Consider the following 56,058-nt stretch of genomic DNA (forward strand, 5'->3'; position numbering starts at 1 on the left):
GATCAGCTCGCGGGCCAGGGTCTGGCCGGCTTCCCAACGGTTGAAGAGGTCGGGGTCGGCGGCGAACAGGGCGTAGCGGTCGACCGGCCGGGCGTCCGTCGTCAGGTTCACCGGGGCTGAGAAGCCACGCAGGGCCGAGATCACCGGGGCGGCGGCGACACCCTCCCAGCGCACGGTCTTGGTCGGGCCGTCCAGCACCACCACCTCGCTGTCGCGCAGCACCGCACCGTCGGCGTCGAGCAGGCCGATGGTCACCGGGATCGGCAGGGCCTTCTTGGTCGGCTGGCCCGGCGTCGGCGCGGTGGCCTGGGTCAGGGTCAGCTCCAGCGACCGGGTCGCCTCGTCATAGGCGCTGGTCAGCGTCACGGCCGGGGTGCCGGCCTGTTCGTACCAGGCGAAGAAATCGGTCAGGTCGCGGCCCGAGGCGTCGGCGAAGCACGCGATAAACGCTTCAACTGTGGTGGCCTCGCCGTCGTGGCGCTCGAAATAGAGATCCGCGCCCTTCCGGAACGCGTCAGCGCCCAGCAGGGTCTTCAGCATCCGGATGATCTCCGCGCCCTTCTCGTAGATGGTCGCGGTGTAGAAGTTGTCGATCTTCATGTAGCTGGACGGCCGCACCGGGTGGGCCAGCGGACCGGCGTCCTCGGCGAACTGTCGGGCGCGCAGAGCCCGCACGTCCTTGATCCGCTGCACGGCCGCGCCGCGCTGGTCGGCGCTGAAGCTCTGGTCGCGGAAGACGGTGAAGCCCTCCTTCAGGCACAGCTGGAACCAGTCGCGGCAGGTGATGCGGTTGCCGGTCCAGTTGTGGAAGTACTCGTGGGCCACGACCGCCTCGATGCGCTCGTAGTCCTGATCGGTGGCGGTCTCCGGATCGGCGAGGAGGAGCGAGCTGTTGAAGATGTTCAGCCCCTTGTTCTCCATGGCCCCGAAGTTGAAGTCGCGAACGGCGACGATCATGAACAGGTCCAGGTCGTATTCGCGGCCGAACGCCTCTTCGTCCCACTTTATCGAGCGCTTGAGGCTGTCCATGGCGTAGGCGCCGCGGGGGGCCTGGCCGACATCGACGAACACCTTCAGGGCGATGGTCCGCCCGGTCATGGTGATGAAGCTGTCCTCCAGCACGTCCAGCTCGCCGGCCACCAGGGCGAACAGATAGGCGGGCTTCGGGAAGGGGTCGTTCCAGACGGCGTAGTGGCGGCCGCCGTCGAGCTCGCCGCTCTCGACCAGGTTGCCGTTGCTCAGCAGGTGGCGGAAGGCGGTGTCGGCCTCGATTCGGGCGGTGTAGCGCGAGAGCACATCCGGGCGGTCGGGGAAGAAGGTGATGGTGCGGAAGCCCTCGGCTTCGCACTGGGTGCAGAAGCGGCCGCCCGACATGTAGAGGCCCATCAGCGCCTTGTTGGCGGCCGGGGCGATCTCGACCTCGGTGGTCAACACGAAGGCGTCAGGCAGGTCGGCGATGGTCAGGAATTCGCTGTCGAGCGTGTAGTCCGAGGCGCTTAAGGTCCGACCGTCGACCGCGGCCGAGATCAGCTTCAGCCGTTCGCCGTTCAGCACCAGGGGCTCGCCCGCGTCGCCCGTACGTCGGATCGACAGCGTCGCCTTCACCCGGGTGGCGTTCGGCTGCAGGTCGAAGACCAGGTCGGTGGTCTCGATGGCGAACGGGAAGGGGCGATAGTCCTGAAGGCGGACGGCCTGGGGCGTTTCGGTGCGCATGAGGCCAATGTAGTCAGCCGCGGGCGCTCCGGCGAGAGTCCTTGGGCAATAAGGCCTCGGCTAATTTGCCGGCGGCGATATCCACAAAATCTGTGCGGACTTGTTCCGGATCAAGGATGGACGCCACTGGCGGGCGCAATCCCCTGGCGGACGCGCGAAGACGCGTCCGCTTCGAAGAAGGGGATACAAGATGTCCGTCTCTACCCGTCTGGCCCTGACCTGCGCAGTCAGCCTGCTGGCCGTTTCCGCCGCCAATGCCCAGGAGGCCGTCAGGCCCAAGGCCAAGGGCGATCTGGTCCTGAACGTCCGCATCACCGACGTGGCCCCCGACGCGGGCGACGCGATCCTAACCGCCGCCGGCGCGGCCTCGGGCCTGAAGGCCAACGTCAACGACGACATCAAGCCGACCCTGGGCCTGACCTACTTCCTGACCGAAAAGCTGGCCGTCGAGGTGATCGCCGGCACGACCCAGCACACGGTCAAGGCGGTGGGACCTGGAACCGAGGTGGCGGTCCACAAGACCTGGGTGCTGCCGCCGGTGGTGTCGCTGCAGTATCACCCGTTCCCGGCGGCGCGCTTCAGCCCCTATGTCGGGGCCGGCGTCAACTACATGCTGTTCTACGGCGACAAGGACCTGAACGGCTTCAAGGTGAAGCTGGACGACGGCTTCGGCTACGCTCTGCAGGTCGGGGCCGACGTGCCGCTGAACCCGCGCTACAACCTCAACCTCGACGTCAAGAAGGTGTGGTTCGAGACCGACGCCGCGATCAACGGCGGGGCGCTGAAATCGAAAGTGAACCTGGACCCGCTCGTGGCCTCGGTCGGGGTCGGATATCGGTTCTGATACATACGCCGTGTACGAACGTCTCGCCGTTGCGCTGACGGCGGGAGTTCGACGAGGCGATGGCGGAACGGGAGTGCGGGGCGTGCGGCCAGTGCTGCAAGCTGATCGGCGTGCGCGAGCTGGAAAAGGCTCCGCACGTCTGGTGCCGCTATTACCGGAAGGGCAAGGGCTGCGAGGTCTATGAGGTTCGGCCCGAGGGCTGTGGCCAGTTCGCCTGCGACTGGCTGCTGGACAAACGGCTCGACGACGGCTGGCGGCCCGACCGCAGCGGCTTCATCCTGCACGCCGGCGAGGGCGGCCGGGTGATCAATGTCGAGCTGGATCCCGCTCAGCCCAGCGCCTGGAAGCGCGCGCCCTACGAGGCGGTGCTGCGGGCCTGGGCCACCGAGGGCGCGTCGCAGGGCATGGAGGTGCTGGTCTGGACCGGCCGACGCTGCGTGAGGCTGAGGCCCGGCGGCGGCGAAATCGACCTGGGCGTCGTGCGGCCGCCCGTCATGTTCAAGGCGCACGACCGGTTGAGGCGTCCGGGCTCCGGCCGCGACTGGCCGGTTTAAGACGACGCTCGCGCATCGCCTTCAAAGCTTGGACACGCCTGGAGGTTGGGATGAGCCCCGCCTTCACCAAGGCCGCCTTTCGCCCCGACGGGACGTTGCCGCCAGGCGCTGACAATGCCACGCTCGTCTCGCTTTGCGTGGGGGCTGAACATTTCAAAGGTTCGTGTTTTGGCGGTCATGCTGGCGGCGGGGCTCGCGATGGGCTTGGCCGCGTGCTCGGCGCAACGCGCCGATGCGGGGCGCGGACGCGAGTTGGCGAGGGCCTTGGGATGCGGAGACTGCCATGGCTCCGATTTCAGCGGGCATAAGGTTTCCCACGACGACAAGATCGCGGTGCTCTACAGCGCCAATCTGACCCGAGCCGTGCCGTCCTACTCGGACGAGGCTTTGCGAACCGTGCTCACCACTGGCCTGAGGCCGGACGGAACGCGGCTCTGGCAAATGGACGCCGCGCCCTATGCGGTTCTGTCGACGCAAGACATGACCGCTCTGATCGCATTTCTCCGGACCGTGCCGCCCGTCGGGCAGGCTCATCCCCGCATCAAGACCAGCCTGACCTTCGACCAGCTTGTGCTGTCCGGTCAGGTGCGGCCGGAGTCTTTGAGCTTGGCGCAGGACCTGGCTCATCCGCCCGCGGCGCTGGGCGCCGACCTCGAGCGCGGCCGCTATCTGGCGCGAACCCTTTGCGCCGGCTGCCATGCTCCGAGCCTGCGCGGCTTTCAGCCGCCCCAACCGGGTGACCCGCCAGACCTTGCGGTGGTCGGCGCTTACAGTCGCGCGCAATTCCAAACCCTGCTGCACGAAGGGCGCGGGCGCGCCGATCGCGACGTCGGCGAGATGGGCGAGGCGGCGCGACTGCGTTTCGCGGGCCTGCCGAAGGCGGACGTCGACGCACTCTACGACTATCTCAGCGCCTGGGGGCGGCGCCGACCGAGCTAGGCGGCGCCTCCCCAAGCCTCGTGTTTAGTCCTCGGCTTTTGCGCCCGTGCTGTCGGCCGCCGGAACCTCGTGCAGATAGCGTTCGATGGCCGAGGCTTGTTGGGCCAGGGCGGCGAGGGCGGGTGGGGCGTCTTCCGGGTGATCGGCGACCAGCTCCAGCACCTGCTTGGCGATGGCGTGCAGGCGCGGGGCGCTGGCGATCAGCCGGGCCTGGAACTCGATCTTGCGCGGGTCGCGATCGTATTCGGCCCCCGGCGTGCGCCAGCCGCCCCAGTCGTTGGGATCGGTGACCACCACCGGATAGGTGCCGGGATAGGGATGGTGGACGCAGTCGCTTTCCTGCTGCCACTTGTTGCGGGCCCGCAGGACGCGCCAGTTATCGACCATGCCCCCGGCCTTGGGGTCGATGGCGTCTTCCGGCTTCAGCTCGTGGGCGTGGAATTCGCGGCCCAGGCCGACGTCGTAGGTGACGCGCACGGGCTCGTCGAAGCCCTTGGCCCAGATCGGCACGATGCGCTCGATGGTCGCCCAGGCGCCGACGCTTTCGACCCACACCTTCTGGTTCCGCTGATAGACGGTCTTGGCCATGGGCCCCTTGGACGCGACGTGAACTGAACAGGCGTCATAAGAACCTGAAATCCTTGACGCCGGGTCAATCTTTCCCTGCGGCGCAAGGTCGGTCAGGGTGGCGTGCGAGACGGGCCGCTCAGAGCCTCGTCCAGGGAGGCGTCCAGTGGATTTCGACTTTTCCGACGACCAGAAGTTCCTGAAGGACGAGGCGCGCAAGTTCCTCGACGGCCGCTGCGGCCCCGCCGTCGTGCGCGGCGTGCTGGATGACGCCAGCCGTTCGTTCGACCAGGACCTGTGGACGGCCGTTGCCGAGCAGGGCTGGCTGGGCGCCTGCATCCCTGAAGAGTTCAACGGCCTGGGCCTTGGTCGCGTCGAGCTGTGCGCCATCGCCGAGGAACTGGGCCGCGCCGTCGCGCCGATCCCGTTCGCTTCGACGGTCTATTTCCTGGCCGAGGGCGTGATGGCGTTCGGCAGCGAGGCCCAGAAGGCCGCCGTGCTGCCGCGCATCGCCGCCGGCGAGCTGATCGGCTGCCTGGCGACTTCGGAAGGGCCGGGCGTGGTCAACGCCTCATCGCTGGCCTGCCGGGTCGAGGGCGGCAAGTTGACGGGCGTGAAGATCCCGGTCACCGACGGCGACGTCGCCGACACGGCCCTGGTGCTGGCCAGCGAGGGCGGCAAGCCAGGCCTGTTCCTCGTCGACCTGAAGGCCTCGGGTGTCACGCGCGAGACGCTCAAGAGCCTGGACCCCACCCGCGGCGTGGCCAAGCTGACCTTCGACGGCGCGGCCGCCGAGCGGGTGGGCGAGGCGGGCGCCGGCTTCGAGCTGGTGCAGGCGATCCTCGACCGCGCCGCCGTGCTGCTGGCCTTCGAGCAACTGGGCGGCGCCGACCGCTGCCTGGAGATGGCCAAGGAATACGCCCTGGGCCGCTACGCGTTTGGCCGCGTCATCGCCGGCTATCAGGCGATCAAGCACAAGCTGGCCGACATGTACGTCAAGAACGAGGTCGCCCGCTCCAACGCCTATTACGGCGCCTGGGCGCTGAACGTGGACGCGCCGGAGCTGCCGATCGCCGCCTCGGCCGCCCGCATCGCCGCCTCCGACGCCTACTGGTTCGCCAGCAAGGAGAGCATCCAGGTGCATGGCGGCATGGGCTTCACCTGGGACGTCGACTGCCACCTCTACTACCGGCGATCGCGCCAGCTCAGCCTCGTGGCCGGCGCGCCGCGGGTCTGGAAGGAGCGGCTGGTCAGCCAGCTCGAGAAGAAGAACGCGGCCTGAAATCGCTGTCATCCCGGCCAAGCGCGTAGCGCGCCGAGCCGGGACCACGGCAAGCGCCGGCGTTTCCGGCGGTCCCGGCTCTCCGCTTTGCTGCGGCCGGGATGACAAGTTTGGAGAAGCAAGATGGACTTCAACGATTCCCCCGAAGAAGCCGCCTATCGTGAGAAGGCCCGCGCCTGGCTGGTCGAGAACGCCGCCGCGCACCGCGCCCAGGTCGGCGATCCCAAGCCGAACACGCCCGAGCACATGGCCGCCGCCAAGAGCTGGCAGGCGCGCAAGGCCTCGGGCGGCTACGCCTGCATCACCTGGCCGGCCGCCATCGGCGGGGGCGGCGGGACGCCGATCCAGTCGGTGATCTTCGGGCAGGAAGAGGCCAAGGCCGGCGTCTCCTACGGCTACTTCACCATCGGCCTGGGCATGTGCGTGCCCACGGTGATGGCCTTCGCCGACACCGACACCAAGAAGCGTTTCGTCTCTCCCGCCGTGAAAGGCGAGGAGATCTGGTGCCAGCTGTTCTCCGAACCGGCCGGCGGTTCCGACGTGGCGGCCCTGCGCACGCGGGCGGTCAAGGACGGCGACGAGTGGGTCATCAACGGCCAGAAGGTCTGGACCACCGGCGCCCACTACTGCGACTACGGCATCCTGCTGACCCGGACCGATCCCGATGTGCCCAAGCACAAGGGCCTGACGATGTTCTGGATCGACATGCGCGACGCCGCCGTCGAGTGCCGACCCATCCATCAGATGTCCGGCGGTCGCGAGTTCAACGAGGTCTATTTCACCGACCTGCGCGTGAAAGACAGCCAGCGTCTGGGCGAAGTGGGCGACGGCTGGAAGGTGGCCCTGGTCACCCTGATGAACGAGCGCCTGGCCGTGGGCGGCTCGTCGGGCCCCAACTATCGCGAGATCATGGGCCTGGCCCGCGAGCTGACCGGCGCCACCGGCCCGGCGCTGAAGGACAACGCCTTCCGCGAGAAGCTGGCCGACTGGTACGTGCAGTCCGAGGGTCTGAAGTTCACCCGCTTCCGCACCATGACCGCCCTGTCGCGCGGCCAGACGCCGGGACCGGAAAGCTCGATCGGCAAGATCATCGCGGCCAACCAGATGCAGGACCTGGCCAACACCGCCGTCGAGATGGAGGACCAGTACGGCATCCTGGTCGATCCGGATCAGGCGCCGGCCGAGGCGGCGTTCCAGCAGAGCCTGATGTGGGCTCCCGGGCTGCGCATCGCCGGCGGCACCGACGAGATCCTCAAGAACATCATCGCCGAACGCGTTTTGGGTCTGCCCGGCGATGTGCGCGTCGACAAGGACGTGGCCTTCAAGGACATGCCGACCGGACGGTAAAGCGACGTCATTTCGTCACGAATCCTGAGCGTCGGTCGCCGATCCGACGCTCATTTTCGCGTGCCGGGCGAAATCCCGAAAACGGGCATTTCCGTCGTCTTCGTAACCTGATGAAACATGACTCGCCCAACACGGGTGCATGAACTTGACAGTCCCCGGGGGCGGGCACATGAGTTCTCTGGAGATATGGTTAACGGCGTGCTGAGGGGGAGTGATGCACGAAACCAGCGACGCTGTTTCGCGCCTTGTAGCGCTCCAAGGCCGCCTGTTTCGGGCGGTTTCGGAGCGTAGCCATCTGCTGCGCCGCATTCCGCTCGGTGCGGTGGTGGCCGCCGTGGTGATTCCCCTCGTGGGCTGCGACACCGGTCCCAACCTGTGGTTCCAGAAGCGCGCCAGCGCCTGCCCGCGCCCGCAGGCGGCCCAGGGCGTGTCTGGCCAGTTCAACCAGCAGCAGCAGGAAATCCGCGCCCTTCGTCAGGGCGGCTTCCGCGGCGACTTCTTCGCCCAACTGGAGCTGGCGCGCCGCTATGAGGGCCAGCGCTCGGTCGACAAGAACCTGGAAGATCCTGTCGAGGCGGCCGTCTGGTACGCCATGGCGCTGTCCAACGCCGGCGGCTATGCGCCGATCGCGGCCTATGAGCGTCGCGGCAAGGGCGAACCCAAGGCCCTGTCGCGCTTCGACGACTGCCGCGCCTTCGAGCGCCGCGCCGCCTATGGCGCGCTGGACCGCCTGCTGTCGCGGATGTCGACCGAGGAGCGCGAGAGCGTCCGCAACCGGGTGATCTACATCCTGTCCAGCCAGGGAGCCGACGGCTTCCGCGTGCTGGCCCGCATTCACGACGGCTTCTTCGGCCCGTATGGCGAACCGTCCGACAACCTCCAGGCCATCGAGGCCTATGGCAACCAGCGCCAGGCTGGCGCGCCCGCCGCGCTGGACCTGTTCCGCCGCAACGACGTCGACGCCTATCTCTACAATTACCTGGCGGTGCAGACCGGCGACGTGTCGGCCTATGTGATGCTCAAGGACTTCGAGCGCTCGTCGCCGCAGCGCGCCTCGTACGGCGGCTTCGTCGAGACCAAGGCCAAGCGCTGGATCCCGCCCTACGAATTCTATCCGCCGGAAAGCCCGGAATCGGGCGTGCCGCACTCGGATGAGTCCGACCAGTCGGGCGAGGCCAAGGAAGCGGCCCAGGCGCGCCTGAACGAGCTGCCCTTCGTCCACATCGGCGAGGCCCTGGCCTATCTGCGGGTGATCCCAGCCCCGCTGCTGGACGAGAAGCTGCTGACCACCAACGACGCCCAGACCTTCCAGTCGATGATCGGCCGTCCCGCGACGGGCCGCCTGACGCCGATCGAGAAGGTGCGGGCCATCGAGTATGCGGCCGTCAACGGCTCGTCCAAGGCCCAGCTGGTCCTGGCGGTGATGTACTCCGAAGGCGTGGGCGTGCCGCGCGACTACGCCCGCGCCTATCACTGGTACGAGGAAGCCGAACGCCAAGGCTCGGCCGAGGCCAAGTACGCCATGTCGACCTTCTTCTCGCTGGGCCTGCAGGGCGTGGCCGACCAGGATCGCGCCAAGGCCGTGGTCTACCAGCTGGACGGCGCCCTGGCCGGCTTCAAGCCGTCGGTCTGGCGCCTGCAGCAGCTGCTGGCCCAGGTCTCGCGTCCGCCCCGGCCCGCCGCCGATCGCGGCGGACGACCCTATATCGAAAGGGACTACCGATGAGCCGCCTCGGCCGCCTGCTGGCCCTCCTGGCCATGCTGACGCTCGGCCTCGTCGCCGCGCCCGAAGTCGCGTCCGCCTCGCCGGACGCCAAGATCGATCAACAGATCCGCCCGTGCTTCGGCCTGCTGATCGAGCCGAACCTCTCGCACGGCTGCAAGGTCCGCTACGCCAAGCCCAAGCCCTGCGCGCGCGGCTACTATCGCGTTCGCGGCCGCTGCGTGGCGGGGGGCGGCTACGGCCCCGGCGGTCGCCCGGTGCAGCGCGAGATCAACTGCGACTACGCCTATCCCGGCCAGATCAGCGACACCCTGGCGCGCCTCTATGACGGCGACGTCCTGACCCTGACCTCGACCGAGGGCGGCGCCTGCGTCGACTCGCTGAAGATCACCCAGTCGGTGACCATCGTCGTGCGCGACTACACGCCCTCGATCGACCGGCCGATCCTGGTGGCCCCCAGCGGCCAGCCGTGCATCACCATCGGCGCGGGCGTGTCCTACGTCGTGCTGGAAGGCCTGGGCATCGAGGCCAAGCGCGCCGGTCGCGAGTCGTGCATCACCGGCCGCGCCACCGAGCTGGCCCTGAAGGGCGTGACCATCCGCTATGACGGCGACGGCTCGGCCCTCGACGTCACCGACAGCCGGGTCGAGCTGGCCGACACGGTGTTCATCGGCCGCACCCGCCAGCCGGTCGTGAAGGCCTCGGGCGAGCTGGAGGTCTCCAATGTCGAGATCGCCGCCACCGCCATCGGCGCGGCGCTCGAGACCTCGGGCGACAGCCGCATGAAGGACGTCCGCGTCACCCGTCTGGGCGACTGGAGCGGTTCTGGCCGCACCCGCAACTCGGCCGGCTTCGTGCTTTCGGGCATGAACCGCCAGCAGCTGGTGCAGATCGACGGCCTCTATGTCGACGGTTTCTCGCGCGGGATCTACGTGTCGGGCGGCGACGAGACGACGCTGCTGCGGCCGGTGGTTCGCGACAGCGACTGGGCCATCGCGCTGGAGAACGCCAATCTGCGCGTGCTGGACGGTCAGCTGGAAGCGGTGGATGTAGGCCTCTATGTCGACTCCGGCGCCCTGTACGCGGCCGACAACAAGATCGTCGGCGTCATGCGCGCCGGTCTCTACGCCGAGAAGGGGGCCCAGATTCGGGCTCGCGACAACCGCGTCTTCGCCCGTCCCGGCGGCTGCGAGGCCCTGGTCACCGGCTATTTCGACGGCGCGCTGACCTGCCGGCCGTGGTTCGAGGCTCCGGAGATCTTCCGGACCCAACGCGACCTGGCCCGCCTCGACTACGACACCTACTGGCCCGCGCCCACGGTGCTGCCCGCCAGCGCCACGATCGACGAGGCCTCGGGCGGGTTCGCACCCGCGCCGCGGGACCCGGCCGCGCCGGGGGCTCCGACCTATTACAAGCTTCCCAGCGCCACCAGCGGCCCCAACGCCGGGGTTCCGATCTACACCAGCAAGCCGCCGCTCGCGGGCGCGCCCAAACCCGAAGGAGCTCCCCAATGAGCAAGCTCGTCACCGGTCTGGCCGTGCTCGTGATGGCCACCGCCTCGCTGTCCGTCACCCAGGTCCAGGCCCAGCCGCGCGGTCCCAGCGGCGGCCGGGGCGGTCCCTGCGGCGGACCCCTGGTCGGCGCCGCGCCCGACATCATGACCTATGACCGCGCGACCGGCACCCAGGTGTTCGTCGGCGGCGGCAAGGGCGGCGACGCCGACGTCTCGGCCTTCAACGCCCAGACCGGTTCGGCGGCGGCCCTGAAGGGCGACCTTTCCAAGCCAGGCCTGGTGTCGTCCTGCGCCGTCGACGGCTTCAGCCGCGACTCCTACAGCGTCAATTCCGATCGCCAGGGCCAGCTCAGCGTCACCAGCCGCGACGGTCGGGGCGAGCGCTGGGCCTTCACCCGCGCCGACGGCCGGGTCGAGATCTGGGATCCGCGCGACGACAACCGTTGCTTCAAGTCGGGCCTGGGCATCTTCTCGCAAGGTGGCGGTTTCGGCCGCTCGTCGGGCGCCGGCGGATGCTGAGGACGGCCGTGATCCTGGCGCTGGCGGCTTCGGCCCTGGGCGCCTGCGCCTCGCATGGCCATGGCGGCCCCCCCGGCGCCTATGCGCCATCGCCCTCGCGGGTGACGCCGCCCCCGCCGCCGATCGACGTGATCCGGCCGCAGGTCGGCGCCTAGGACGCTCCCCCGAGGGAGAGCGTCCGCGCGACGCCTAGGCCTTGGCCCGATCCGCCGTCCAGCGCCGAACCCGCGTTTCCAGGACCGGCAGCGGCAGGGCGCCCGCGCCCAGCACCGTGTCGTGGAAGCCCTTCAGGTCGAACTTGGCGCCCAAGGTCTGGCGGGCCTCCTGGCGCAGCGCCAGGATCTTGACCATCCCCACCTTGTACGAGGTCGCCTGGCCCGGCGTGACGAAGTAGCGGCGGATCTCCGAGCGGATCTTGCTGGCCGGCTGCGGCGAGTTGGCGGTGTAGAAGGCCAGGGCCTGGGCCTCGCTCCAGCCCTTGGCGTGGATGCCGGTGTCGACGACCAGCCGGATGCCGCGCCAGATCTCGCGGCCCAGCCGGCCGAAGTCGCTGTAAAGATCCTGGTAGAAGCCGGCCTCCTTGGCCAGCCGCTCCACATAGAGGCCCCAGCCCTCGATATAGGCGCCGTAGCCGTATTGGGTGCGGAACACCGGAATGCCGGTCATCTCCTGGGCCAGCGAGATCTGCAGGTGATGGCCCGGCCAGCCCTCGTGGTAGCAGGTGCCCTCGATCTCGTAGGTCGGGGTGGCGCGGACGTCGGAGAGGTGGACGTAGAACACGCCCGGCCGCGAGCCGTCCGGTGCGCCGGAGCTGTAGTGCGCCGCGCCGCCCGGCTCCTCACGGAAGGCCTCCACCCGCTTGACGATCAGGTCCGATTTCGGGAGCCGGCCGAAATAGTCCGGCAGCCGGGCCTTCATGCCGGCCAGATAGCCCTCGGCCAGCTTGAGGTAGCGCGCGCGGCCGGCGTCGTCGTTGCTGACATAGAAGCGGTCGTCGCTGCGCATGAAGGCGAAGAAGTCCTCCAGCGTGCCGGCAAAGCCGATCTTGGCTTTAAGGGTTTCCATCTCGCCGCGGATGCGAGCCACCTCGGCGAGGCCCAGCTGGTGGATCTCGTCGGCGGTCATGTCAGTGGTGGTCTGCTGGCGCAGCATGGCCTTGTAGAAGGCCGCGCCGTCCGGCAATGCGCCGACGCCCTGGGGCTCGGCCGAGGCGTTGGCGACGTCCGCCGCCAGCCAGGCGCCCAGCCGGTCGTAGGACGGCTTCATCTTCACCGTCATGGCGTCGGCCACGGCCTTCACGAAGGCTGAGGCCTGGGCGTCGTCGATCTTGCCCGCCGTCTTCAGCGCGGCGGTCTTGGCCTTGGCGTCGGCGAACAGGGCCGCGTCCGGACCGCCGTCGAACGGCGCGCCGACCGTCAGCCGCCGAACCTCTTCCCGCGATTGCTCGTAGGCGAAGCGGGGCATGCGCACGCCCGCCGCCGCCGAGCGCTTGGCGCGCTCCAGCTGCACGTCCAGGGCCGGACCGATAGCGGCGACGCGCTCGACATAGGCCTGCATGTCGGCCGGACTATCCACGCGGTGGGCGTTGATCAGGAAGTTGGGCAGGCCCGTATGCGGCCCGCCGCGATCGAAGACATAGGCGTGGCCGCGCCAGCGGTCGGCCTCTTCGGCCCGGCCCAGCTCCAGGGCCCACATGTCGTAGGAGGTGCGCGCGTCGTCGCCCAGCTTGGCCGGATCGAACTTGCGCTTCATCTCCGCCACGCTCTGCTTGCGCCAGGCCAGCCGCTTGGCCGCGGCGGCGTCGCTGCGGTCGGTCAGCTGGTTATTCAGCGTCTTGCGGCCCAGGCGCGTCAGGCGCTCTGGGTCCATGGCCAGCTCCTGTTCGAAGGCCGCGTCCAGATAGGCGGTCAGGGCCTTGTCCAGATCGCCCGCCGGCTGGGCGGCCAGGCTGGCTGGAACCAGGGCCGCCGTCGCGCCCAAACCAAAATCGCGTCGCGAAAGCCGCATCGGGAAGTCCTCGTGGAAAGACAAGGGGAGTGCGCTGGGCGCAGGTTAGGGCGCGATCGTCGCGTGGAAGGTCGGCGGCTGGCGGCGATGGGTGGCCTGCTCGTAGGCGTAGCCCAGATTCAGCAGCAGCTTCTCGCTCCAGGCCGGGCCGATGAACGACAGCCCCACCGGCATGCCCGTGACGGCGCCCATCGGCACGGTCAGGTGCGGATAGCCGGCCACGGCGGGCAGGGTGGTCGACGAGCCGCCATAGTTGTCGCCATTCAGCGGATCGATGGTCCAGGCCGGACCTGTGGTCGGAGCGACGATGGCGACCGCGCCGGTGTCCTTCAGGATCTTGTCGATCCCTTCGGGGCCGGCCAGTCGCTTGGAGTCGGCCAGGGCCTTGATATAGGCCGGGTCGTCATAGCCCTTGGTCTTCTCGGCCTTCTCGAAGCTCTCCTGGCCGAACCATTCGAACTCCTTGGGCGTAGCCTTGTTGAAGGCGATCAGGTCGGCCAGCGTGCGGCTGGGCACCTTCTTGGGATCGGTCGAGGCCAGGTAGGCGGCCATGTCGACCTTCAACTCGGTGTAGAGCACCACGCCCTCGGCCTTGCCGATCGGGCCTTCGTCGAACTCTTTCACCTCGACCAGGGTCGCGCCCTGGGCCTGCAGGTCCTTCAGGGCCTGTTCGAACACCGCGTCGGTCTTGGGCGAATAGCCGGTGTAGAAACGGGCGACGGCCAGCGTGACGCCCTTCAGCGCGTCCTTGCTCAATCCCTTGGCGTAGTCGGTCTTGTGGGCGTCGGCGTCCTTGGTGGCGACATCGGCGGGGTCGGAGCCGGCGATGGCGGTCAGGACCTTGGCGGCGTCCTCGACCGTCGTGGTCATCGGGCCGGCGGTGTCCTGGCTGTGACTGATCGGCACGATGTGGGTGCGCGACACCAGACCGACGGTGGGCTTCAGGCCCACCAGCCCGTTGATCGCCGCCGGGCAGGTGACGGAGCCGTCGGTCTCGGTGCCGATCGCCGCCCAGGCCAAGCCCGCCGCCACCGCGGCGCCCGAGCCGCTGGACGAGCCGCAGGCGCTGCGGTCCAGGGCGTAGGGGTTGCGCACCGTGCCGCCCACCGCGCTCCAGCCGCTGATCGACTTGTTGGAGCGGATATTGGCCCATTCCGACAGGTTGGCCTTGCCCAGGATCACCACGCCGGCGTCGGTGAGGCCCCTGACCAGCGGCGCGTCGCGGTTGGTGACATTGTCCTTCAGCGCCAGCGAGCCGGCGGTGGTGGCGGTGTCGTCGGCGCTCTCGATATTGTCCTTCAGCAGCATCGGCAGGCCGTGCAGCGGGCCCCGGATCTTGCCGGCCTTGCGCTCGGCGTCGAGCTTGCGCGCGTCGGCCAGGGCATGGGGATTGAGCGCGATCACCGCGTGCAGCGTCGGGTTCTTGTCCTTGATCGCGGCCAGATAGCCCTTGGTCGCCTCCTCGGCGGACTGGGCGAACGCGGTGGTCGACAGCAGGGCGGCGAGGGCCGCTCCGGCCAGGCAGGCGGTCTTGGTCATCTGGTGTTCCCCCGAAGGACCGCGACTCTTATCGGGGCGGCCGGACGGGGCAGAGGATGAGGTCAAAAATCCGCATCCGCCAAGCCCGCGCGAGCAGGATCGTGCGTGTTTAGACGAAAACCGCCACGTTCTGCCGCGCCAGGATCAAGGGTCGACCGCCAGCGTCCCACAGCAACATCTCCTGGGTGGAATAGCCGTCGGCGATGGTCTCGGCCCGGCTGCGCAGCAGGCGCCAGCCGTCGTCGTCCTCGGCGGGCAGGCCGACCACGTCCAGCGACCAGGTCATGGTCGAGATCGGACCGAACTTCGGGAACAGGGTCATGGCCGGCGGCGGCGGGGTGTCGGCAAGGGCGATCAGGGCTGACAGCGAACGGGCGGCCGGATCGCGATGACGGATCCACAGCAGGTATTCGGGAGCCTCGCCCGACAGCGGCCGCGCGCCGCCGGCCATGCGAACCTCGAACTGACCGACGAAGCCGGGGCCGCCGCCTTGCGGGAAGAACGGCTCGCAGTCGGCGGCCGGCGCGACGGCCGGACAGGGGACATGGCCGTAGCTCACCGCCGATTCCCGAGCCGCGCCGAAGGTCAGGACGCCGTGCGTCGCCGAGCCCTGCTCGCCGACCAGGTCGACGCTCATGAACAGGGTCGACTTGCCGCGCCGCAGCACCTTCGTCTCGATGGAAAGCTCGCCGGCCGCCGGTCCGACGAAGGCGAACTGGCCCGAGCGCAGGGGCGGGGCGTCGGGCGCGGCCTTCAGCGCCGCCTCCAGACACAGGGCCGCCGACAGGCCGCCATAGGTGGTGCGGCCCTGCTTCCAGTCGTCGGTGACCTGGACGACGTGGCCGATGTCCGTAGGCGTGATGGCGGCGATCAGATCGGTATAGGCGGTCAAGCGAAGCTCCGTGATTGCAGGGAGGTTCGTTTTCTTTCGCTACGGAAGTCAAGCGGCCTGGATGCATTGGCGCCAGAGGATGTCAGCAGCGCGTGCGAGGCGGGGTGGCGTTCGAGGGGCGGATGGTTCAGGAAGCGGCCATGAACCGTCTCGCCTTTCTCGCCCTCGCCGCCGCCGGAGTTCTCTGGGGCATGGGTTTCCCGCTCGGGAAGCTGGTGCTGAAGGAGACCGACGCCGCCCACATGGTGTTGCTGCGCTTCGCCGTGGCGGCGGTGGTCTCGATCCCGTTCGTGCTGAAGGCCGAGGCGCGGGCGCTGTTCCGCTCGCCGGTGATCCTGCTGGGCGGCGCGCTCTACGGCGTGGCGTTCCTGGTGCAGTTCGAGGGGCTGGCCCACGTCAGCGTCACCCTGGCGGCGCTGCTGGTCGGCGCCATGCCGGCCCTGATCGCCATCTCGGCGCGGTTGCTGGGTGAGCACGTAAACCGGGTCACCTGGGCCGGCGTCGCGGCCGCCACCCTGGGCGCCGCCCTGATCGCCGGCAAGCCCGACGGCGCCGGCTCGCCGCTGGGCGTGGCCCTGTCTTTGGGTTCGTTGCTGATCTTCCTGGGGTGGATCGTTGTGATGCGCCGCGCGCCCAAGGTCGCCGACGGCATGGCCGTGCCGGCCGTGACGGTGGTGATCGCCGCCGTGACGATCCTGCCCATCGCCCTGCTGATGCATGGTCCGCCGAAGCTGGACCTTCATCCGGTCACCTGGACCGCGATCGCCGCCCAAGGCGCGCTGTCGACCCTGCTGGCCACCGCCGCCTGGCAATACGGCCTTTCGCGCGTCGGCAGCGCCAGCGCCGGGGTGTTCATCAATATCGAGCCGATGATGGGAGCCGTGCTGGGCGTGGCGCTGTTTGGCGATCACCTGACGGCGGCGCTGGTGATCGGCGGCCTGATGATCCTGGCCGGCAGCTTCACGGTGGTGCTGGGCGAGAAGAGCGACGCGACGCCCGCGCCGATCTGATCGCGCGCCGGGCTTGAGAGCGCCCTAGTGCAGCGTTCCGGTCGGCGTCATCCAGGATGAGAAGGTCCGCGCCTCGCGGGCGTCGGCGGCTTCTTCCAGCGCCAGTTCTTCCAGGGTGATGGCCGCCAGCAGCCAGTCCTCGAGCTCGGAGGCCGAGGCCGTGCCTTCCTCGAGCGCCGTCTTGACGACGTCGAGCATCCATTCGACGGCTTCTTCGGTGGTCTTGGTCACGACGCTATCCTCACGACAATGCTCGCGGAGGTATAGCGACGGTCCATCTCCAAGGATCTGCGACACAGGGTCCTTCGGGTGACGCATTCCGTCGCAGGGGGCCTCGCGCGACGATCGCCGCGCGAGGGGATTTCCTATTCGCCCTTCAGCTTGCGGCCGAAGAAGCCCAGGTGGGTCTTCAGCACATGCAGGCCCTTGGCCTTGCTGCCCGGCGCGCTGTGGCGCTCGCCCGGATAGAGCATCGTCTCGAACGGGATGGCCTTCTTCTGCAGGGCCGCCAACAGGCGGGTGCTGTTCTCGAAGATGACGTTGTCGTCGGCCATGCCGTGCAGCAGCAGCAGGCTGCCGGGCTTCAGCTTGTCCAGGCGGTTGAGCACATCGGAGCGGGCGTAGCCGTCGACGTTCTCGGACGGCTTGCCCATGTAGCGCTCGGTGTAGGCCGTGTCGTAGAGGCCCCACTCGGTCGGCGGAGCCCCCGCCGCACCGGCCTTGAACGGGGTGTCGTCGGCGGTCAGCAGCATCAGGGTCATGAAGCCGCCGTACGACCAGCCCATCACGCCCAGGTTCTCGGCGTCCACGTAGGGCAGGCCGGCCAGGAACTTGGCGCCTTGCAGCTGATCGTCGACCTCGACCGTGCCGAGCTTGCGGTCCAGGGCGCGCATGAACTTGGCCGAGCGGTTGCCGCTGCCGCGGTTGTCCAGCCGGAAGATGACGTAGCCGGCTTCCAGATAGGTGCGCTCGGAGACGCTCTGCCAGGTCTTCTTGACCTGCTGGGCGTGCGGGCCGCCGTAGACGGCGACGATGGCCGGGTACTTCTTGCTGGGATCGAAGCCCTGGGGCTTGAGGATCTCGTAATACAGCGTCTCGCCGTCCGCCGCCTTCAGCGAGCCGTATTCCGGAACCGGCAGGGTCGAGGCGTAGGGCCAGTAGGGATGGCCCTCGGCCAGCCTGTTCTCCTCGATCCAGCGCACGCGCTTGCCGTCGGCCGAATAGAGGGCCGTCTGCGGTGGAGTCTTGGGGTCGTTATAGGTGCCAGCGAAGGCGCCGCCGGTGTCGGCGACCTTGGCCGTCCACCAGCCGCCGGCCGAGGTCAGGGCCTTGGGCTTGCCCGGCTTGGCGTAGCTGACCTCATAGATGCGGCGCTCCAGCGGCGTCTCCATCGAGGCGGCGAAGATCGCCACCTTGCGGGCCTCGTCGACGCCCTCCAGGGCCGAGACCGGCCAGTCGCCCTTGGTGATCTGGGCGATCAGCTTGCCGTCGGCGGCGTGGCGGTAGAGGTGGCGGTTGCCGTCCTTCTCGGACGACCACAGGAACGAGCCGTCTTCCAGCGGGCGGAAGTCGTCGCTGATCTCGATATAGTGCGCGTCGGTGTCGGTCAGGATGGTCTTGCCGGCGCCGGTGACGGCGTCGAAGGCCAGCAGGTCCAGGGTCTTCTGGTCGCGCGACAGGCGCTGGACGTAGATGGTCTTGCCGTCGGCCGACCAGTCGACGCGGGCGACATAGATGTCCTTGTTCGCGCCCAGGTCCAGCTGGAGGGTCTTGCCCGAGGCCAGGTTCTGCACGAACAGGTCGACCACGGCGTTGGGGCGGCCGGCGCGCGGATAGCGCTGCAGGACCACCGTCGCGCCGCCCGGGCCGATGTCGGCGCGCGGCACGATGTCGACGCCGCTCTCGTCGACGCGGGTGTAGACGACGGCGGTCTCGTTGGGCGACCACCAGTAGCCGGTGAAGCGGTCCAGCTCCTCCTGGGCGATGAACTCCGAGACGCCGAACGACAGGGCGTCCTTGCCGTCGGTGGTCAGGGCCTTCTCGGCGCCGCCGGTGATCGGCCGGACGTAGAGGTTCTGGTCGCGGACGTAGCTGACGAAGCCGCCCTTGGGCGAGACCTTGGCGTCGACCTCGTCGCCCGGGGTTTCGGTCAGGCGGGTGACCTTGCCGTCGGCGACGCTGTCCAGATAGAGGTCGCCGTCCAGCGGCACCAGGATGAAGCGGCCCTGGCTGTCCCAGCTGTATTCGACGATGCCGCGGGCTGAGACGCGGGCCCGCTCGCGCCGGGCCTTCTCGGCCTCCGACAGCTCCTTGGCGCCCGAGGACAGGGCCGCCGAGTCGATCAGGCGATAGGGCTCGCCGCCCTTCACGTCCGCCGCCCACAGGTCCTGGACGTTGGCGGCCTCGGGCTTGGCCTTCAGATAGGTGACCCGCTTGCCGTCCGGCGACAGCGCCACGCCCTTGGCGGCGGGACCGCTCAGGCTGGGATCGGCAAAGATCCGCTCGGGCGCGAGTTTATCAGCCAGGGCCGGGGTGGAGAGGGCGATGCAGGTCGCCAGGACGGTAAGCGAGGGCTTGATCATGGCGCGGGACGCTAGAGCGGCGCCGCGCGGTTGTCAGCAGTGAAAAGTTTGATGGGGCGGCGCACTTGCCCCCTCCGGGCCGCTTCGCGACCCTCCTCCCCCGTAGGGGGAAGAGGAACTGCGGCGACTTATCTTCCCCCTATGGGGGAGGAGCGCCGCAGGCGCGGAGGGGGCGAGTCGTCAGCTCACGCTCAACGTCCCCGCATCAATCCGCTGCTCGATCTTCACCGCGCCCTTCTCGTCATGGATCCTCACCGTCACCACCGGCGCCGGCGCGCGCCAGTCGATCTCGATCAGCCCGAAGTTCCGCTCCCGCAACACCGGCGACACGCGCAGGGCGTTGGGCGGTGTCACCGGCCAGACCTCCGTAAGTCCCGAGGAGGTGACGTCCCAGATCGGGTAGGGGACGTTGAGGTCCTGGCGCGAGACCTCGGCATAGTGGGTGTCGCCGCTGATGCAGATCAGGCGCTCGGCCTTGTGGCGGCGGATGGCGTCGAACAGGCGCTGGTGGTCGCGGGCGTAGTTCACCCAGCCCTCCCAACCGGCGAAGTCGGCCAGCACCTGCAGGCTGGAGCCGAAGATGCGCAGGTCGGCCGGCTGGGCCAGTTGGCTTTCCAGCCAGGCCCACTGCGTCGCGCCGATCATGGTGGCGTCCAGGTCGGGGATGCGGTCGTACGGACCCGGCGTCGGCTTGCCGGCCAGGGCCTGGGCGGTGGCCCAGGGCTTGTAGCCGCCGGGGAACGACTTCTCGACCAGCGGCGTGCGGTTCCAGCGTAGGTCCGGCAGGATGATCTGCACCCGGCGACCGTCGGGCCCGAAGACATAGGCCGCATAGACCCCGTCGCGGGTGCGGCGCACGGAATCGGCCGGCTCGCCCCAGAAGTCGCAGAACTGCCGGCGGCTCTCGGCCTTCATCGGATAGTCGCCGCCGGCGTCGTTCTCGCCGAAGTCGTGGTCGTCCCAGATGGCGATGACTGGCGTGGCCTCGCGCAGGCGCTTGAAGCCGGGCTTGGCGGCCAGGGTGGCGTACTTGTCCGCCATCACCTTGGGGTCGCGGGTGTCGGCATAGATGTTGTCGCCCAGGAACACGAACAGGTCCGGCTTGGCCGCCAGGACCGCCTCCCAGATCGGCTGGTCCTTGGACTGGTTGGCGCAGGAGCCGAAGGCGATGCGAGTCAGGGTTCGGTCGAGGGCCTTGTGCGGCGCATCGACGACAGCGGCCTTGGCGGCGGGCGCGACGGCCACGGCTGCGGCCGACAAGCCCAGGGCGGCGCGGCGGGAGAGGTCGGTCATGGATGTTTCCACGAAAAAGCCCTTCCCCCTTGATGGGGGAAGGGTTGGGATGGGGGTGATCTCCGAGATGGCGGGTGACGCGCCATTGAACCGGCCGGCGCCGCGTCACCCCCATCCCCGGCCCTTCCCCCATCGAGGGGGAAGGGAGGCGCCTAGAACGCCTTCTTCACCGAGACGAAGAACTGGCGCGGCGGGGCGGTCAGGACCGTCTGGGCCGTGCCGGCGGTGTCGTTGGCGACGAAGCCGCCCGAACCGATGGTCGAGATGTAGTCCTTGTCGGTCAGGTTGGTGATGTTGGCCTGAACCTCCAGGCCCTTGGTCCAGGCGTTGTCGTCGCCGAACCGGTAACCCAGGGTCAGGTCGGCCACCGTGGTCGACGGCGCCAGGCCGCCGATGTTCTCGTAGGTGTAGTAGCGCTCGCCGGTATAGGCGACGCCCAGCTTGCCGAAGAAGCCGCCTTGGTCGAACGAGACCTCGCCCTTGAAGATGTTCTTAGGCGTGTTGACGACGGTCTTGTCCTTGGTGCGGATGCTGATCGCGCCCGAACCGTTGATGACGTCATCTTCGTAGGTGGAGGCGTTGTAGGTGTAGGCGCCGTACACCGACCAGGCGTCGGTCAGCTTGTACGTGCCGGCCAGTTCGACGCCCTTGGTCTCGACCGAGCCGACGTTGGACAGGATTGCGGGCAGGCCCAGGATCGGGGCGGCGGTGCTGGCGGCCAGCAGGCGGTTGTCGAAGGCCACGTGATAGACGGCGGCCACGCCCTGGAAACGTTCGTTGCGATAGCGGGCGCCCAGCTCGATGGTCTTGGAGCTTTCCGGCTTCAGCGTCTTGGCGATGTAGTCGACGGCCGCCTGGTTCTGCGAGCCGAACGGACCGGCCGTGGCGGCCGAGACATAGGCGCCCATGTTCTCGGTGTAGCCGCCGAACACTTCCACGTCCGGCGAGGCTTTGAACACGAAGCCGACCTGCGGCAGGAAGCTGTCCTTGCTCTCGATCGTGCCGGCCAGCGGCGAGCCGACCACGGTGCGGACGCTGTTCTCGACCTTGATGGCCTTGAAGCCGAAGTTCAGCTTCAGGGCGTCGCTGACGGTCCAGGTGTCCTCGAGGTGACCGGTCGTGGTCTTGGTCTCGAAGCTGTACTGCCACTGGGTGAAGAACGGGTTGGACTGGAAGTCCAGCGGGTCGCGCGACGGCGCGGCGGCGGTCTCGGCGTAGAAGCGGCGGGCCTGGTTGAAGTCGTTCTTCTCGGTCCAGAAGCCGGCGCCGATCTCATGGCCGCCCAGGTCGACGGTCAGGCCGCCGATGAAGCCCTTGCGGTCGATGTCGTACTCGGTGGTGCGGATCGACAGCGGCGCGGCGGTCGAGCCGGCCGTGCCGTAGCCCGGGCTGGCGAGGTAGGGCGTGTACCACAGGCCCTGGCCTTCGTTGGTGTGGCCATAGGCGGTGGCGTTGAACTTGACGTGCTCGGTGACCGGCAGGTTCAGGGTCGCGCCATAGAGGTTGTCGTCACGGATGCCGGCGCCGGCATAGTAGGCGTCGTCGACCGTAGCGAACGGCGCGGGCAGGGCGGTCCCGGCTTGGTAGGCCTTGGCGGCGGCCACGGCCAGGGCCCAGTTAGGCTGGGTGTTGTCCCAGTCGCTGCCCAGGCGCTTGATCATCTCGAACGACAGGTCCTGATAGTCCTGCTCGCGACGTTCCGAACGGCTGTAGAAGGCCGTCAGGTCGCCTTCGCCCAAGGGCAGCACGGCCTTGATGTCGTACTGGCGCTGCTTCTGCTCGCCGCCGCCCTTCCACTTGTCGGTCTTCTGGTCGGCGATCGAGGCGTAGCCGCGCAGACCGCCCAGGGCGGCGATCGCGCCGGTGTCGATGCGGCCGAACACCCGGTACATGCTGTCCGAGCCGGCCGTGACGTTGGTCTGGGCGCCGAAGGTTTCCGACGGATCGCGCGAGAAGAACTGCAGCGTGCCGCCCAGGTTCGACGTCGAGGCCACGCCGAGCGCGCCGGCGCCTTGGGCTAGCTCGACCCGGCCGATGTTCTCGTTGGTGATGGCGCGGCTGATGTGCAGGCCGTTGTGGTTGCCGTAGCTCATGTCGCCCAGCGGCACGCCGTCCAGGGTGAAGCCCAGCTGGTTCTGGTTGAAGCCGCGGATCGAGATGCGGGTCGACCACTCGTAGGCGCCGAAGGCGTCGGACGACTGGACGCTGACGCCCGGCAGCTTGTCGATGGCCTTCAGCGGGCTCGAACCGGCCGCTTCCAGGGCGATGGCGTCGTTCTTCAGGGTCTGGACCTGGCGGCTCTGGCCCTGGCCGATGACCAGCACGGCGTCGACTTCGGTGTCGGCGGTCGTGGCGGCGGGCGCCGGAGTGTCGGCGGCGAAGGCCTGGCTGGCGGCGACGAGCAGGAGGGCGGCCGAGGCGGCGCCCAGCATCAGATGGTGTTTCATGGTCTATCCCCGAGGCCGGTCCGCGCGGGGAGCGCGGCCGGATCTGAGGCTCGGGTAACAGCGCTCGACGACGGCGCGGCGACGGTTCCGTGTCGGGTTATCGACGGATGAATGACGGGTTGGTGACGGGCGGGTCGTGCGTCCTTCGAGGCCCGCTGCGCGGGCGCCTCAGGATGAGGAAGTTCGCAAAACGGTCCTCATCCTGAGGTGCGAGCCGCCCGGCGAGCCTCGAAGGACGCACTGAGACGACTGAAGCGCCCGCCGACATTGCGCAAACCGCCCCCGACCGCTATTTCAGCGCCCGTCCTCCCCCGAACTTTGACAGCGAGACCGACGCCCCCATGGCCCAGCAATATATTTTCCAGATGCAAGGCCTGACCAAGGCGTTCCCGGGCGGCAAGAAGGTGTTCGAGAACATCTGGCTGTCGTTCTACTCCGACGCCAAGATCGGCGTCGTCGGCGTCAACGGTTCGGGTAAGTCGACCCTGCTGAAGGTGATGGCCGGCCTGGACCAGGAGTTCTCGGGCGAGGCCAAGGCCGCCGACGGCATCCGTCGCGGCTACCTGCCCCAGGAACCGGTGCTGGACCCGACCAAGGACGTCTGGGGCAATGTCATCGCCGACTGCGAGGACAAGCTGATCTTCGACAAGTACAACGAGATCGCCAACAAGCTCGGCGAGGACTATTCCGACGAGCTGATGGAAGAGATGACCAAGCTGCAGGAGGTCATCGACGCCCGCGACCTGTGGGACATCGACTCCAAGGTCGAGATGGCCATCAACGCCCTGCGCTGCCCGCCTAACGACGCCAACATCGAAAGCCTGTCGGGCGGTGAGAAGCGCCGCATCGCCCTGGCCCGCCTGCTGCTCAGCAAGCCGGACATGCTGCTGCTCGACGAACCCACCAACCACCTGGACGCCGAGTCGGTGGCCTGGCTGCAGCACCACCTGGAAGAATTCCCGGGCTGCGTGATCCTGGTCACCCACGATCGCTACTTCCTGGATCAGGTCACCAAGTGGACGCTGGAGCTCGATCGCGGCAAGGGCGTGCCCTACGAGGGCAACTATTCCGGCTGGCTGGAGCAGAAGCAGAAGCGCGTCGTCCAGGAACAGTCCGAGAGCGAGTCCCGCCAGCGCGCCCTGACCCGCGAACTGGAATGGGTCCGCTCCTCGCCCAAGGCCCGTCAGTCCAAGTCCAAGGCCCGCCTGGCGAGCTACGATGAGATGGTGGCCGCGCAGGAGAACGCCCGCGCCGCCCAGACCCAGGCCCACATCCAGATCCCGCCCGGCCCGCGCCTGGGCAACGTGGTGCTGGAAGTCACTGGCCTGGAAAAGGAATATGGCGACAAGGTTCTCTTCAAGGACCTGTCGTTCAAGCTGCCGCCGAACGGCATCGTCGGCGTCATCGGCCCGAACGGCGCCGGCAAGTCGACCCTGTTCAAGCTGATCACCGGCCGCGAACAGCCCGACCAGGGCACGGTCAAGGTCGGCGAGACCGTGAAGCTCTCTTATGTCGACCAGAGCCGCGACGCCCTAGACGCCAACAAGACCATCTGGGAAGAGATCAGCGGCGGCACTGACGTGATGATCGTCGGCAAGCGCGAGATCAACAGCCGCGCCTATGTCGGCAGCTTCAACTTCAAGGGCGGCGACCAGCAGAAGAAGGTCGGCCTGCTGTCGGGCGGTGAGCGCAACCGCGTTCACCTGGCCAAGACCCTGGCCACCGGCGGCAACCTGCTGCTGCTCGACGAACCGACCAACGACCTGGACATCGAAACCCTGCAGGCCCTGGAAGAGGCCCTGGAAGAGTTCGCCGGCTGCGCCGTGGTCATCAGCCACGATCGCTGGTTCCTGGACCGCCTTGCCACCCACATCCTGGCCTTCGAGGGCGACAGCCACGTCGAGTGGTTCGAGGGCAACTTCGAGATGTACGAGGAAGACAAGAAGCGCCGCCTGGGCGCCGACAGCCTCATTCCCAAGCGCATCAAGTTCCAGAAGTTCGCGCGCTAGACTGTTCGACTGGCGGCTTTTCAAGTCGCCGGTCGCCGACTTTATTCGCGCTTAAGGTGAAGGCTCCTCGCAACGGGTACGTGCGGGGAGCCTTTTCTTTATCCAAAGTTGCTGACGCATTGCGCGCATGTTACGGCCGTCCCAACGGTTAAGCTTTGCTTAATCGGATTGTTGGGCGCGCCTTGTGTGATGGCCCGGTTGGTGGGGGCCAGCGTGACGGTTTTTACGGGTACGACGGGCGACGACATCTTTGTCGGCGGAACGGACAGTGACTCCGCGTCGGGCGGCGCGGGCAATGACAGCCTGAGCGGCGACGACGGGAATGATGTGCTCATCGGTAACGGTGGCGCGGACACGCTTATCGGCGGGGAGGGCAATGATACGCTGTATAGCAACAGCCAGACGGTAAGCCCGGCAATGGGGGCAACCCCGCCCACGCCTGCCGACCCGGATATCGAAGCGGCTCACGACTCGCTGGTCGGCGGCGCTGGCGATGACCGGATCTTCGCCGGCTACGGCGACTACGTCGATGGGGGGGCGAACGGCAGTGGTGGCGACTACCTATATATAAGCTTCCTTGGGGCTTCTTCCGGAGTATCCGTCGATTTCACGCAGTCCACGGTAAGTGTCGGCGGGGCAACGATCTCAGGCATTGAGCATCTGAGTTGGGTTCAGGGCAGCAACTTCGACGATGAGATCATCGCGGATTCCGCATATGGCGATGGATACCCAAGTATGCTCGGCATGGACGGTAATGACCGTCTTGTCGCCGGACGTAATACCTATTCCATGTATGGCGGAGATGGTAACGACATCCTCGATGCGCGGGGCGCTGGCGATCTCTGGATACTGGACGGTGGCGCGGGCGACGACACGATCTACACTCCGACTACGGGTTCCCTAAACGTCACGGCCGGGGCGGGCAACGACACGGTTTACACAAGAAGCTGGACGACCTACGGCGGCGACGGCAATGACCTGATCATCCAGCAGGACGCCTATGGCATCGCCTGGGCCTATGGCCAAGCTGGCGACGACGAAATCCGCGCGGACGCCAATCGACAGGGAGCCATGACGGGCGGCGACGGCGCCGATACGCTGACGGGCGGCGATCAGGCCGACATCATCTATTCGGCCGGCGGAAGCTGGTACCCCATGCTTGAGGCCGACATGGGGCTTGAGCGTGACAGCCTGTCTGGCGGCGCCGGCGACGACACTATTGCTGGCGGTTTTGGCGACGTCATCGACGGCGGCTCGGGCACAGACGTGCTGTTGCTGTCGCTGGGCGGCGCGACCAGCGGGCAGGTCTTCGATACCGCCAACCTGGCGACAGGCTCCTACACCATCGGCGGCGGCGCCATCTCAAACATCGAAATCCTGAGTTCGCTTCGGGGGAGCGAGTTCGCGGACACTCTGACGATCGCCGCTCAAGCTTCGCCCTCGGTCGCCCTGACGGTCGACGGGGGAGGCGGCAACGACCTCATCACCGTCTCGCGACAGATGGTTTGGGCGCAAGGCGGGGCCGGCGCGGACAGCCTCACCAGCGCCGCGGCTGGAGTCACGATCAGCGGCGGAGCTGGCGACGACACACTGACCACGGGTGTGGACGGCGCGTTGATCTATGGTGAAAACGGCCAAGACACGATCGTCAGTGGGGCGGGAGCCGACACCATCGACGGCGGCGCTGGCAACGACGTCGTAGACTATGGCGCCTATGCATCCGGAGTGGTCGTGAACTTGGCGACCGGGGCAGGCGCCGGCGGCGACCGGATAACGAGTGTCGAGATCGTAGTTGGCTCAAGACTCGCGGACACGCTGGTGGGCGGTGCGTCGAATGATACCCTCACGGGCGGAAACGGCGACGATACCCTGTCGGGCGGTTCCGGAAGCGACGGTCTCTCTGGCGACGCCGGAAACGATCAGATCGCGGGCGATGACGGCAACGACACGCTATCCGGCGGCGTCGGCAACGACACTCTCTCGGGCGGGGAAGGCAACGACAGTCTCTCCGGTGACGACGGCCACGACTCTTTGGTCGGCGGTAACGGCCAGGATGTTCTCGCTGGCAATGCTGGCGACGACACCCTGTCGGGTGGTTCCGGAAACGACAGTCTCTCAGGCGACGCGGGAAACGATCAGGTCGCTGGCGACGAAGGCGATGACACGCTGTCGGGTGGTTCGGGGAATGACACACTTTCCGGCGCCGTCGGCAACGACAGCCTCGTGGGCGGGGACGGAAGCGACAGCGTCAGCGGCGGTGATGGCCACGACACGCTGTGGGGCGGATACGGTGATGATTGGCTGTCAGGCGACGAGGGAAACGACCAGATCATCAGCGGCGAGGGCAACGACAGCCTTGTTGGCGGTAACGGTCACGATACGCTCGTCGGTGGCGAAGACGCAGACTCGATGGAAGGCGGCGCGGGCCAGGACGTGCTGTCGGGCGGATCGGGCGACGATCAGCTTTCCGGTGGGGCTGGCGACGACTGGATCAGCGGCGGCGAGGGGCAAGACGTCCTGACGGGCGGCGATGGTGCGGACACTCTCGACGGCGGCGATGGCAATGACGTCGCGGTGTTTAACGGAGCCTCATCCGACTACGTATGGTCATTGGCCGGGGGAGTCTGGACCGTCACCGCCAACGTTGGAGGCGATGGCGTCGACGTGCTCAATAACATCGAGGCGCTCCAGTTCACTGACAAGACCATAGCCTTGTCGGCGCCCCCCGTGAGCGGTGGCGGTGGCGGCGGCTCGGACTCCGGCTCCGGCGGTGGGACCAGCGGCGGGGGCACAGGCGGCGGGGCGACCGGTCAGGCCGTCCAGGGCACGACGTCCAGCGACTTCGCCCAAGGCAGCGCCGGTAGCGACACCATGTCGGGTGGCTCCGGCGAGGACACCCTCTGGGGCGGTGAAGGCAATGACGTCATCGAAGGCGGCGCCGACTTCGATCAGATCAACGGCAACCAGGGTGATGACACCGCCCATGGCGGCGACGGCGACGACTGGGTGGTCGGCGGCAAGGACCAGGACCTGCTGTATGGCGACGACGGTTTCGACGTCGTCTACGGCAACCTCGGCAACGACACCGTCTACGGCGGCGAAGGGGCCGACTGGGTGCGCGGCGGCCAGGGCGATGATGTCGTCGACGGCGGCGCGGGCAACGACTGGCTGGCCGGGGATCGGGGCAATGACACCGTCACGGGCGGTGCGGGCGCCGATACGTTCTATTTCTTCGCGGGCGCCGCGATCGATCGCGTGACCGATTTCTCCAGCGCGGCCGGCGACCGGGTGCTGCTGGACAAGGGGCAGGCTTACACGCTCAGCTACACGGCCGAGGGCGTCGTGGTCGATCTGGGCAATGGGGACCAGGTGATCCTGGTCGGCGTCACCCAGGCCAGTCTGGGCGACTGGCTGGTGATCTAGGCCTGGCGGGGCGGATCGCGCCGTCCCGCCTTTCGACCTGGTCTTCTACTTCGGCGTTACGGGCGGCAGGGCCGGAGCCGGGAGGTTGGAGTCCGGCGCCGGCGTCGTGGTCGGCAAGGTCGAGTCCGGCAGGGTCGGCGGGGTCATCGGCATCGTGGCGCTGGGCGGATTGACCGCCGTGTCGGTCGAGGCCTTGGCGTCGCCCGACATCGAACCGCTGGCCATCGGCGCCGTGGCCGAAGTGTCGACCGAGGCGCCGGTCGAGGCGCTGGCGCTCCAGTCCTTGCTGGCGCGAACCTTGGGCGAGGCCTTGGAATAGGCTTTCAGCTGGCTGTAGGGGATCGGCTGGCCGGGGCCGACCGTGGCCGAGGTCTTGGCCGTGGTCTGGGCGAGGGCGGAACCGCCGGCGACCAGCATCGAAAGCGCCGCGCTCGCGGCGAGGGTCTTGATCAACATGGAAATGTCTCCGGGCCTGGAAGCGCCAGGACGGCGCCAGGGAGTAGAACCCCCGGCGTTCGCGGTTGTTCACAGCTTGGCCATGCAACAGGGAACCTTGGCCCCCGCCCCCGGGTTTCAGCGGCCTGTCATCGTCTCGAGGAGCCCGCCATGTCCGATCAAACCCTGTCCGGCCGCAAGGTCGCCGTGCTGGCCACCGACGGTTTCGAGCAGTCCGAACTGGAGACGCCCGTCGCGGCCCTGAAGGCGGCCGGCGCCAGCGTCGAGGTGGTGTCGCCCAAGGGCGGCCAGATCCAGGGCTGGGAGCATCACGACAAGGGCCGCATGGTGCGGGTGGACCGCCACCTGGCCGGCGCCGATCCCGCCGACTACGACGCGATCATGCTGCCGGGCGGCGTGATGAACCCCGACGCCCTGCGCATCGAGCCCAAGGCCATCGCCTTCATCCGCCACTTCGTCACGGAGAAGAAGCCGGTGGCCGCGATCTGTCATGGGCCGTGGACGTTGATCAACGCCGGCGGCGTCGAGGGCAAGGAGATGACGTCCTGGCCGTCGCTGGAGGCCGACCTCAATAACGCCGGCGCCCGCTGGGTCGATCGCGAGGTGGTGGTCGACGACGGTCTGGTCACCTCGCGCAAGCCCGACGACCTGCCGGCCTTCTGCGCCAAGATGGTCGAGGAATTCGCCGAAGGCCGCCACTAGGCCGCAATTCAAGCGCTGCTTGACCCTGGCGCCGCGCCGCCAGTGGAGTAGCTTGGTCGCCAAGAACAGAGGATCCCGCGCGGGCTCCGACGCGCCGTCGTCGGCCCGGTCCGGGATGGAGGAGCCGCATGCCGAAAGCCCCCGCCGACAAGCCCCATATCCTGCTGTCGCATGAGATGCTCATGCCGATGCAGCCCTTGCTGGAGGGCGCCTATACGGTGCACCGTCTGTGGGACTATCCCGACCACCTGGCCTTCCTGGACGGGCCGGGGCGGAAGGTGCGGGCGATCGTGCACGCGGGCGAGATGGCGCTGGCCCGCGACATGCTCTCGGACATGCCCCAGCTGGGCCTGATCGCCTGCGTCAGCGTCGGCTATGACGGGATCGACGTGCCGTGGTGCAAGGCGCACGGCATTTCGGTCACCCACTCGACGGGCCTCAACGCCGCCGACGTCGCCGACCACGCCGTGGGCCTGGTGCTGGCCGCCTGGCGCGGCATCGTCGAGGGCGACCAGCGCCTGCGCTCGGGCCACTGGACCCACGCCGAACGCATGGCCCCGCGCCACGGCCTGCGCGGCCGCAAGGCGGGGATCGTCGGCCTGGGCCATATCGGCGAGGCGGTGGCCCGTCGCCTGGAGGCCTTCGAGATGAAGGTCTCGTGGTGGGCGCCGCGTCCCAAGGAGACCGAACGTCCCCGCGCCGAAAGCCTGCTGGCCCTGGCGCGCAACAGCGACGTGCTGGTGGTCTGCGCGCGACCTGACGCTTCGAACCGCCACCTGATCTCCGAGGCGGTGATCGAGGCGCTCGGACCCCAGGGCCTGCTGGTCAATGTGGCGCGCGGCTCGCTGGTCGACGAGGACGCCCTGATCGCCGCCCTGAAGGACGGTCGCCTGGGCATGGCGGGCCTGGACGTCTTCGACCACGAACCGACCTCGCCCGCCCGCTGGGCCGGCGTGCCGCACACCGTGCTGACGCCCCACACCGCCGGCGCGACGCTGGACAGCATCCCGGCCATGGTCAACCTGACTCTGGAGAACCTGCGCTGCTATTTCCACGGCGAGCCTTTGGCTTCGCCCGTCGGAGCCTAGGCTTTCGGAAACGGCGCGGCGAACGGCTCCGGCTCCAGGCGCAGGCCGTTCACCAGCAGGCTGACCGTGCGGTAGAAGCCGGCCAGCAGCATCAGTTCCAGACGAGCGGCCTCGCTGAAGGCGTCCGACAGGCGCGTCCAGAGGTCGTCGTCGATGTCGGCGCGAGCGTTCACGGCGTCGCAGAAGTCGATCAGCAGCACCTCATGCGCCGACCAGCGGGCGGCGACGCTCGGCGCGGCTGTGGCCGCCAGCTGGACGGCGTCCAGGCCGGCCGCCTCGGCGAACAGCGCGGCGTGGACGCCCCATTCATAGGCCGCGCCGTTCAGGGCGCAGACCCGGTGGATGACAATCTCGCGCTCCCGCAAAGTGAGGTGGCCGGGGTCCAGCAGGCCGCCGCCGGTGAACCTCGCGAACAAGCGCTCGTCCCGGGCCAGGGTGCGAAACAGCGACAGGGGCTCGGCGCCCGGGATGGCCAGGCGATCCAGCGTGTCCTGGATGGCGGGCGGGTAGGGCGCTTTTGCGGGATGGATGCGGGCCGACATCGGCGTCTCCTCGTGCTACAGAATTTGTATCATGACGAAGGATCGAGTCGCTACAAAAATTGAAGCGCCCTTGCCGGGCAAGTCCGTCCGGGGCTCGTCCACCGGCAAGCCGATCATGGCGGCGCTGGATCTGCTGGGGCGGCGCGGGAGCTTGCGGATCGTGTGGGAGCTGCGCGATGGCGCGGTCCTGACCTTTCGCGCGCTGCAGGCCGCCGCCGACCTGCCGCCCGGCACGCTGAACACCCGGCTGGCCGAGCTGCGCGCCGCCGACGTGGTCTCGGCGCAAAGCGGCTATCGCCTGACCCCGCGCGGCCTCGACCTCATCGACGCCCTTGCGCCCTTGCTGACTTGGTCGCAGGTTTGGGCTGACGATTTGGGCGAGGGAACCTGACGAATGGCCAAGGTGCTGGGGCTGGGCGGTATCTTCTTCAAGGCGGCCGATCCGGCGGCCGTGCGGGAGTGGTACGCTCGCGTGCTGGGCTTCGACGTCCACGACTGGGGCGGGGCGATGTTCGATCATCCCAAGGTCGGCAAGACCAACTGGTCGCCGTTCGCCGCCGACACCAAGTATTTCGAGCCGTCGCAGGCGGCCTTCATGATCAACTTCATCGTCGACGACCTGGACGGCCTGCTGGCCAAGGCGGCCGCCGAGGGCGCGGAGCCCAGCGCCGTTCAGGACGAGGGCGGAATGGGGCGATTTGCCTGGCTTATCGATCCGGCCGGGGTGAAGATCGAGCTCTGGGAGCCCGCCAAAGCTTCAGCCGAGGCATAGTTTGCCGCACCGCCAGGGTGGTGGTGGGATCAATTTCAGCTTGCCAAATCGGACATAAAGATATCTTTATGTCCTTATGAAGCTATCGGCCGAACAGGTTGTCGAAGTGCTGCGCGCGGCGGGTGAGTCCACGCGCCTGCGGTTGCTCGCCCTGCTGGCTGCCGAGGAGCTGTCGGTGCTGGAGCTGTGCCGCATCCTCGACCAGAGCCAGCCCCGGGTGTCGCGGCACCTGAAGCTGCTGGCCGAGGCCGGGCTTGTGGAGCGATTCCCCGACGGGGCCTGGGTTTTCTATCGCCTGGCCAGCAAGTCGCCGGGGCGTCACCTGATCGGGCACGCCCTGGACCTGATCGACGACGCCGACCCGGCCGTGCGCGCCGACGCCGACAAGCTGGCCCAGGTGCGGGCCGAGCGCTCGACCGGCGCCCAGGCCTATTTCGCCCGCAACGCCGCGCGCTGGAACGAGATCCGCTCGCTGTATGTCGACGAGGCCGAGGTCGAGGCGGCGATCCTGCGCGCGGCGGGCGAGGGGCCCTTCGACGAGCTGGTCGACCTGGGCGCCGGCGCGGGCCGCATGCTGACCCTGCTGGGCCAGCGGGCCGGTTCGGCCTTGGGGCTGGATCTGTCGCAACAGATGCTCAACATCGCTCGCGACGAGGTGTCGAAAGCGGGCTTGGCGCGCTGCGAGCTGCGCCACGGCGACATCTTCGCCACCGGCTTGCCGGGCGGCTGCGCCGACCTCGTCACCGTCCATCAGGTCCTGCACTATCTGGGCGATCCGGCCGCCGCCGTGGCCGAGGCCGCTCGGCTGGTGGCCCAGGACGGCCTGCTGTTGATCGCCGACTTCGCCCCCCACGACCACGAGTTCCTGCGCGAGGCCCATCAGCATCGCCGCCTGGGCTTCGAGGACGCCGAGATCATCCCCTGGCTGGAGGCCGCCGGCCTGCGCCTGGAAAGCAACATCGCCCTGCCGCCGTCGTCCGACGAGGGCCTCACCGTCAAGATCTGGACGGCGCGCCGTCCGGCCGCTGCTTCCGTTGAAAGGAGCGCCGCATGACCCTTCCGCCCACACGTCGTGTTCTGGGTCCCGTCGCCCGCGCCGGCGAGCGCGGCCAGAGCCAGGGCGGCGGTCGTCCGCGCGTCTCGTTCGAGTTCTTCCCGCCCAAGACCCCGGCGATGGAAGAAAGCCTGTGGCAGGCCATCACGCGCCTGGCTCCTCTGGATCCGGCCTTCGTCTCGGTGACCTACGGCGCCGGCGGCTCGACGCGCGAGCGCACGCACCGCACCGTCAAGCGCATCCTGGACGAGACCAGTCTGAAGCCCGCCGCCCACCTGACCTGCGTCGGCGCCAGCCGCGACGAGGTCGACGAGGTGATCCGCGAATATTGGGAGACGGGCGTTCGCCACATCGTCTCGCTGCGCGGCGATCCGCCCCCGACCGAGGGCGGCATCGGGGGCGTCTATGTCCCGCGTGAGGACGGCTACGCCAACGCCACCGAGCTGACCAAGGCCCTGCGCGGCATCGCGCCGTTCGAGGTGCTGGTCGGCGTCTATCCCGAGAAGCACCCCGAGAGCCCGTCGATCGAGCACGACATTGAGGTGCTCAAGCAGAAGGTCGACGCCGGGGCGACCCTGGCGATCAGTCAGTTCTTCTTCGACATCGACGCCTTCCTGCGCTTCAACGACAAGGTCCGCGCGGCCGGGATCACCATCCCGATCGTGCCCGGGATCATGCCCGTGACCAACTTCAATGGCCTGAAGAAGATGTCCCAGGCCTGCCAGACGGCGGTGCCGACCTGGCTGGCCAACCTGTTCGATGGCCTGGACAACGACGCCGAGACCCGCCGCCTGATCGCCTGCTCGGTGGCTTCCGAGATGTGCGCCAAGCTGCAGGAGCAGGGCTTCGAGGATTTCCACTTCTACACCCTGAACCGGGCGGATCTGGTCTATGCGATCTGCCGCGTGCTGGGCGTGCGCGAGCGCGAACCAGCGTCTTCGGAGGTCGCCGCATGAAAGCCCTCAGCATCGCCCTGGCGCTGAGCTTCGCCGCGTTTGGCGTGGCGAACGCCGACAACAGCAACTGGACCCGACCGCTGAAGCCCTACCGCGTGGTCGGCAACATCTACTATGTCGGCTCCGAGGGGCTGTCGGCCTGGCTGATCACCTCGTCCGAGGGCCATGTGCTGCTCGACAGCGGTCCGTCGGCAGAGGGCGCCAAGCTGATCGAGGGCAATATCGCGACCCTGGGCTTCAAGCTCACGGACGTGAAGATCCTCATCAACACCCACGCCCACTTCGACCACGCCGGCGGCATGGCCCAGCTGAAGGCCGACACCGGCGCCAAGGTCTGGGCCTCGCGCCTGGACGAGCCGGCGCTCGAGAAGGGCCAGCACTTCGGCGACAACGCCAACGGCCTGACTCCCTTCCCGGCGGTGAAGGTCGACAAGGGCTTCGGCGACGGCCAGAAGCTTAAGCTGGGCGAGACCAGCCTGGTCGCGCACATCACGCCGGGCCACACGATCGGCTGCACGTCCTGGACCACCTCGGTGACGGAGAAGGGCCGGCCGCTGGCCGTGACCTTCCCGTGCTCGCTGTCGGTCGCCGGCAATGTCCTAGTCGGCAACAAGACCCACAAGAGCATCGTCGCCGACTATCGCGCGACCTTCGCCAAGCTGCGGGCCATCCCGACCGACGTGATGCTGCCGGCCCATGAGGAGCAGGGCGACCTGCTGGCCAAGCGCCAGAAGATGCTGCGCGGCGACAACAACGCCTTCGTCGATCCGGGCGACCTGAACCGCTTCGTCGACGTGTCGGAAGCCGCGTTCAACAAGGAGCTGGCGCGTCAGCAGGGAGCGGGCAAATGACCGACTTTTCCATCCGGGCCAACCGCATCGCCGCCCTGAAGGCCGCCGCCAAGCAGCGCGTGCTGATCCTCGACGGCTCCTGGGGCGTGATGTTCCAGAAGAAGAAGCTGGCCGAGGCCGACTACCGCGCCGAACGCTTCGCCGACTACGACGGCCAGATGAAGGGCAATAACGACGTCCTGTGCCTGACCCGGCCCGACCTCGTGGCCGAGCTGCACGACGCCTATTTCAGCGCCGGCGCCGACATCTCCGAGACCAACACCTTCTCAGGCACCACCATCGCTCAGGCCGACTATCGGCTCGGCGAGAAGGACGTCTGGGACATCAATTACGAAGGCGCGCGCATCGGCCGGCAAGTGGCCGATCGCTGGCTGCGGGAGCACCCGGAGAAGCCACGCTTCATCGCCGGCTCGATCGGTCCGCTGAACGTGATGCTGTCGATGTCGTCGGACGTCAACGATCCGGGCGCGCGCAAGGTGACCTTCGACCAGGTCTATGAGGCCTATCGCCAGCAGGTCTCGGCCCTGTACGAGGGCGGGGTCGACCTCTTCCTGATCGAGACCATCACCGACACGCTGAACTGCAAGGCCGCGATCAAGGCGATCCTCGACCTGCGCGACGAGGGCCATGAAGAGCTGCCGATCTGGATCAGCGGCACCATCACCGACCGCTCGGGCCGCACCCTGTCGGGCCAGACGGCCGAAGCGTTCTGGAACTCGATCAAGCACTGCAAGCCGTTCGCCGTCGGCTTCAACTGCGCCCTGGGCGCAGACCTGATGCGCCCGCACATCGCCGAGATGGCCCGCATCGCCGACACCCTGGTCGCGGCCTATCCCAACGCCGGCCTGCCCAACGCCATGGGCGAATATGACGAGGAGCCGCACCAGACCGGCCACGCCCTGCACGAATGGGCGTCGGATGGCCTGGTGAACATCCTGGGCGGCTGCTGCGGCACCACGCCCGACCACATCCGCCACGTGGCCGAGGCCGTCGCTGGCGTCACCCCGCGCGCCATCCCCGAGCGTCCCAAGGCCATGCGCCTGGCGGGCCTCGAGCCGTTCGAACTGGCCAACTGAGATGGCGGCCTGGGCTCCCGGACCTTTCGACAACGAAGAGGCCGCCGACTTCGTCGAGGACCTGACCGAGGCGCCGGACTGGCGCATGGTCGTGACCCTGATGGAGCACGCCGCCGGCGTCAGCGGCTATCTGGAAGAGGCCGAGGGCGAACTGGCCGTGGCCGCCGCCGCGGTGGTCGCCTCGTGCGTCGGCAGGGCCTCGGTGCTGCCCGACACCCACGCCGACCTGAAGGCCAAGATGGGCGCGCCGCCGGAAGGCGCGGCCAGCCTTGCCCGCAAGGCCCTGGCCCGCGTGGTCGGTCCGGCCTCCGAACTCGATGAACTCTGGCAGGAGGGCGAGGACCACGATGCGTGGCTCACCCAGATCGCCGCTCTGCAGTCCCTATTGAACGGCCAAACATGAGACCCGTCTTCGTCAACATCGGTGAGCGCACCAACGTCACCGGCTCGGCCAAGTTCAAGAAGCTGATCGTCGAGGGCGACTATCCGGCCGCCCTGTCGGTCGCGCGCCAGCAGGTCGAGGCCGGGGCCCAGGTCATCGACGTCAACATGGACGAGGGCCTGTTGGACTCGAAAGTGGCCATGGTCACCTTCCTGAACCTGATGGCCGCCGAGCCCGACATCGCGCGGGTTCCGGTGATGATCGACAGCTCCAAGTGGGAGGTGATCGAGGCCGGCCTGAAGTGCGTGCAGGGCAAGGCCATCGTCAACTCGATCTCGATGAAGGAAGGCGAGGCCAAGTTCATCGAGCAGGCAAGGCTGTGCCTGCGCTACGGCGCGGCCGTCGTGGTCATGGCCTTCGACGAGGTCGGCCAGGCCGACACCGCCGCCCGCAAGATCGAGATCTGCGAGAAGGCCTATCGCATCCTGGTCGACAAGGTGGGCTTCCCGCCGGAAGACATCATCTTCGACCCCAACATCTTCGCCGTGGCGACCGGGATCGAGGAGCACGACAACTACGCCGTCGACTTCATCGAGGGCACGCGCGAGATCAAGAAGCGCTGCCCGTACGCCCGCATCTCGGGCGGGGTGTCGAACGTCTCGTTCAGCTTCCGCGGCAACGAGCCTGTGCGCCGGGCGATCCACTCGGTGTTCCTGTACCACGCCATCGAGGCCGGCATGGACATGGGCATCGTCAACGCCGGCGACCTGCCGGTCTACGACACCCTGGATCCCGAACTGCGCGAGGCCGTCGAGGATGTAATCCTCAACCGTCCGCAGCGCACCAACGTCTCCAACACCGAGCGCCTGGTCGACATGGCCCCGCGCTACAAGGGCGACAAGAGCCAGGTCCAGACCGCCAATCTGGAATGGCGCAAGGGCACGGTGAACGAGCGCATCACCCATGCCCTGGTCAACGGCATCACCGAATATATCGACGCCGACACCGAGGAGGCGCGCCTGTCGGTCGAGCGACCGCTGCATGTCATCGAAGGCCACCTGATGGATGGCATGAACGTGGTCGGCGACCTGTTCGGCTCGGGCAAGATGTTCCTGCCGCAGGTGGTCAAGTCGGCCCGCGTGATGAAGCAGGCCGTGGCCTGGCTCGAACCCTTCATGGAGGCCGAGAAGGCCGGCAAGCCACGCGAGCAGGCCGGCCGCATCCTGATGGCCACCGTCAAGGGCGACGTCCACGACATCGGCAAGAACATCGTCGGCGTGGTCCTGCAGTGTAACAATTACGAGGTCATCGACCTGGGCGTCATGGTCCCGGCCGACCGCATCCTCGATGAGGCCAAGAAGCACAACGTCGACATGATCGGCCTGTCGGGCCTGATCACCCCGTCGCTGGACGAGATGGTGTTCGTGGCCTCGGAGATGGAGCGCCAGGGCTTCACCATTCCGCTGCTGATCGGCGGCGCCACCACCAGCCGCACCCACACGGCGGTCAAGATCGAGCCTGCCTATCACAAGGGCTCGACCACCTATGTGCTGGACGCCAGCCGCGCCGTCGGCGTGGTCTCGGGTCTGCTGTCGGCCAGCGAGCGCGATCGCCTGCAGGCCGAGACGCGGGCCGAATATGTCCGCATTCGCGAGCAGTACGCCCGGGGCCAGACGGTCAAGGCCCGCACCAGCATCGCCGAGGCCCGCCAGAAGAAGTTCGCCATCGATTGGGAAGGTTACACGCCGCCCAAGCCGACCTTCATCGGCGCGCGCACCTTCGAGCCGAGCCTCGAAGAGCTGGTCCCGTTCATCGACTGGTCGCCGTTCTTCGCCAGCTGGGAGCTGATCGGCCGCTTCCCGCAGATCCTGGAAGACGACGTGGTCGGCCAGGCCGCCACCGAGCTCTATGCCGAAGCCCGCGAGATGCTCGACAAGGTGGTCGCCGAGAAGTGGTTCGGGGCCAAGGGCGTGATCGGCTTCTGGCCGGCCCAGGCCGAGGGCGACGACATCGTCCTCTATACCGACGACACCCGCACCGTGGAGCTGTCGCGCCTGCACACCCTGCGCCAGCAGATGGACAAGGGCGCCGGCAAGACCAACGCGGCGCTGTCGGACTTCGTCGCGCCGGTGGGGCAGGGCGCGGACTATGTCGGCGGCTTCGCCGTTACCGCCGGCCATGGCGAGGACGAGATCGTCAAGCGCTTCAAGGACGCCGGCGACGACTACAGCGCCATCATGGCCAGCGCCCTGGCCGACCGCCTGGCCGAAGCCTTCGCCGAATGGCTGCACTACAAGGCCCGCGTCGAGCTGTGGGGCTACGCCGCCGATGAGGACGCCGACGCCGACCACATGATCGCCGAGACGTACCAGGGCATCCGCCCGGCGCCCGGCTATCCGGCCCAGCCCGACCACACGGAAAAGGGCACGCTGTTCAAGCTGCTCGACGCCGAAGCCGCCACCGGCATGATCCTGACCGAGAGCTACGCCATGAGCCCCGGCGCGGCGGTCTCGGGCCTCTATTTCAGCCACCCCAAGAGCCACTATTTCGGCGTCGGCAAGGTGGATCTGGACCAGGTCGAGGACTATGCCCGCCGCAAGGGCTGGGACCTCGCCAAGGCCGAGAAGTGGCTGTCGCCGATCCTCAACTACGACCCTAACGCCCGGGCCCGCGAGGCGGCGGCCTAAGATCTTATCGCCGCGACGTCTCGTTTCGGGATGGCCGGCGTCTTGCAGTCCACTCCACGGAAAGCTGTGGTGAGGGCCGGGATGTCTGATTTTGCACGCTGGGCGAGCTTCGAAGGTCGGACCGGACGGTCCGGCTTCTGGCTGGCGCTGCTCGTCGGTGGACTGGCGATCGCCGCGCCGCTGGCGTCCGAGGGGCTGTTGAGCCTGGCCGGTCTGCCGGCCTGGCGTCCGCTGGCCGTGCTGGATGGTCCGGAAGTCGGCTGGGCGCTTTGGCAGCAGCTGGCCAGCCTGGCCTATCTGGTCGCGATGATCCCGACGACCTGGTTGCTGCTGGCGGCTTTGGTCCGGCGCTGCCATGACCGCAACTGGAGCGGAGCCTTCCTGCTGGTGGGCCTGATCCCGATCGTGCAGCTGTGGCCGTTGGTCGAGCTGGGCCTGCTGGCCGGCACGCCAGGCGACAATGGCTATGGGCCCCGCGCTGGGCCGGCGGTCGATTCCTTGGAGATGCGGCTCGAGACCGCTCCGGCCGCGCCGCCGCCAGTCGTGGCGACCGAGCCCGCCGTCGATCCCTTCGCGCCCGAGCCTGAGTTCGATCCCTTCGCCTCGACGACGGAGCGCTCGGTTCCCGCCCACCGCTTCGACGACGAACCTTTGACGCTGGAGCCTTCGCCGGCCCCGGTCGCGCCGCGAACCGTCACGCCGCCGCGCGTGCCGCTGCTCGTCGCGCCGCTGGTCAAGTACGCCCGCTTCGACGGACGGGCCTCGCGCTCGGAATACTGGCTGTTCGTGCTGTTGCAGTGGTTTTTGCTGGCTGCGGTGGTCGCCGGGCTGGTCGCCCTGCTGCCGCCCGGACGAGCGTCCGCGCCGTTCCTGGTGATGGGCGTCGGCGCGGTGGCCATCGGCCTGCTGCTGCCCAACCTGGCGGTGACCTCACGCCGTCTTCATGACGCGGACCTGTCGTTCGCCTGGTGGCTGGTGACCTTCATCCCGTTCATCGGGGGACTGATCAATCTGGTTCTGATGTGCCTGGGCGGCACGCGTGGGAGCAATCAGTACGGCCCCGATCCGCGCCGCGCGTGACCCATTTTCGCGCCTCATACCCAGAATAGCGTACCGATGTGCGCCGAAAGGTCCGAAGACGCCCGACGGTAAGGGTTTCACAACGAGTGCCGTGGACCATGCGACCGGTCGGGTGGGACCGGGGAATGAACCGTAGCAACAACATCGAGCTGAAGATCTTCGGCCTGATCGTCGGCATGGCGATGGGCATGATCCTGCTCGCCGCTGGCCTGTTGTTCACCGCCACCCGCCAGGCCGACCTGCGCGAGCGCCAATACGAACAGAGCCTGGTAGCCAACGGCCTGCGTCAGCGCGCCAAGGAGGTCCAGGCCACCCTCAACCCGTACATCATCTGGGACGAGGCGATTCACAAGCTGGACAACGACTTCGACCTGGAGTGGGCCAGCCAGAACATCGGCGCCTCGATCGGCGGGGCCCTGGGCTACAGCGTCGTCTTCGTGCTGGATGGCGACAACAAGCCGATCTACGGCCACATGAACGGCACCGACGTCGCGCCGGAATCTTTCGAGATCTATTCGGCCCAGACCCAGCGCCTGATCAAGGCCGTTCGCGCCATCGAGAAGGATCCGGTCAAGGTCGCCCAGCTGCGCACCGTGCACAAAGGCCGCGTCGAGCTGGTCGCCGGCGAGCCGGTGATGATCACCGTGTCGCTGGTGCGTCCCGACCTGAAGGCCAAGCTCAAGGGCGAGCGCGCGCCGCTGATCGTCTCGGGCATGCCGGTGGCCAGCAGTGTGGTGAAGGCCTTCTCCGAACGCTTCCTGCTGAAGAACGCCCGCATCGAGATCGTGCCGGCCAACCAGATCAAGGGCCAGAACGCCCAGACCCTGCTGAGCCGCGCCCCCGACGGCCGGGGCATCGTGCTGCGCTGGGATCCGCGCCGGCCGGGCGCCGAGCTGCTGCGCCAGGCCACGCCCCTGCTGCTGCTGGCCTTCATGGCCGCCGCGATCGGCTCGTTCCTGTTGTTCCGTGTCACCCGCCAGGCCGCCAAGAAGCTGCTGCTCAGCGAAGCCGAGGCCAAGCACCTGGCGCTGCACGACCCGCTGACGGGCCTGGCCAACCGCACCCTGTTCACCGACCGCCTGGTCCACGCCCACGCGCTGCTCAAGCGCAAGTCGGGCTATCTGGGCGTGCTGTGCATCGACCTGGACCGCTTCAAGGAGGTCAACGACAGCTACGGCCACGACGCCGGCGACCAGGTGATCCGCGAGGTCGCCCGTCGCCTGAAGGCCATCTGCCGCGACACCGACACCATCTGCCGCCTGGGCGGCGACGAGTTCGCCATCATCCAGCCCGACACCAATCCCGCCGGCTGCGCCACCCTGGCCCAGCGCGTGGTCGAGGGCCTGTCGGGCGAGCTGGACCTGACCATCGGCCGCGCCGAGCTGTCGTGCTCGGTCGGGGTGGCGGTGGTGTCCGACGCCGACCAGGGTCAGGCCGAGATGCTGCGCCAGGCCGACGTCGCCCTCTATCGCGCCAAGGAAGCCGGCCGCGGCCGCTACGCCTTCTTCGAGCCCGAGATGGACGCGGCCCTGCGCCTGCGCAAATCGCTGGAGCGCGACCTGCGCGCGGCCATCGAGCAGGAGCGCCTGACCGTCGCCTACCACCCGCTGACCGACGCGCGCGGCGTGATCACCGGCGTCGAGGCCCTGGCGCGCTGGAACGATCCGGAGCGCGGCGACATCTCGCCGGCCATTTTCATTCCGCTGGCCGAGACCACCGGCCTGATCGCCGCCATCGGACGCTCGGTCTTCCGCCGCGCCTGCTACGACAGCCTGCGCTGGTCGGGCCTGGAGGTGTCGGTCAACGTCTCGGCCCTGCAGCTCAGCAATCCCGGCTTCGTCGACGAGATCGAGGCCACCCTGCTGGAGACCGGCGCCCAGGCCTCGACCTTCGTGCTGGAGATCACCGAGACGGCCCTGCTCAAGGACAGCGACGGCGTCCACGAGGCCCTGCGCCGCATCAAGCGTCTGGGCTTCCGCCTGGCGCTGGACGATTTCGGCACCGGCTACGCCAGCCTGGCCTATCTGCGCCGCCATCCGATCGACAAGCTGAAGATCGACCGCTCGTTCGTCTCGAACCTGACGGCCGAGGGCGAGGCCGCCTCCGTGGCCAGCGCCATCATCAGCCTGGCCCGCTCGCTGGGTCTGAAGACTACGGCCGAGGGCGTCGAGACCCAGGCCCAGTTCGACATCCTGGTGAAGCTGGGCTGCGTCGAGTTCCAGGGCTTCCTGCTGGGCCGCCCGATGCCGGCCGACGCCATCGCCGCCGTTCGCGAGGCTCGCGCCAAGCCCGCCCGTGAAACCGCCCCGAGCCGCACGCGCCGCTGACCGTCGCAAGGGAAGGCTGGTCAACCGGCGTTCTCTGACGTCATGCTCGCCTCGAACGGGGGCGACGACTCCCGACGAGCGGGAGGGAAAGACGTGGATCATCAAGGCGTCAGCCGCAGGAGCCTCGCGGCTCTGGCGCTGAGCGGGGCGGCCGTCGGCCTGAGCGGTTGCGAGGGCAGGCCCGACACCGAACTCCATCCCAAGTCCCGCCAGTTTTCCAGGGACTTCATCTGGGGCGTGGCCACGGCCGCCTTCCAGACCGAGGGCGGGCTGGATGTCGACGGGCGCGGGCCCAGCGTCTGGGACGGGTTCTCCAAGCGGCCGGGGATCGTCAAGGACGGCTCGGACGCCAGCGTCGCCACCGACAGCTACCGCCGCTATGCCGAAGACATCGATCTGATCGCGGGAGCAGGGCTAGACGCCTATCGCTTCTCGATCGCCTGGTCGCGGATCCTGCCGACCGGGGAGGGGGCGATCAATCCGGCCGGCCTCGACCACTATTCGAAGATGGTCGACGTCATGCTGGCCAAGGGAATCGCGCCCTACGCCACGCTGTTCCATTGGGACCTGCCCCAGGCGCTGCAGGACAAGGGCGGCTGGGCCAACCGCGACACCGCCCTTCGCCTGGCCGACTACGCCCACGCCGTGGTCGAGGCTCTGGGCGACCGGCTCAAGCGCTACATCATCCTCAACGAGGCGGCGGTGCACGCGGTGTTCGGCCATGTGCTGGGCGAGCACGCGCCGGGGCTGAAGGACTTCAACCAGCTGGGACCTGTGGTCCACCACATGAACCTGGGGCAAGGCCTGGCGATCCAGGCGCTGCGGGCGGCGCGGACCGATCTGTCGATCGGCACCACCATGGCCCTGCAGCCCTGCCGACCGGCGGGCGGAGCGTTCTGGAACCGCCTGGCCTCGGACGGGCTGGACGCGCTGTGGAACCAGGCCTGGCTCGATCCCCTGTTCAAGGGGACCTATCCCAAGCCGCTGGCCGAGTTGATGAAGGACGGCCTGGTCCATGACGGCGACATGGCGACGGTCCGCCGGACGGTCGACTTCCTGGGCGTGAACTACTATGCGCCGGCCTATATGCGGCTGGACCTGGCCTCCCCTAGCAAGATCGCACCGGCCAATCCGCCCAAGGGCGCGGAGCTGGACGCCTTTGGCCGCCACATCGATCCGTCGGGCCTTTACCAGGTGCTGGAGCGGGTGCGCACGCAGTACGGCAATCCGCTGGTGCTGATCACCGAGAACGGCTGCTCGGACCCGTTCGGCACGGGGCCGGCGGTGATCGAGGACACGTTCCGGATCAACTACCTGCGCCGGCACCTGGAAGCGGTGCTGGCCGCGCGCGAGGCCGGTTCACGGGTCGGCGGCTATTTCGAGTGGACCCTGCTGGACAATTTCGAGTGGGACCTAGGCTACACCTCGAAATTCGGCCTGGTGGCGCACGACCGGGCCACCGGCGTGCGCACGCCCAAGGCGTCCTACGCGTGGTTCAAGGCGCTGGCGGAGAGCGGAGCGCTACAATCCTCCCCCTGACGGGGGAGGATCTTCAGATCAGTCCGGCTTGCAGATCAGCACGTCCTTGCCGTTGCGCTTGGCGGGCTCGAGGCGGCCGGCGCAGGGCTTGGGATCGGCGTAGTCGATGATGATCTCGGCCTTGGCGGGAGCCTTGGTCGTGGTCGGCGCGGGAGCCGCCGGCTTGGCGACGGCGGGCTTCGCCGCGACCGGCTTGGCCGCGGTCGGGGCAGGCGTCGGCTTGGTGGCGGGAGCCTTCTCGACGGGCGGCTTGGCGGCGGGCTTGGTCACGAGGGGCTTGGCGGCGGCCGGTTGGGGCCGGGGCGTTTCTTTGATCACCAGCGCGGCCGGCGGCGGGGCCTGGTCCATCAGCGGCTCGGCCTTGGGCGCGGGCGGCGCCAGTTCCGGCGCAGGCGTCGGCTCGGCGCGGGTCGCCGACGGGGTCTCCAGCGGCTTGGCGGCGTTGTAGATCAGGGCCTTGCCCAGCACGTTGGAGCGCTTTTCCAGCGTCTTGGCGCGGGTCTCGCAATCGCCGGGCGGCGACCAGCTCATCCACACCTGGGCCAGGCGCGCCTTGTTGATGGTGTCCGAGCCGGCCCAGACCGAACGACCTCGGTTGATCGCCGCGCGACCATAGTCCGCGATCGGACGCGGGCTGGCCTTCTCGGCCGCCGTGATCGCGCTGGTGAAGGTCTTGATGTCGGTCCGGGCCTGGGCGCGCATCTCCGGATAGGTCTTCAGCGAGGCCTCGACGCCGTCGGGGCCCGGGAAGGCCTTCTCGATCCGGGTGACCTCCGGCATCACCTTGTCATAGAGGTCCAGATAGCCGCCCAGCGCGCCATAGCACCACGAGACATAGCCATAGTCGTCGGTCGGCGCGGTCGCGGCGGGCGCGATCGGCGCGTTGGTCTGACCCATCATGGCCAAGGCGAGAAGAAGGGCGGTCCCCATGCGGGCGGAAGTCCTTTTAGAAGCTGCAGCGCATTGACTAGAGCATTTCGTGGCCGAATGGGACCACAGCATGGCGCCGGCTCCGTCCGTGGATGGCGCCGAAGCTGAGCCATAACGACTCAAGTCGAGAAAAGCTCCAGCATGAATTCGGCTTCATTCGACCCCCGGCGGGGTGGGGCGGCCGACAGAATATGCTATGGAAGCCTGATCCATGTCGCGCGGACGCGCGTACCTGACTTCGCCATCACTCCGCCACGCTCCTGGACTTTCAAGCTCTCAATGACTTTCTGGCGCAACATCGCAAGCATCGCCGCGCGCCGGCTGGATCTGGCCGACTGCACCGAATGTCCGTCCGGCCTGCCGGGCGAGGACCCCGCGTTCTCGACCGCGGTGACGGCGCTCGGCGCCAAGCTGGCCAAGGCCGACGGCCGCGCCGACGGTCATGAGTTCGAGGCCTTCACCGAGGTGTTCCATCCCGATCCGGCCTCGGAAGACAACATCCACCGCCTGTACGACCTGGCCCGCCAGACCACGCACGGCTTCGAGAGCTACGCCAAGCGCCTGGCCAAGCGCTACGGCTCGTGCCCGCAGATCCTGGAAGACGTCATCGACGGCCTCTTCCATATCGCCAAGGCCGACGGCGTGGTGACCCAGGACGAGCTGGACTACATCGAGCGGGTCTCGGACCTGTTTGGCCTGTCGCCCCTGTCGTTCCGCCGCCTGCGCGCCGTGCATCTGGGCGCGGGTCCGGACGATCCGTACATGATCCTCGACGTGCCGGCGGACGCCGAGGACGCGGTTGTCCGCGCCGCCTGGAAGTCGGCCCTGTCGGACGCCCACCCCGACCGCGCCCGCGCTCGGGGCCTGCCCGCCGAGTTCATCGAGGTGGCCGAGGCCAAGTCGGCCGCCATCAACGCCGCCTTCACGACGGTGATGCGCGAGCGTCGGGAACTGGGCCTGGCGACCGCTGGTTAGCCTGGCGGTTACCCAGAGACGATATGTATCGGGAAAAATGGGCTTTTCAGATCGATCACGCGGGTGTTGAGTTGACGTTCAGCCTCCGTGAACCAACCTTGTTGACCATACGGACTGATATACGGCGCTAGCGCTGGGAAGGGACGATTGATGACGGGCTCGACATCGATGGCCGGCGGTTCGGTTTTCCGCAGCATGGCCTGGCTGGCCGGCGCCCTGGCGACGTCCGCCGCCGTCGTGATCGGCTCGGTTCTCGCCGTCGTCTTCGCCGCCACCGTCGTCGTGATCGGTTTCATGGGCAGCGCGCTGTTCGGTCTGGTGGCGCTGGCCCTCCGGGCTCGTCGCACGGTCAAGGCCAAGGCCAGCAGCGATCCGTCGCTGATCGAGGCCCGCCACGTCGGCGGCCACTCCTGGGTGGCCTACGGCTGGAACGAGCGGCCCTAACTTTTCCAACGGATACGCCGCCTTCCTCAACGTCGCCCTTGCGGCGCGCGGCCGCGTGGTCGATGCTGCATTCAAACAAACGTTGGGAGGCTAGCATGATCGGTGTCGTCGCGACCTTGAAGGTCCAGCCGGACAAGACGTCCGAGTTCGAGGCGGTGTTCCTCGACATGGCGGCCAAGGTGAAGGCCAACGAGTCCGGCTGCCTGATGTACCAGCTGACCAAGTCCAAGACGGAAGTCGGGATCTACAAGGTGCTGGAGCTCTACGCTTCCGCCGACGACCTGAAGGCTCACGGCGGTACGGACTATTTCAAGGCAGGCGGCGCGGCGATGGGGCCGTTCATGGCCGGTCGTCCCGAGATCGAATATCTGGACGCGGTCGAGTAGCCGCCATGGATCTCGCCTTTTCGCCCGAAGACCTGGCCTTCCAGCAAGAGGTCCGCGACTGGATCGCGTCGGCCTATGACGACGACCTGCGCAAGCAGATGAGCCAGTCCAAGAACGGCTATCTGGACAAGGCCGGCCAGGTGAAATGGCAGAAGAAGCTGGCCGAGCGGGGCTGGGCCGCGCCCGACTGGCCAGTGGAGTGGGGCGGCACGGGCTTCACCGCCTCGCAGCGCTACATCTTCAACATGGAGCTGTCGCTGGCCGGCACGCCGAACCCGTCGCCGATGGGCCTGAAGATGTGCGCCCCGGTGATCCTGGCCTTCGGCACCGAAGAGCAGAAGAAGCAGCACCTGCCGCCGATCCTGTCGTCCGACATCTGGTGGTGCCAGGGCTATTCGGAGCCGGGTTCGGGCTCGGACCTCGCCTCGCTGCAGATGAAGGCCGAGCGAGACGGCGACGACTATGTCCTGAACGGCTCGAAGATCTGGACGACCCACGCCCAATGGGCCGACTGGATGTTCTGCCTGGTGCGCACTTCGACCGAGGGCAAGCCGCAGGAGGGGATCTCGTTCCTGCTGCTGCGGATGGACACCCCTGGCATCCAGATCAAGCCGCTGCCGACGCTGGACGGTCCCGCTGAGGGCGAGCAGGAGATCAACCAGGTCTTCTTCGACAATGTCCGCGTGCCGATCTCCAACCGCATCGGCGAGGAGAACAAGGGCTGGACCTACGCCAAGTACCTGCTCGAGTTCGAGCGCGGCAACGCCTACGCGCCGGGCCTGATGAACATGCTCAAGAAGGTCAAGCGCATCGCGGCGCAGGAACTGTCCGACGACGGCGGCCGGCTGATCGACGATCCCGACTTCCGCACCAAGATCGCCAATCTGGAGATCGAGGTCGAGGCGCTGAACGCCGCCGAGCTGCGGATCTTCTCGGGCCGATCGGCGGGCAAGGCCGTGGGGCCGGTGTCATCGATGCTCAAATGCGTGGGCTCCGAAGCCCAGCAGGCGATCACCGAACTGACGCTCGAGGCGGTCGGGACCTATGCCGCGCCGTTTGTCCAGAACACCTGGGCGCCCAGCAACGAGGGCAGGGCCGGGCCGGACTACGCCGCGCCCGCCGCGCCGGCCTATTTCAGCTACCGCAAGGCGTCGATCTATGCGGGGTCGAACGAGATCCAGCGAAATATCATGGCGAAGATGGTGCTGGGGTTGTGAGGCCTTGCGTCCTTCGAGGCTCGGCTGCGCCTCGCACCTCAGGATGAGGGATTCTGTTCTGACTTCCTCATCCTGAGGCGCCCGCGCAGCGGGCCTCGAAGGACGCACAGCGTATCAACCAGACACCGATGCAGTTGCAGTTTTTCTGCATAGTCCACAATCGCAACCCGCTTCATAACTCGCCCAACACCGACCCTCCTTCGGAGCGCCCCATGGCCCTCGACGCCCTCTTCAAGCCGTTCGAATTCAAGTCGCTGAAGCTGCCCAACCGGGTTGTGATGGCGCCCATGACGCGGTCGTTCTCGCCCGGCGGCGTGGCCACCGACGATGTCGCGGCCTATTACCGCCGCCGCGCCGAGGGCCAGGTCGGCCTGATCGTCACCGAGGGCACGGGCGTGGCCCGTCCGGCCTCGTTGAACGACGCCAACATCCCGCGCTTCCACGGCGAAAAGGAACTGGCGGCCTGGAAGAAGGTCGTCGAAGAGGTCCACGCCGCCGGCGGCCTGATCGCGCCGCAGCTGTGGCACGTCGGTTCGGCTCAGGGGAAGGACAAGCTGGGCAAGGTCGACAGCCCCTCGGGCATCTCCAAGGCCGGCGGCGACCAGTTCACCACGCCGATGACCGACGAGGACGTGGCCGACACCATCGCCGCCTTCGCCGACGCCGCCAAGAACGCCAAGGCCCTGGGCTTCGACGCCATCGAGCTGCACGGCGCCCACGGCTATCTGATCGACCAGTTCTTCTGGAACGGCACCAACGTCCGTGACGATCATCTGAACGGCCCGACCATCGCCGAGCGCAGCAAGTTCGCCGCCGAGATTCTCAAGGCCGTCCGCGCCGCCGTCGGCCCCGACTATCCGGTCATCATTCGCCTGTCGCAATGGAAGCAGCAGGACTTCTCGGTCAAGAACGCCGAGACCCCGCAGCTGCTGGAAGCCTGGCTGCAGCCGCTGGCCGACGCCGGCGCGGACATCTTCCACTGCTCCCAACGCCGCTTCTGGGAGCCGGAGTTCGAGGGCAGCGACCTGAACTTCGCCGGCTGGGCCAAGAAGCTGACCGGCGCTCCGACCATCACCGTCGGCTCGGTGGGCCTGTCGGGCGAGTTCATCGCGGCGTTCGGCGGCGAAGGCAGCCAGCCGGCCTCGATCGACGGTCTTCTGGAGCGCCTGGATCGTGGCGAGTTCGACCTGGTCGGCGTCGGCCGCGCCCTGTTGCAGGATCCGGAATGGGTCGTGAAGATCCGCGACGGCCGCAACGACGAACTGAAGAACTTCGAACGCGAAGCCTTGGGCGTCCTCTACTAGGACACCCCCTGTTCCGGGGCTGTCCGCACGGACGGCCCCGGACCATGGTCTCTCATCGGACGGTGATCACGCGCGCCCGAAGGGGAGGCGCTGATGTCCTGGTTGCCCTATATCGCCGGCCTTCTGGCGCTGTCGGCCATCGCCTTGCTGGTGATCGGGTCGTTGTTGAAGGACTGAGCCGCCGCTAAAATCTTGTCATCCCGGCCGCAGCGCAGCGGAGAGCCGGGACCCAGGGCAACCGCAATGCGCTGGCCCCTGGGTCCCGGACAGCCTCTGCGAGGCTTCCGGGATGACAATTGGGGCTTGGCTAGTCGATCTTCTTCTTGAACACGTGCCAGCTGGGCTCCTTGCACAGCAGGCAGTCCTTGCCCTTGAACATCTTGGCCGCCGCCGCGTCGCCCTTCAGCCGCCAATCCAACCACGCCACCGCGATCTTGCCGAACGAGCCGCCGCCCGGCGCGCCATAGGTGCCGATGTGGCTCATGCCGTCCTCCCAGCCGAAGAACACGGGCACGTCGTTCAGCGCCTCGAAATTGGCGGCCGAGGCGGGGTAGGCGATGTCCAGCGCTTGCTCGCCGCTGATGAAAGCGACGGGGACCTTGATCTTGGCCAGAGCTTCGGTGGCGGGGTTGTTGGGGATCATGCCCGCGCCGCTGTTCCAGATCATCAGGGTGGTGATGCGCGGATCGCCGGCCACGTTCAGGGTCTGCACCCCGCCGCAGGACTGGCCCATCACCGCGATCTTGCTGGTGTCGATGCGGCCGAAGAACTTGCTGCCGGGACGGCTGTTTTCCTTGATCGCCCAGTCGATGCTCTCGGTCAGCTGCTCGGGCGTGGTCTTGCCTGGCGCGCGCGGCGGCTTGCTGGGATCGGGCGCTGGCGGGGGAGGCGGCGGCGGTGCGCCCGGGACGCGGATAGCCGGGTTCTCCTGCGGGCCGACCTCCAGCTCGGTATTGGCCATCACGCCGTTGGCGGCGACCAGATAGCCGTGGCTGGCGATCTCGGTCAGGAAGATGCGGAAGCGGTTGCCGGCGTTGATGCAGGCGCCGTTGCCCCAGGCGATCAGCGGCAGCTTGCCGGCCTTTTTCAGATCGGCCGGATAGTAGAGGACGTGAGCCGGCAGGGTCTCGTCGGTGACCATCACCGCCTTGTGCGGTCCCGCGCCCAGCGGCGTCTCGCCCGGCAGATAGGCGGGCCGGCCGAACGGCACGGGGCGGCCGTAGCTGTCGATCTCCTTCGACAGCACCGGGGCCGGAGCCAGCTGGGCGCTGGCGGCGGTGGCGCCGGCCAGGATCGTGACGAGCGACAGCGCGCCCAGGACGAGACGTTTCATGCGTTTCCTCTCCCGTCGCTTAACGCGACTTGTAATGTACGTTCCAGTTAATACATCATGGGTGGAGGCGAGCGTCAACGCGCCAGCGACGTGGCCTCGAGATGGGTGTGGAGGGGCAATAATTCTTGTCATCCCGGCCGCAGCGCAGCGGAGAGCCGGGACTCAGGGGCGACCGCAGTGCGCCGGCCCTGGGTCCCGGACAAGCGCTGCGCGCTTTCCGGGATGACAATTAGGGGCGGTCGGAGATCAGCCGTTGAAGTTCAGCTTCAACCCCGGCCTTGGCCACCGCGTCTTATAGAGCTTCCCCGTCCCCGACGCCGTGATCCACGCATCGCGCATATCCGCGCCGCCAAAGCAGATGTTGGTGATGATCACGTCCGGGAAGGCGAAGTGCTCGGTCGAGCCGTCGGGGTCGGAGGCGGTGATCCCGCCGTTGATGATGGTGGCCACGCAGATCTTGCCGCCGGCCTCGACCGCCAGGCTGTCCAGCAACTGGTAGCCCGGCAGGTTGCAGACGACGTTGCCGGGCGTCAGCGGCGCGGCCTCGGCCAGTACGCCGGGCTCGGCGATGTCGAACGACCACAGCCGGCCCAGCATGGTGTCGGCCATGTAGACGGTCTTCTCGTCGGGCGAGAGGCCCACGCCGTTGGGCGAGACGAAGTGGTCGCGCCAGCGGGTGATCTTCGAGCCGTCGGCGAGGGCGTAGTAGAGCGCCCCGGACTTGCGGCCATCGGGCGTGCTGCAGCCATGGTCGGTGAACCAGAAGCCGCCCTGCTTGTCGAAGACCAGGTCATTGGGTCCGACCAGCCGCTTGCCGTCGCACGCGGTGTAGAGCGTGGTGATCGCGCCGCTCGCCAGGTCGACCCGCTGGATCGATCCGCCCTCGTGGCTGGGCGGAGTGGGGCCGGGAATGTTCAGCCCGCCCATGTCGTGGAATTGGAAGCTGCCGCCGTTGTTGGCGACATAGATCGCGCCGTCCGGTCCGACCGCCGCGCCATTGGGGCCGCCGCCGGTCTCGGCCACGGTCTCGCGCCGTCCATCCGGTGTGATGCGGGTCAGGGTCTGGCGCTGGATCTCGGTGAGGATCACCGAGCCGTCGGCCATGGCGATCGGACCTTCGGGGAACTGCAGACCTTCGGCGACGAGTTGGATGTCCATGCGTCTCTCCCAGACCGCCTCTGGCGGGCGGATGGCAGGACTATAAACGCGCGTTTGAACGGGCGGCTAGGGTGACCATGGGGCAGGCGTTCAGGCGCGTGCGGCGGCGGCGTCCGACGGAACCTCGGCGACGGCGCGGGCCACGGCGGCCAGCAGGTCGTCGCGGTGGATCGGCTTGGCGACGTGGTCGTTCATCCCGGCCTGACGACAGCGGGCGATCTGGTCGGGCAGGACGTCGGCGCTGAGCGCGATGATCGGCACGGTCGCGGCGGGGCCAGGCAGGGCGCGGATGGCGCGCGTGGCGGCCAGGCCGTCCATCCCGGGCATGTGGACGTCCATCAGGATCAGGTCGAAGACGCCGGTGCGCGCGGCCTCGACGGCCTGGAAGCCGTCATTGGCGGTGGTCACCTCGCAGCTGGCCAGGGTCAGCAGGGCGTGGCCCAGTTCGCGGTTCATCGGGTGGTCGTCGACCAGCAGCACGCGCACCGGGACCGGATCGTCCATCGCCACCGGATCGGAGGCCGGGGCGGCGGCGGGAGAGGCGGGCGCGGCGCTCAGGGTGATCCAGAACCGCGAGCCTTGCCCCAGGGCGCTGTCGACGCCGATCTCGCCGCCCATCTGGCCGACCAGCGCCTTGCTGATCGCCAGACCCAGGCCGGCGCCGCCATAGGCGCGGCTGATCGAGCTGTCGGCCTGGCTGAAGCGCTGGAAGAGGCGCGCCTGCACCTCCGGCGCGATGCCGATGCCGGTGTCGCGCACCTCGAAGCGCAGGTCGCCGGGCGCGGGGCCCACGAGCAGGCGGGCGCGGACCTCGCCCTGCGCGGTGAACTTCACGGCGTTGGACAGCAGGTTCAGCAGCACCTGGCGCAGGCGGGTCTCGTCCAGCGCGAAGGCGGCGTCGGCGTCGCCCTGTCCGGTCGTCTCGATGGTCACGTCCAGGGTCAGGCCCTTGGCGGCGGCGGTGGGCGCGACGATGGCGACGGTGTCGCGCAGCAGGGCGGCGGGCGAGGCGGGGGCGAGGGTCAGGTCCATGCGGCCGGCCTCGACCTTGGCGAAGTCGAGCAGGTCGTTGACGATCTCGGCCAGCGAGCGTCCCGCGCGGCCCACCAGGTCCAGCCGTCGGCGGTTCTCGGCCGACAGGTCGGGGTCGTCGGCCACCAGGGCGGCGAAGCCGAGGATGCTGTTGAGCGGCGTGCGGATCTCGTGGCTGATCGTGGCCAGGAAGTCGGACTTGGCCTGGTTGGCCGCCTGGGCCCGGGCCTGGGCGGCGCGGGCCACGGCCTGGCGGCGCACCAGCAGGGCTTGAAGACGTTTCTGACGGCTCAGCGTCAGGGCCGAGGTCAGGCACACGGCGTAGAGCGCGATGTGGAACACCAGGGCCTGTCGCAGCGGGCCCAGGGCCTTGTCGGGCGACACGCCGGTCTGGTCCAGGACCGCCGGAATGGTCGCAGCCAGCGAGGTGGTGACGACGATCGCCACGGCGCGCGGCCCGCCCCGGAACGCCGCCAGCAACACGGGGGCGAACAGCAGGAACTGCAGCGACGGCCGCAGCGAATAGACAGTGACGGCGGCCGCCATCACCACGCACAGGCCGCCGGTGATCTCCAGCGGTCGGATGGCGAAGCCTTGACTGTGGCGGCGGTCGAACAGGATCAGCACGGTCGGCAGGGCCAGGGCCACGCCCAACACGTTCGAGGTGGTCCAGTCGCTCCAGCCCGACCAGAACGGCTCGCCGTGGACGGCCGAGAGCACGCCGTTGACGACGATCGAGCTGACCGCCGTGAACGCCGCCGACACCGCGACCAGCAGCAGCAGGCCCTGCATGCCGCGCACCCGCGTCGGCAGGCGGCAGAACCGCAGCAGGGCCGCCGTTGCCAAGGCCTGCAGACTGTCGAGCACCGAGACGGTCAGCACGAACCGAGGCGGATCGCCGACCCCCAGCTCGATGACCATGTGCAGCAGCGCCGTGATCGCCAGCAGCAGCAGGCCCTTGCGGTGATCCAGCAACAACAGGCCGGCCACCAGCACAGCGTTGGCCGTCCAGATCGTAGGGAGGTTATGGGTCGCGCCGGCCAGCAGCAGGCTATAGGTCATCGAGGCCGCATAGGCAGCGGTCAGGGCCGCCAGCCTGCGCCAGCCGGGATGTCCAAAATCGCGCTTGAGGCTCAGCGCCACGCGGTGTTTCTCGTCTGACCCATGATCCGATCATGCCGACAAACCGTCGGCTTTTCGTTAAGGCCGCAACGTCGAATTTCTCAATGGGCTCCGAAGCTTGACCTTAGGCCTTGGGCGTCGAGCCCAGGGACCAGACAAAGCCGAACGGGTCCTTCAGCACGCCGTAGCGGTCGCCCCAGAACATCAGCTGCACCGGCATGGTCGCCTCGCAGCCGGCCTCGATCGCGCGTGCGAACCAGGCGTCGGCGTCGTCGACCTGCAGGTGCAGGGTCACGCCGGCGGGCGTCTGGGCCGGGTGTCCGTGCTCGGGAAAGCCGTCGCTGAACAGCAGGTCGTCGCCGTTGATGGTCAGGGCGCAGTGCATCAGGCGCTGGCCGTCCTGGGCCGGAATGCGGCTCTTTTCCTGGGCCGCGAAGGCCTTCTGGTAGAAGGGGCCGAGGCCGCCGCCGCGCCCTCGCCGCCGACGCAGAGATAGGGCGTCAGGCCGCCGGTCGGGCCGCGTTGTTTGGGGCTGATGTCCGTCATGTCGATGTCCTCCTGCGGGCCGTCGTGGGGGCCTTCCGACCTTAGGACGAGCGAGCGCCCGGCGGGCCGACATCGCAATGGGAATTTTAGCGCCGCTCCAGCACCCGGAACGTGAAAGCGTGGTCGTCGCCCTCGCCGGAGGGGTAGGTCTCGCGCTTGACCTCGGTCCAGGCGGCTTCGTCGAAGTCTGGGAAGGTGACGTCGCCGTCGACCGTGGCGTCCACCTCGGTGAGGTACAGTCGCTTGGCCTTGGGCAGGGCCGCCTCGAACAGGCTGCGGCCGCCGATCACGCAGACCTCGTCGGCCCCGTCATCGGAGGCTTGCTCGCGGGCCATCTGAACGGCCTCCATGAAGCTCTCGCAGACCACGGCCTGTTGCGGCTCGAAGCTGCCGTCGCGCGACAGCACCACGTTCATGCGGCCGGGCAGGGGCTTGCGGGGCAGACTGTCCCAAGTCTTGCGACCCATGATGATCGGCTTGCCCAGGGTGTTGGCCTTGAACAGAGCCAGGTCCGACTTCAGCCGCCACGGCAGGTCGCCATCACGGCCGATGACGCCGTTGGCGGCGCGGGCGACGACGAGGGCGAGCGGGATCAAACCGAGACTTCCGCCTTGATGTGCGGGTGGGCCTCGTAGCCCTCGAGCTTGAAGTCCTCGTACTCGAACCCGAACAGGTCGCGCTTGTCGGCGATGGTCAGGGTCGGGAAGTCGAAGGGCTCGCGAGTCAGCTGCTCGCGGGCCTGGTCAAGGTGGTTCAGATAGAGGTGGGCATCGCCGAAGGTGTGGACGAACTCGCCGGGCTCCAGACCCACGACCTTGGCGACCATCAGGGTCAGCAGGGCGTAGCTGGCGATGTTGAACGGCACGCCCAGGAAGACGTCGGCGCTGCGCTGATAGAGCTGGCAGCTGAGTTTTCCATCCGCCACGAAGAACTGGAACAGGCAGTGACAGGGCGGCAGGGCCATGTCCTCGACATCGGCCGGGTTCCAGGCCGACACGATGTGGCGGCGGCTGTTGGGATTGGTCTTCAGGCCTTCGATCAGGTTGGCGATCTGGTCGATCGACTGGCCGTTGGGCGCGGCCCAAGAGCGCCACTGCTTGCCGTAGACGGGGCCCAGATCGCCGTTCTCGTCGGCCCACTCGTCCCAGATGCGCACCTTGTTGTCCTGCAGGTAGCGGACATTGGTGTCGCCCTTCAGGAACCACAGCAGCTCGATGAAGATCGAGCGCAGGTGCAGCTTCTTGGTGGTCAGGACCGGGAAGCCCTTGGACAGATCGAAGCGGATCTGCCGGCCGAACACCCCCAGCGTGCCGGTGCCCGTGCGATCGCCGCGCTGCACGCCATTCTCGAGGATGTCGGCCAGCAGGTTCAGATACTGCCGCTCAGGATGATCGGCGGCGGCTTTTTGCGGGGCGAGGACAGTGGTGCTCATGCCCGCAGAATGAGTGAGAATCGGGCGTTTGCACAGTGCGGCGCGGGCGTTGGTCCACAGCCGTCGGCGGGTATTCCCCGTGGTTTACGAGCGGTGGCGCTTCAGGACCGCGTCACCGCCATCATCCCCTCCGTCCTAGCGCGCACTTCGGGAGACCCCAGGCAGCTGACCATCGCGTCGTAACCCGGCGCGTCGGGCGTGATCCGAACCCTGTAGGGCGGCGCGTGGTTGGCGGGGCAGAAGATCACCGCCTCGTCCGAGGTGGCCGAGGGCGGATCGAGAACACCCAAGGAGCGTGTGAGCAGGAACAGAGGCGGGCGCTGGTGTCCGCGCCGGCGCAGATCGGAGATCACCGCCTGCTGCGTGGCTTCGTCCAGCCCCTGTTCGATCATGTCGATGACGAGGCTGCTCGACCGGCCCTGCTCCAGGCCGACCACGAGCGCGAGGAGTGCGGCGGATTCCGT

The 56,058-nt window shown here is 68.1% G+C and carries 48 protein-coding genes and 6 pseudogenes (2 of these 54 running past the window's edge); 33 read left to right on the forward strand and 21 right to left on the reverse strand.

Translation table 11 applies throughout. The annotated features are described in order from the left end of the window. Positions 1 to 1,713: the 5' portion of an aminopeptidase N gene (gene pepN / locus AC1RUS_RS02570; protein WP_492912710.1), read on the reverse strand. The gene continues 879 nt to the left of window position 1, outside the view; the window shows 1,713 of its 2,592 coding nt (coding positions 1-1,713); the start codon lies at positions 1,711 to 1,713; its stop codon lies off the left edge, out of view. A gap of 190 nt (positions 1,714 to 1,903) precedes the next feature. On the opposite strand from pepN, the gene AC1RUS_RS02575 reads away from it, so the two are divergent. From AC1RUS_RS02575 to AC1RUS_RS02585, 3 genes are all read left to right on the forward strand, one after another. Beyond that, a complete protein-coding gene (locus AC1RUS_RS02575; RefSeq protein WP_492912712.1) occupies positions 1,904 to 2,557 on the forward strand; it encodes an OmpW/AlkL family protein in 654 nt (217 codons plus the stop codon). Positions 2,558 to 2,616: 59 nt separating this feature from the next. Beyond that, positions 2,617 to 3,111, forward strand: coding sequence for a YkgJ family cysteine cluster protein (locus AC1RUS_RS02580; RefSeq protein WP_492912714.1), 495 nt, complete (start codon positions 2,617 to 2,619; stop codon positions 3,109 to 3,111). A gap of 177 nt (positions 3,112 to 3,288) precedes the next feature. Next, positions 3,289 to 4,050, forward strand: coding sequence for a c-type cytochrome (locus AC1RUS_RS02585; RefSeq protein WP_492912969.1), 762 nt, complete (start codon positions 3,289 to 3,291; stop codon positions 4,048 to 4,050). A 24-nt stretch (positions 4,051 to 4,074) separates the two neighbouring features. On the opposite strand, the gene AC1RUS_RS02590 is transcribed toward AC1RUS_RS02585, so the two are convergent. Next, positions 4,075 to 4,638 (reverse strand): hypothetical protein, encoded by a 564-nt coding sequence (locus tag AC1RUS_RS02590; protein ID WP_492912716.1) that lies wholly within the window; start codon positions 4,636 to 4,638, stop codon positions 4,075 to 4,077. 145 nt (positions 4,639 to 4,783) lie between these two features. On the opposite strand from AC1RUS_RS02590, the gene AC1RUS_RS02595 reads away from it, so the two are divergent. From AC1RUS_RS02595 to AC1RUS_RS02620, 6 genes are all read left to right on the forward strand, one after another. Then, a complete protein-coding gene (locus tag AC1RUS_RS02595) occupies positions 4,784 to 5,899 on the forward strand; it encodes an acyl-CoA dehydrogenase family protein (RefSeq protein WP_492912718.1) in 1,116 nt (371 codons plus the stop codon). Positions 5,900 to 6,022: 123 nt separating this feature from the next. Next, positions 6,023 to 7,246: an acyl-CoA dehydrogenase family protein gene (locus AC1RUS_RS02600; RefSeq protein ID WP_492912720.1), complete on the forward strand. Its 1,224-nt coding sequence runs from the start codon at positions 6,023 to 6,025 to the stop codon at positions 7,244 to 7,246. Positions 7,247 to 7,460: 214 nt separating this feature from the next. Continuing rightward, entirely contained in the window at positions 7,461 to 8,972 is a 1,512-nt protein-coding gene (locus tag AC1RUS_RS02605; protein WP_492912722.1) for a tetratricopeptide repeat protein, read from the forward strand. Next, positions 8,969 to 10,483: a right-handed parallel beta-helix repeat-containing protein gene (locus AC1RUS_RS02610; RefSeq protein WP_492912724.1), complete on the forward strand. Its 1,515-nt coding sequence runs from the start codon at positions 8,969 to 8,971 to the stop codon at positions 10,481 to 10,483. Before AC1RUS_RS02605 ends, AC1RUS_RS02610 begins: the two co-directional genes overlap by 4 nt. Further along, positions 10,480 to 11,001, forward strand: coding sequence for a hypothetical protein (locus AC1RUS_RS02615; protein ID WP_492912726.1), 522 nt, complete (start codon positions 10,480 to 10,482; stop codon positions 10,999 to 11,001). The genes AC1RUS_RS02610 and AC1RUS_RS02615 overlap by 4 nt, the downstream gene beginning before the upstream one ends. Continuing rightward, positions 10,995 to 11,156, forward strand: a complete 162-nt coding sequence (locus AC1RUS_RS02620) for a hypothetical protein (RefSeq protein WP_492912728.1) — start codon at positions 10,995 to 10,997, stop codon at positions 11,154 to 11,156. The genes AC1RUS_RS02615 and AC1RUS_RS02620 overlap by 7 nt, the downstream gene beginning before the upstream one ends. Before the next feature lie 34 nt (positions 11,157 to 11,190). On the opposite strand, the gene AC1RUS_RS02625 is transcribed toward AC1RUS_RS02620, so the two are convergent. The 3 genes and pseudogenes from AC1RUS_RS02625 to AC1RUS_RS02635 form a co-directional block, all read right to left on the reverse strand. Continuing rightward, a complete protein-coding gene (locus tag AC1RUS_RS02625; RefSeq protein WP_492912730.1) occupies positions 11,191 to 13,008 on the reverse strand; it encodes a DUF885 domain-containing protein in 1,818 nt (605 codons plus the stop codon). Between the two features lie 45 nt (positions 13,009 to 13,053). After that, positions 13,054 to 14,644: pseudogene (locus AC1RUS_RS02630) on the reverse strand (amidase). 12 nt (positions 14,645 to 14,656) lie between these two features. Then, positions 14,657 to 15,439 carry a thioesterase family protein gene (locus tag AC1RUS_RS02635; protein ID WP_492912732.1) on the reverse strand — a complete coding sequence of 261 codons (783 nt, stop codon included), beginning with the start codon at positions 15,437 to 15,439 and terminating at the stop codon, positions 14,657 to 14,659. A 140-nt stretch (positions 15,440 to 15,579) separates the two neighbouring features. Here AC1RUS_RS02635 and AC1RUS_RS02640 point away from each other — a divergent pair, with 140 nt between their 5' ends. Next, on the forward strand, positions 15,580 to 16,449 hold the full coding sequence (locus AC1RUS_RS02640) for a DMT family transporter (protein WP_492912734.1): 870 nt from the start codon (positions 15,580 to 15,582) through the stop codon (positions 16,447 to 16,449). Between the two features lie 24 nt (positions 16,450 to 16,473). Here the strand turns inward: AC1RUS_RS02640 and AC1RUS_RS02645 are convergent, their stop codons facing one another. The 5 genes and pseudogenes from AC1RUS_RS02645 to AC1RUS_RS02665 form a co-directional block, all read right to left on the reverse strand. After that, positions 16,474 to 16,680: a hypothetical protein gene (locus AC1RUS_RS02645; protein ID WP_492912736.1), complete on the reverse strand. Its 207-nt coding sequence runs from the start codon at positions 16,678 to 16,680 to the stop codon at positions 16,474 to 16,476. A 134-nt stretch (positions 16,681 to 16,814) separates the two neighbouring features. Next, positions 16,815 to 19,031: a S9 family peptidase gene (locus tag AC1RUS_RS02650; RefSeq protein WP_492912738.1), complete on the reverse strand. Its 2,217-nt coding sequence runs from the start codon at positions 19,029 to 19,031 to the stop codon at positions 16,815 to 16,817. Positions 19,032 to 19,211: 180 nt separating this feature from the next. Further along, positions 19,212 to 20,324: an alkaline phosphatase D family protein gene (locus tag AC1RUS_RS02655; protein WP_492912740.1), complete on the reverse strand. Its 1,113-nt coding sequence runs from the start codon at positions 20,322 to 20,324 to the stop codon at positions 19,212 to 19,214. A gap of 152 nt (positions 20,325 to 20,476) precedes the next feature. Further along, positions 20,477 to 22,771, reverse strand: a complete 2,295-nt coding sequence (locus AC1RUS_RS02660) for a TonB-dependent receptor (protein WP_492912742.1) — start codon at positions 22,769 to 22,771, stop codon at positions 20,477 to 20,479. Positions 22,772 to 22,908: 137 nt separating this feature from the next. Continuing rightward, a pseudogene (locus tag AC1RUS_RS02665) lies at positions 22,909 to 23,010 on the reverse strand (hypothetical protein); the annotation flags it as partial. A 102-nt stretch (positions 23,011 to 23,112) separates the two neighbouring features. On the opposite strand from AC1RUS_RS02665, the gene ettA reads away from it, so the two are divergent. Further along, positions 23,113 to 24,780: an energy-dependent translational throttle protein EttA gene (gene ettA, locus AC1RUS_RS02670; RefSeq protein WP_492912744.1), complete on the forward strand. Its 1,668-nt coding sequence runs from the start codon at positions 23,113 to 23,115 to the stop codon at positions 24,778 to 24,780. A gap of 213 nt (positions 24,781 to 24,993) precedes the next feature. Then, a complete protein-coding gene (locus AC1RUS_RS02675) occupies positions 24,994 to 28,203 on the forward strand; it encodes a hypothetical protein (RefSeq protein ID WP_492912746.1) in 3,210 nt (1,069 codons plus the stop codon). Between the two features lie 45 nt (positions 28,204 to 28,248). On the opposite strand, the gene AC1RUS_RS02680 is transcribed toward AC1RUS_RS02675, so the two are convergent. Continuing rightward, positions 28,249 to 28,659, reverse strand: coding sequence for a hypothetical protein (locus AC1RUS_RS02680; protein ID WP_492912748.1), 411 nt, complete (start codon positions 28,657 to 28,659; stop codon positions 28,249 to 28,251). A gap of 150 nt (positions 28,660 to 28,809) precedes the next feature. On the opposite strand from AC1RUS_RS02680, the gene AC1RUS_RS02685 reads away from it, so the two are divergent. Both AC1RUS_RS02685 and AC1RUS_RS02690 read left to right on the forward strand, forming a co-directional pair. Beyond that, entirely contained in the window at positions 28,810 to 29,361 is a 552-nt protein-coding gene (locus AC1RUS_RS02685; RefSeq protein WP_492912750.1) for a type 1 glutamine amidotransferase domain-containing protein, read from the forward strand. Positions 29,362 to 29,489: 128 nt separating this feature from the next. Next, entirely contained in the window at positions 29,490 to 30,449 is a 960-nt protein-coding gene (locus AC1RUS_RS02690) for a 2-hydroxyacid dehydrogenase (protein WP_492912752.1), read from the forward strand. Here AC1RUS_RS02690 and AC1RUS_RS02695 read toward each other — a convergent pair. Further along, the gene (locus AC1RUS_RS02695; protein WP_492912971.1) at positions 30,446 to 30,649 is read right to left on the reverse strand and encodes a carboxymuconolactone decarboxylase family protein; all 204 of its coding nucleotides are present in this window, start codon (positions 30,647 to 30,649) and stop codon (positions 30,446 to 30,448) included. The genes AC1RUS_RS02690 and AC1RUS_RS02695 overlap by 4 nt on opposite strands. Positions 30,650 to 30,667: 18 nt before the next feature. Then, positions 30,668 to 30,991 (reverse strand): annotated as a pseudogene (locus AC1RUS_RS02700) (carboxymuconolactone decarboxylase family protein); the annotation flags it as partial. 31 nt (positions 30,992 to 31,022) lie between these two features. Here AC1RUS_RS02700 and AC1RUS_RS02705 point away from each other — a divergent pair. The 11 genes from AC1RUS_RS02705 (at position 31,023) to AC1RUS_RS02755 (ending at position 43,715) form a co-directional block, all read left to right on the forward strand. After that, the gene (locus tag AC1RUS_RS02705) at positions 31,023 to 31,382 is read left to right on the forward strand and encodes a winged helix-turn-helix transcriptional regulator (protein WP_492912754.1); all 360 of its coding nucleotides are present in this window, start codon (positions 31,023 to 31,025) and stop codon (positions 31,380 to 31,382) included. Positions 31,383 to 31,385: 3 nt separating this feature from the next. Further along, on the forward strand, positions 31,386 to 31,763 hold the full coding sequence (locus AC1RUS_RS02710; RefSeq protein ID WP_492912757.1) for a VOC family protein: 378 nt from the start codon (positions 31,386 to 31,388) through the stop codon (positions 31,761 to 31,763). Between the two features lie 76 nt (positions 31,764 to 31,839). Continuing rightward, entirely contained in the window at positions 31,840 to 32,817 is a 978-nt protein-coding gene (locus tag AC1RUS_RS02715; RefSeq protein ID WP_492912759.1) for an ArsR/SmtB family transcription factor, read from the forward strand. After that, entirely contained in the window at positions 32,814 to 33,773 is a 960-nt protein-coding gene (metF, locus tag AC1RUS_RS02720) for a methylenetetrahydrofolate reductase [NAD(P)H] (protein ID WP_492912761.1), read from the forward strand. Before AC1RUS_RS02715 ends, metF begins: the two co-directional genes overlap by 4 nt. Beyond that, positions 33,770 to 34,624 carry a CAU/MBL1b family subclass B3 metallo-beta-lactamase gene (blaCAU, locus tag AC1RUS_RS02725; protein WP_492912763.1) on the forward strand — a complete coding sequence of 285 codons (855 nt, stop codon included), beginning with the start codon at positions 33,770 to 33,772 and terminating at the stop codon, positions 34,622 to 34,624. Before metF ends, blaCAU begins: the two co-directional genes overlap by 4 nt. After that, a complete protein-coding gene (locus AC1RUS_RS02730) occupies positions 34,621 to 35,700 on the forward strand; it encodes a homocysteine S-methyltransferase family protein (RefSeq protein ID WP_492912765.1) in 1,080 nt (359 codons plus the stop codon). Before blaCAU ends, AC1RUS_RS02730 begins: the two co-directional genes overlap by 4 nt. A 1-nt stretch (position 35,701) precedes the next feature. Further along, positions 35,702 to 36,103, forward strand: coding sequence for a DUF4259 domain-containing protein (locus AC1RUS_RS02735; RefSeq protein ID WP_492912767.1), 402 nt, complete (start codon positions 35,702 to 35,704; stop codon positions 36,101 to 36,103). Then, a complete protein-coding gene (gene metH / locus AC1RUS_RS02740; protein ID WP_492912769.1) occupies positions 36,100 to 38,769 on the forward strand; it encodes a methionine synthase in 2,670 nt (889 codons plus the stop codon). The genes AC1RUS_RS02735 and metH overlap by 4 nt, the downstream gene beginning before the upstream one ends. An 81-nt stretch (positions 38,770 to 38,850) precedes the next feature. Next, positions 38,851 to 39,849 carry a DUF805 domain-containing protein gene (locus AC1RUS_RS02745; RefSeq protein ID WP_492912771.1) on the forward strand — a complete coding sequence of 333 codons (999 nt, stop codon included), beginning with the start codon at positions 38,851 to 38,853 and terminating at the stop codon, positions 39,847 to 39,849. 125 nt (positions 39,850 to 39,974) lie between these two features. After that, positions 39,975 to 42,176 (forward strand): bifunctional diguanylate cyclase/phosphodiesterase, encoded by a 2,202-nt coding sequence (locus AC1RUS_RS02750; protein WP_492912773.1) that lies wholly within the window; start codon positions 39,975 to 39,977, stop codon positions 42,174 to 42,176. A gap of 93 nt (positions 42,177 to 42,269) precedes the next feature. Continuing rightward, positions 42,270 to 43,715 (forward strand): GH1 family beta-glucosidase, encoded by a 1,446-nt coding sequence (locus tag AC1RUS_RS02755; protein WP_492912775.1) that lies wholly within the window; start codon positions 42,270 to 42,272, stop codon positions 43,713 to 43,715. A gap of 18 nt (positions 43,716 to 43,733) precedes the next feature. Here AC1RUS_RS02755 and AC1RUS_RS02760 read toward each other — a convergent pair whose 3' ends face one another. Then, positions 43,734 to 44,645, reverse strand: coding sequence for a hypothetical protein (locus AC1RUS_RS02760; protein ID WP_492912777.1), 912 nt, complete (start codon positions 44,643 to 44,645; stop codon positions 43,734 to 43,736). Positions 44,646 to 44,924: 279 nt separating this feature from the next. Here AC1RUS_RS02760 and AC1RUS_RS02765 point away from each other — a divergent pair, with 279 nt between their 5' ends. From AC1RUS_RS02765 to AC1RUS_RS02795, 7 genes and pseudogenes are all read left to right on the forward strand, one after another. Beyond that, on the forward strand, positions 44,925 to 45,620 hold the full coding sequence (locus AC1RUS_RS02765) for a TerB family tellurite resistance protein (protein WP_492912779.1): 696 nt from the start codon (positions 44,925 to 44,927) through the stop codon (positions 45,618 to 45,620). Positions 45,621 to 45,770: 150 nt separating this feature from the next. Continuing rightward, positions 45,771 to 46,064, forward strand: coding sequence for a hypothetical protein (locus AC1RUS_RS02770; RefSeq protein WP_492912781.1), 294 nt, complete (start codon positions 45,771 to 45,773; stop codon positions 46,062 to 46,064). Positions 46,065 to 46,159: 95 nt separating this feature from the next. Beyond that, a complete protein-coding gene (locus tag AC1RUS_RS02775) occupies positions 46,160 to 46,450 on the forward strand; it encodes a putative quinol monooxygenase (protein WP_492912783.1) in 291 nt (96 codons plus the stop codon). Between the two features lie 5 nt (positions 46,451 to 46,455). Beyond that, positions 46,456 to 47,667, forward strand: coding sequence for an acyl-CoA dehydrogenase family protein (locus tag AC1RUS_RS02780; RefSeq protein WP_492912785.1), 1,212 nt, complete (start codon positions 46,456 to 46,458; stop codon positions 47,665 to 47,667). A 24-nt stretch (positions 47,668 to 47,691) separates the two neighbouring features. Then, a pseudogene (locus tag AC1RUS_RS02785) lies at positions 47,692 to 47,783 on the forward strand (hypothetical protein); the annotation flags it as partial. Positions 47,784 to 47,879: 96 nt separating this feature from the next. Further along, complete coding sequence (locus tag AC1RUS_RS02790) at positions 47,880 to 48,971, forward strand: NADH:flavin oxidoreductase (protein ID WP_492912787.1); 1,092 nt, start codon at positions 47,880 to 47,882, stop codon at positions 48,969 to 48,971. 190 nt (positions 48,972 to 49,161) lie between these two features. Next, a pseudogene (locus AC1RUS_RS02795) lies at positions 49,162 to 49,298 on the forward strand (hypothetical protein); the annotation flags it as partial. Here the strand turns inward: AC1RUS_RS02795 and AC1RUS_RS02800 are convergent. After that, positions 49,279 to 50,304 carry a poly(ethylene terephthalate) hydrolase family protein gene (locus AC1RUS_RS02800; RefSeq protein ID WP_492912789.1) on the reverse strand — a complete coding sequence of 342 codons (1,026 nt, stop codon included), beginning with the start codon at positions 50,302 to 50,304 and terminating at the stop codon, positions 49,279 to 49,281. The pseudogene AC1RUS_RS02795 and the gene AC1RUS_RS02800 overlap by 20 nt on opposite strands. A gap of 90 nt (positions 50,305 to 50,394) precedes the next feature. On the opposite strand from AC1RUS_RS02800, the pseudogene AC1RUS_RS02805 reads away from it, so the two are divergent. Next, positions 50,395 to 50,537, forward strand: a pseudogene (locus AC1RUS_RS02805) (hypothetical protein). Positions 50,538 to 50,550: 13 nt separating this feature from the next. Here AC1RUS_RS02805 and AC1RUS_RS02810 read toward each other — a convergent pair. The 6 genes from AC1RUS_RS02810 to AC1RUS_RS02835 all read right to left on the reverse strand — a co-directional run. Beyond that, the gene (locus AC1RUS_RS02810; protein WP_492912791.1) at positions 50,551 to 51,462 is read right to left on the reverse strand and encodes an SMP-30/gluconolactonase/LRE family protein; all 912 of its coding nucleotides are present in this window, start codon (positions 51,460 to 51,462) and stop codon (positions 50,551 to 50,553) included. Positions 51,463 to 51,552: 90 nt separating this feature from the next. Beyond that, positions 51,553 to 53,637, reverse strand: a complete 2,085-nt coding sequence (locus AC1RUS_RS02815) for an ATP-binding protein (protein WP_492912793.1) — start codon at positions 53,635 to 53,637, stop codon at positions 51,553 to 51,555. 103 nt (positions 53,638 to 53,740) lie between these two features. Next, on the reverse strand, positions 53,741 to 54,235 hold the full coding sequence (locus AC1RUS_RS02820) for a VOC family protein (RefSeq protein WP_492912795.1): 495 nt from the start codon (positions 54,233 to 54,235) through the stop codon (positions 53,741 to 53,743). Between the two features lie 13 nt (positions 54,236 to 54,248). Next, entirely contained in the window at positions 54,249 to 54,758 is a 510-nt protein-coding gene (locus AC1RUS_RS02825; protein ID WP_492912797.1) for a dihydrofolate reductase, read from the reverse strand. After that, positions 54,755 to 55,594 (reverse strand): thymidylate synthase, encoded by an 840-nt coding sequence (locus tag AC1RUS_RS02830; RefSeq protein ID WP_492912799.1) that lies wholly within the window; start codon positions 55,592 to 55,594, stop codon positions 54,755 to 54,757. The genes AC1RUS_RS02825 and AC1RUS_RS02830 overlap by 4 nt, the downstream gene beginning before the upstream one ends. A 101-nt stretch (positions 55,595 to 55,695) precedes the next feature. After that, positions 55,696 to 56,058, reverse strand: the end of a protein-coding gene (locus AC1RUS_RS02835) for a MerR family transcriptional regulator (RefSeq protein ID WP_492912801.1). It continues 663 nt past the right edge of the window; only the last 363 of its 1,026 coding nucleotides appear in the window; its start codon lies beyond the right edge, outside the window; its stop codon occupies positions 55,696 to 55,698.

This window comes from Caulobacter sp. GW821-FHT10F06, assembly GCF_058809215.1.

Coding starts and splice junctions, on each gene's coding strand:
- AC1RUS_RS02575 (WP_492912712.1), top strand. CDS start 1,904: ATGTCCGTCTCTACCCGTCTGGCCCTGACCTGCGCAGTCAGCCTGCTG.
- AC1RUS_RS02580 (WP_492912714.1), top strand. CDS start 2,617: ATGGCGGAACGGGAGTGCGGGGCGTGCGGCCAGTGCTGCAAGCTGATC.
- AC1RUS_RS02585 (WP_492912969.1), top strand. CDS start 3,289: ATGCTGGCGGCGGGGCTCGCGATGGGCTTGGCCGCGTGCTCGGCGCAA.
- AC1RUS_RS02590 (WP_492912716.1), bottom strand. CDS start 4,638: ATGGCCAAGACCGTCTATCAGCGGAACCAGAAGGTGTGGGTCGAAAGC.
- AC1RUS_RS02600 (WP_492912720.1), top strand. CDS start 6,023: ATGGACTTCAACGATTCCCCCGAAGAAGCCGCCTATCGTGAGAAGGCC.
- AC1RUS_RS02605 (WP_492912722.1), top strand. CDS start 7,461: ATGCACGAAACCAGCGACGCTGTTTCGCGCCTTGTAGCGCTCCAAGGC.
- AC1RUS_RS02610 (WP_492912724.1), top strand. CDS start 8,969: ATGAGCCGCCTCGGCCGCCTGCTGGCCCTCCTGGCCATGCTGACGCTC.
- AC1RUS_RS02615 (WP_492912726.1), top strand. CDS start 10,480: ATGAGCAAGCTCGTCACCGGTCTGGCCGTGCTCGTGATGGCCACCGCC.
- AC1RUS_RS02620 (WP_492912728.1), top strand. CDS start 10,995: ATGCTGAGGACGGCCGTGATCCTGGCGCTGGCGGCTTCGGCCCTGGGC.
- AC1RUS_RS02625 (WP_492912730.1), bottom strand. CDS start 13,008: ATGCGGCTTTCGCGACGCGATTTTGGTTTGGGCGCGACGGCGGCCCTG.
- AC1RUS_RS02640 (WP_492912734.1), top strand. CDS start 15,580: ATGAACCGTCTCGCCTTTCTCGCCCTCGCCGCCGCCGGAGTTCTCTGG.
- AC1RUS_RS02650 (WP_492912738.1), bottom strand. CDS start 19,031: ATGATCAAGCCCTCGCTTACCGTCCTGGCGACCTGCATCGCCCTCTCC.
- AC1RUS_RS02655 (WP_492912740.1), bottom strand. CDS start 20,324: ATGACCGACCTCTCCCGCCGCGCCGCCCTGGGCTTGTCGGCCGCAGCC.
- AC1RUS_RS02660 (WP_492912742.1), bottom strand. CDS start 22,771: ATGAAACACCATCTGATGCTGGGCGCCGCCTCGGCCGCCCTCCTGCTC.
- ettA (WP_492912744.1), top strand. CDS start 23,113: ATGGCCCAGCAATATATTTTCCAGATGCAAGGCCTGACCAAGGCGTTC.
- AC1RUS_RS02680 (WP_492912748.1), bottom strand. CDS start 28,659: ATGTTGATCAAGACCCTCGCCGCGAGCGCGGCGCTTTCGATGCTGGTC.
- AC1RUS_RS02685 (WP_492912750.1), top strand. CDS start 28,810: ATGTCCGATCAAACCCTGTCCGGCCGCAAGGTCGCCGTGCTGGCCACC.
- AC1RUS_RS02690 (WP_492912752.1), top strand. CDS start 29,490: ATGCCGAAAGCCCCCGCCGACAAGCCCCATATCCTGCTGTCGCATGAG.
- AC1RUS_RS02705 (WP_492912754.1), top strand. CDS start 31,023: ATGACGAAGGATCGAGTCGCTACAAAAATTGAAGCGCCCTTGCCGGGC.
- AC1RUS_RS02710 (WP_492912757.1), top strand. CDS start 31,386: ATGGCCAAGGTGCTGGGGCTGGGCGGTATCTTCTTCAAGGCGGCCGAT.
- AC1RUS_RS02715 (WP_492912759.1), top strand. CDS start 31,840: ATGAAGCTATCGGCCGAACAGGTTGTCGAAGTGCTGCGCGCGGCGGGT.
- metF (WP_492912761.1), top strand. CDS start 32,814: ATGACCCTTCCGCCCACACGTCGTGTTCTGGGTCCCGTCGCCCGCGCC.
- blaCAU (WP_492912763.1), top strand. CDS start 33,770: ATGAAAGCCCTCAGCATCGCCCTGGCGCTGAGCTTCGCCGCGTTTGGC.
- AC1RUS_RS02730 (WP_492912765.1), top strand. CDS start 34,621: ATGACCGACTTTTCCATCCGGGCCAACCGCATCGCCGCCCTGAAGGCC.
- AC1RUS_RS02735 (WP_492912767.1), top strand. CDS start 35,702: ATGGCGGCCTGGGCTCCCGGACCTTTCGACAACGAAGAGGCCGCCGAC.
- metH (WP_492912769.1), top strand. CDS start 36,100: ATGAGACCCGTCTTCGTCAACATCGGTGAGCGCACCAACGTCACCGGC.
- AC1RUS_RS02745 (WP_492912771.1), top strand. CDS start 38,851: ATGTCTGATTTTGCACGCTGGGCGAGCTTCGAAGGTCGGACCGGACGG.
- AC1RUS_RS02750 (WP_492912773.1), top strand. CDS start 39,975: ATGAACCGTAGCAACAACATCGAGCTGAAGATCTTCGGCCTGATCGTC.
- AC1RUS_RS02760 (WP_492912777.1), bottom strand. CDS start 44,645: ATGGGGACCGCCCTTCTTCTCGCCTTGGCCATGATGGGTCAGACCAAC.
- AC1RUS_RS02765 (WP_492912779.1), top strand. CDS start 44,925: ATGACTTTCTGGCGCAACATCGCAAGCATCGCCGCGCGCCGGCTGGAT.
- AC1RUS_RS02770 (WP_492912781.1), top strand. CDS start 45,771: ATGACGGGCTCGACATCGATGGCCGGCGGTTCGGTTTTCCGCAGCATG.
- AC1RUS_RS02775 (WP_492912783.1), top strand. CDS start 46,160: ATGATCGGTGTCGTCGCGACCTTGAAGGTCCAGCCGGACAAGACGTCC.
- AC1RUS_RS02780 (WP_492912785.1), top strand. CDS start 46,456: ATGGATCTCGCCTTTTCGCCCGAAGACCTGGCCTTCCAGCAAGAGGTC.
- AC1RUS_RS02790 (WP_492912787.1), top strand. CDS start 47,880: ATGGCCCTCGACGCCCTCTTCAAGCCGTTCGAATTCAAGTCGCTGAAG.
- AC1RUS_RS02800 (WP_492912789.1), bottom strand. CDS start 50,304: ATGAAACGTCTCGTCCTGGGCGCGCTGTCGCTCGTCACGATCCTGGCC.
- AC1RUS_RS02810 (WP_492912791.1), bottom strand. CDS start 51,462: ATGGACATCCAACTCGTCGCCGAAGGTCTGCAGTTCCCCGAAGGTCCG.
- AC1RUS_RS02820 (WP_492912795.1), bottom strand. CDS start 54,235: ATGTCGGCCCGCCGGGCGCTCGCTCGTCCTAAGGTCGGAAGGCCCCCA.
- AC1RUS_RS02830 (WP_492912799.1), bottom strand. CDS start 55,594: ATGAGCACCACTGTCCTCGCCCCGCAAAAAGCCGCCGCCGATCATCCT.